This is a genomic window from Neptunomonas sp. (assembly GCF_016744175.1).
Classification (GTDB): Bacteria; Pseudomonadota; Gammaproteobacteria; order Pseudomonadales; family Balneatricaceae; genus Neptunomonas.
Window position 1 is genome coordinate 1 of record NZ_JADGEV010000010.1, and the last position, 57,671, is coordinate 57,671.

The 57,671-nt window shown below is 43.3% G+C and carries 58 protein-coding genes and 1 pseudogene (1 of these 59 running past the window's edge); 39 read left to right on the plus strand and 20 right to left on the minus strand.

Translation table 11 applies throughout. From position 1 onward, the window contains the following. The coding region (locus QZZ55_RS06210) for an aminotransferase class IV (protein ID WP_293266425.1) at window positions 1-681 on the plus strand (681 nt) is incomplete at its 5' end. Here QZZ55_RS06210 and QZZ55_RS06215 read toward each other — a convergent pair. Continuing rightward, entirely contained in the window at window positions 678-1,208 is a 531-nt protein-coding gene (locus QZZ55_RS06215; RefSeq protein ID WP_293266427.1) for a cyclic nucleotide-binding domain-containing protein, read from the minus strand. The genes QZZ55_RS06210 and QZZ55_RS06215 overlap by 4 nt on opposite strands. An 80-nt stretch (window positions 1,209-1,288) precedes the next feature. Continuing rightward, window positions 1,289-2,755 carry a PLP-dependent aminotransferase family protein gene (locus QZZ55_RS06220; RefSeq protein WP_293266429.1) on the minus strand — a complete coding sequence of 489 codons (1,467 nt, stop codon included), beginning with the start codon at window positions 2,753-2,755 and terminating at the stop codon, window positions 1,289-1,291. 378 nt (window positions 2,756-3,133) lie between these two features. On the opposite strand from QZZ55_RS06220, the gene QZZ55_RS06225 reads away from it, so the two are divergent. Further along, window positions 3,134-4,744: a choline dehydrogenase gene (locus QZZ55_RS06225; RefSeq protein WP_293266431.1), complete on the plus strand. Its 1,611-nt coding sequence runs from the start codon at window positions 3,134-3,136 to the stop codon at window positions 4,742-4,744. 37 nt (window positions 4,745-4,781) lie between these two features. Here QZZ55_RS06225 and QZZ55_RS06230 read toward each other — a convergent pair whose 3' ends face one another. Beyond that, the gene (locus tag QZZ55_RS06230) at window positions 4,782-5,594 is read right to left on the minus strand and encodes an IclR family transcriptional regulator (RefSeq protein WP_293266433.1); all 813 of its coding nucleotides are present in this window, start codon (window positions 5,592-5,594) and stop codon (window positions 4,782-4,784) included. Window positions 5,595-5,886: 292 nt separating this feature from the next. Here QZZ55_RS06230 and dctP point away from each other — a divergent pair, with 292 nt between their 5' ends. The 5 genes from dctP to metA all read left to right on the plus strand — a co-directional run bounded on the left by dctP (window position 5,887) and on the right by metA (window position 10,900). Continuing rightward, window positions 5,887-7,131, plus strand: a complete 1,245-nt coding sequence (gene dctP / locus QZZ55_RS06235) for a TRAP transporter substrate-binding protein DctP (protein ID WP_293266435.1) — start codon at window positions 5,887-5,889, stop codon at window positions 7,129-7,131. A 230-nt stretch (window positions 7,132-7,361) separates the two neighbouring features. Further along, window positions 7,362-7,886 carry a TRAP transporter small permease gene (locus QZZ55_RS06240; RefSeq protein ID WP_293266437.1) on the plus strand — a complete coding sequence of 175 codons (525 nt, stop codon included), beginning with the start codon at window positions 7,362-7,364 and terminating at the stop codon, window positions 7,884-7,886. Between the two features lie 11 nt (window positions 7,887-7,897). Then, a complete protein-coding gene (locus QZZ55_RS06245; protein WP_293266439.1) occupies window positions 7,898-9,172 on the plus strand; it encodes a TRAP transporter large permease in 1,275 nt (424 codons plus the stop codon). 102 nt (window positions 9,173-9,274) lie between these two features. After that, on the plus strand, window positions 9,275-9,757 hold the full coding sequence (locus QZZ55_RS06250) for a universal stress protein (protein ID WP_293266441.1): 483 nt from the start codon (window positions 9,275-9,277) through the stop codon (window positions 9,755-9,757). Between the two features lie 222 nt (window positions 9,758-9,979). Beyond that, complete coding sequence (gene metA, locus QZZ55_RS06255) at window positions 9,980-10,900, plus strand: homoserine O-succinyltransferase (protein WP_293266443.1); 921 nt, start codon at window positions 9,980-9,982, stop codon at window positions 10,898-10,900. Window positions 10,901-10,977: 77 nt separating this feature from the next. On the opposite strand, the gene QZZ55_RS06260 is transcribed toward metA, so the two are convergent. After that, window positions 10,978-11,373 (minus strand): DUF3461 family protein, encoded by a 396-nt coding sequence (locus tag QZZ55_RS06260; protein WP_293266445.1) that lies wholly within the window; start codon window positions 11,371-11,373, stop codon window positions 10,978-10,980. A gap of 510 nt (window positions 11,374-11,883) precedes the next feature. Between QZZ55_RS06260 and QZZ55_RS06265 the strand changes: the two genes are divergently transcribed. Together QZZ55_RS06265 and QZZ55_RS06270 are read left to right on the plus strand one after the other, a co-directional pair. Then, a complete protein-coding gene (locus QZZ55_RS06265) occupies window positions 11,884-12,375 on the plus strand; it encodes a DUF1456 family protein (RefSeq protein ID WP_293266447.1) in 492 nt (163 codons plus the stop codon). A 56-nt stretch (window positions 12,376-12,431) separates the two neighbouring features. After that, a complete protein-coding gene (locus QZZ55_RS06270) occupies window positions 12,432-12,761 on the plus strand; it encodes a multidrug efflux SMR transporter (RefSeq protein WP_293266449.1) in 330 nt (109 codons plus the stop codon). Window positions 12,762-12,852: 91 nt separating this feature from the next. Here QZZ55_RS06270 and QZZ55_RS06275 read toward each other — a convergent pair whose 3' ends face one another. From QZZ55_RS06275 to QZZ55_RS06285, 3 genes are all read right to left on the minus strand, one after another. Continuing rightward, window positions 12,853-13,095, minus strand: coding sequence for an RNA-binding protein (locus QZZ55_RS06275; protein ID WP_293266451.1), 243 nt, complete (start codon window positions 13,093-13,095; stop codon window positions 12,853-12,855). A gap of 123 nt (window positions 13,096-13,218) precedes the next feature. Then, window positions 13,219-13,932 carry a pseudouridine synthase gene (locus QZZ55_RS06280; RefSeq protein ID WP_293266453.1) on the minus strand — a complete coding sequence of 238 codons (714 nt, stop codon included), beginning with the start codon at window positions 13,930-13,932 and terminating at the stop codon, window positions 13,219-13,221. Further along, window positions 13,932-15,014 carry a site-2 protease family protein gene (locus QZZ55_RS06285; protein ID WP_293266455.1) on the minus strand — a complete coding sequence of 361 codons (1,083 nt, stop codon included), beginning with the start codon at window positions 15,012-15,014 and terminating at the stop codon, window positions 13,932-13,934. Before QZZ55_RS06285 ends, QZZ55_RS06280 begins: the two co-directional genes overlap by 1 nt. Before the next feature lie 141 nt (window positions 15,015-15,155). Between QZZ55_RS06285 and QZZ55_RS06290 the strand changes: the two genes are divergently transcribed. Then, window positions 15,156-15,401 (plus strand): hypothetical protein, encoded by a 246-nt coding sequence (locus QZZ55_RS06290; RefSeq protein ID WP_293266457.1) that lies wholly within the window; start codon window positions 15,156-15,158, stop codon window positions 15,399-15,401. Window positions 15,402-15,419: 18 nt separating this feature from the next. Here the strand turns inward: QZZ55_RS06290 and QZZ55_RS06295 are convergent, their stop codons facing one another. After that, window positions 15,420-15,758, minus strand: a complete 339-nt coding sequence (locus QZZ55_RS06295; protein ID WP_293266459.1) for a DUF2956 domain-containing protein — start codon at window positions 15,756-15,758, stop codon at window positions 15,420-15,422. Window positions 15,759-15,897: 139 nt separating this feature from the next. On the opposite strand from QZZ55_RS06295, the gene QZZ55_RS06300 reads away from it, so the two are divergent. From QZZ55_RS06300 to QZZ55_RS06310, 3 genes are all read left to right on the plus strand, one after another. Beyond that, window positions 15,898-16,068, plus strand: coding sequence for a hypothetical protein (locus QZZ55_RS06300; protein ID WP_293266461.1), 171 nt, complete (start codon window positions 15,898-15,900; stop codon window positions 16,066-16,068). A gap of 109 nt (window positions 16,069-16,177) precedes the next feature. After that, entirely contained in the window at window positions 16,178-16,660 is a 483-nt protein-coding gene (locus QZZ55_RS06305; RefSeq protein WP_293266463.1) for a GNAT family N-acetyltransferase, read from the plus strand. 120 nt (window positions 16,661-16,780) lie between these two features. Further along, window positions 16,781-17,200, plus strand: coding sequence for a GFA family protein (locus QZZ55_RS06310; protein ID WP_293266465.1), 420 nt, complete (start codon window positions 16,781-16,783; stop codon window positions 17,198-17,200). 51 nt (window positions 17,201-17,251) lie between these two features. Here QZZ55_RS06310 and QZZ55_RS06315 read toward each other — a convergent pair whose 3' ends face one another. From QZZ55_RS06315 to QZZ55_RS06330, 4 genes are all read right to left on the minus strand, one after another. Then, window positions 17,252-19,015: a cobalamin biosynthesis protein CobT gene (locus tag QZZ55_RS06315; RefSeq protein ID WP_293266467.1), complete on the minus strand. Its 1,764-nt coding sequence runs from the start codon at window positions 19,013-19,015 to the stop codon at window positions 17,252-17,254. Further along, complete coding sequence (locus tag QZZ55_RS06320) at window positions 19,002-20,000, minus strand: AAA family ATPase (RefSeq protein ID WP_293266469.1); 999 nt, start codon at window positions 19,998-20,000, stop codon at window positions 19,002-19,004. Before QZZ55_RS06320 ends, QZZ55_RS06315 begins: the two co-directional genes overlap by 14 nt. Window positions 20,001-20,117: 117 nt before the next feature. Continuing rightward, complete coding sequence (locus QZZ55_RS06325; protein ID WP_293266471.1) at window positions 20,118-20,864, minus strand: sulfite exporter TauE/SafE family protein; 747 nt, start codon at window positions 20,862-20,864, stop codon at window positions 20,118-20,120. Window positions 20,865-20,876: 12 nt separating this feature from the next. Then, window positions 20,877-22,634: a SulP family inorganic anion transporter gene (locus QZZ55_RS06330; RefSeq protein WP_293266473.1), complete on the minus strand. Its 1,758-nt coding sequence runs from the start codon at window positions 22,632-22,634 to the stop codon at window positions 20,877-20,879. 378 nt (window positions 22,635-23,012) lie between these two features. Between QZZ55_RS06330 and QZZ55_RS06335 the strand changes: the two genes are divergently transcribed. The 4 genes from QZZ55_RS06335 to QZZ55_RS06350 all read left to right on the plus strand — a co-directional run bounded on the left by QZZ55_RS06335 (window position 23,013) and on the right by QZZ55_RS06350 (window position 29,162). Further along, window positions 23,013-25,937: a molybdopterin oxidoreductase family protein gene (locus QZZ55_RS06335; RefSeq protein ID WP_293266475.1), complete on the plus strand. Its 2,925-nt coding sequence runs from the start codon at window positions 23,013-23,015 to the stop codon at window positions 25,935-25,937. A 21-nt stretch (window positions 25,938-25,958) separates the two neighbouring features. Beyond that, entirely contained in the window at window positions 25,959-26,648 is a 690-nt protein-coding gene (locus QZZ55_RS06340) for a 4Fe-4S dicluster domain-containing protein (protein ID WP_293266477.1), read from the plus strand. 164 nt (window positions 26,649-26,812) lie between these two features. Next, window positions 26,813-27,739, plus strand: coding sequence for a DmsC/YnfH family molybdoenzyme membrane anchor subunit (locus QZZ55_RS06345; RefSeq protein ID WP_293266479.1), 927 nt, complete (start codon window positions 26,813-26,815; stop codon window positions 27,737-27,739). A 58-nt stretch (window positions 27,740-27,797) separates the two neighbouring features. Continuing rightward, on the plus strand, window positions 27,798-29,162 hold the full coding sequence (locus tag QZZ55_RS06350; RefSeq protein ID WP_293266481.1) for an NAD-dependent succinate-semialdehyde dehydrogenase: 1,365 nt from the start codon (window positions 27,798-27,800) through the stop codon (window positions 29,160-29,162). Window positions 29,163-29,269: 107 nt separating this feature from the next. Here QZZ55_RS06350 and QZZ55_RS06355 read toward each other — a convergent pair whose 3' ends face one another. Further along, on the minus strand, window positions 29,270-29,653 hold the full coding sequence (locus QZZ55_RS06355) for a DUF3461 family protein (RefSeq protein ID WP_293266483.1): 384 nt from the start codon (window positions 29,651-29,653) through the stop codon (window positions 29,270-29,272). A gap of 246 nt (window positions 29,654-29,899) precedes the next feature. Between QZZ55_RS06355 and QZZ55_RS06360 the strand changes: the two genes are divergently transcribed. Both QZZ55_RS06360 and QZZ55_RS06365 read left to right on the plus strand, forming a co-directional pair. Next, entirely contained in the window at window positions 29,900-30,175 is a 276-nt protein-coding gene (locus tag QZZ55_RS06360) for a hypothetical protein (RefSeq protein WP_028470956.1), read from the plus strand. Between the two features lie 191 nt (window positions 30,176-30,366). Further along, window positions 30,367-31,296: a 5'-nucleotidase gene (locus tag QZZ55_RS06365; protein ID WP_293266486.1), complete on the plus strand. Its 930-nt coding sequence runs from the start codon at window positions 30,367-30,369 to the stop codon at window positions 31,294-31,296. On the opposite strand, the gene QZZ55_RS06370 is transcribed toward QZZ55_RS06365, so the two are convergent. Both QZZ55_RS06370 and QZZ55_RS06375 read right to left on the minus strand, forming a co-directional pair. Further along, on the minus strand, window positions 31,289-32,335 hold the full coding sequence (locus QZZ55_RS06370; RefSeq protein ID WP_293266488.1) for a M48 family metallopeptidase: 1,047 nt from the start codon (window positions 32,333-32,335) through the stop codon (window positions 31,289-31,291). The genes QZZ55_RS06365 and QZZ55_RS06370 overlap by 8 nt on opposite strands. A 27-nt stretch (window positions 32,336-32,362) precedes the next feature. Next, window positions 32,363-33,733, minus strand: a complete 1,371-nt coding sequence (locus QZZ55_RS06375; protein WP_293266490.1) for a YjgN family protein — start codon at window positions 33,731-33,733, stop codon at window positions 32,363-32,365. A 249-nt stretch (window positions 33,734-33,982) separates the two neighbouring features. Here QZZ55_RS06375 and QZZ55_RS06380 point away from each other — a divergent pair, with 249 nt between their 5' ends. The 8 genes from QZZ55_RS06380 (at window position 33,983) to QZZ55_RS06415 (ending at window position 42,293) form a co-directional block, all read left to right on the plus strand. Beyond that, on the plus strand, window positions 33,983-34,237 hold the full coding sequence (locus tag QZZ55_RS06380) for a DUF2164 domain-containing protein (RefSeq protein WP_293266492.1): 255 nt from the start codon (window positions 33,983-33,985) through the stop codon (window positions 34,235-34,237). A gap of 87 nt (window positions 34,238-34,324) precedes the next feature. Beyond that, entirely contained in the window at window positions 34,325-34,810 is a 486-nt protein-coding gene (locus QZZ55_RS06385) for a low molecular weight protein-tyrosine-phosphatase (RefSeq protein ID WP_293266494.1), read from the plus strand. Continuing rightward, entirely contained in the window at window positions 34,810-35,865 is a 1,056-nt protein-coding gene (murB, locus tag QZZ55_RS06390) for a UDP-N-acetylmuramate dehydrogenase (protein WP_293266496.1), read from the plus strand. Before QZZ55_RS06385 ends, murB begins: the two co-directional genes overlap by 1 nt. A 112-nt stretch (window positions 35,866-35,977) precedes the next feature. Then, window positions 35,978-36,850: a cache domain-containing protein gene (locus QZZ55_RS06395; protein ID WP_293266498.1), complete on the plus strand. Its 873-nt coding sequence runs from the start codon at window positions 35,978-35,980 to the stop codon at window positions 36,848-36,850. Between the two features lie 391 nt (window positions 36,851-37,241). Continuing rightward, entirely contained in the window at window positions 37,242-38,114 is an 873-nt protein-coding gene (locus tag QZZ55_RS06400) for a cache domain-containing protein (RefSeq protein ID WP_293266500.1), read from the plus strand. Window positions 38,115-38,283: 169 nt separating this feature from the next. Beyond that, window positions 38,284-39,675: a GGDEF domain-containing protein gene (locus QZZ55_RS06405; protein ID WP_293266502.1), complete on the plus strand. Its 1,392-nt coding sequence runs from the start codon at window positions 38,284-38,286 to the stop codon at window positions 39,673-39,675. 18 nt (window positions 39,676-39,693) lie between these two features. Continuing rightward, window positions 39,694-41,625: a DNA topoisomerase III gene (locus QZZ55_RS06410; protein ID WP_293266504.1), complete on the plus strand. Its 1,932-nt coding sequence runs from the start codon at window positions 39,694-39,696 to the stop codon at window positions 41,623-41,625. Further along, complete coding sequence (locus QZZ55_RS06415) at window positions 41,622-42,293, plus strand: pseudouridine synthase (RefSeq protein WP_293266506.1); 672 nt, start codon at window positions 41,622-41,624, stop codon at window positions 42,291-42,293. The genes QZZ55_RS06410 and QZZ55_RS06415 overlap by 4 nt, the downstream gene beginning before the upstream one ends. Window positions 42,294-42,314: 21 nt before the next feature. On the opposite strand, the gene QZZ55_RS06420 is transcribed toward QZZ55_RS06415, so the two are convergent. After that, on the minus strand, window positions 42,315-43,022 hold the full coding sequence (locus tag QZZ55_RS06420) for a DNA topoisomerase I (protein ID WP_293266508.1): 708 nt from the start codon (window positions 43,020-43,022) through the stop codon (window positions 42,315-42,317). A 201-nt stretch (window positions 43,023-43,223) separates the two neighbouring features. Here QZZ55_RS06420 and topA point away from each other — a divergent pair, with 201 nt between their 5' ends. The 3 genes from topA to QZZ55_RS06435 are packed head-to-tail and all read left to right on the plus strand — an operon-like array spanning window position 43,224 to window position 46,675. After that, a complete protein-coding gene (topA, locus tag QZZ55_RS06425; protein ID WP_293266510.1) occupies window positions 43,224-45,866 on the plus strand; it encodes a type I DNA topoisomerase in 2,643 nt (880 codons plus the stop codon). A 30-nt stretch (window positions 45,867-45,896) separates the two neighbouring features. Continuing rightward, complete coding sequence (locus QZZ55_RS06430; RefSeq protein WP_293266512.1) at window positions 45,897-46,424, plus strand: DUF6586 family protein; 528 nt, start codon at window positions 45,897-45,899, stop codon at window positions 46,422-46,424. Further along, entirely contained in the window at window positions 46,424-46,675 is a 252-nt protein-coding gene (locus tag QZZ55_RS06435; RefSeq protein WP_293266514.1) for an ABC transporter ATP-binding protein, read from the plus strand. The genes QZZ55_RS06430 and QZZ55_RS06435 overlap by 1 nt, the downstream gene beginning before the upstream one ends. 19 nt (window positions 46,676-46,694) lie before the next feature. Here the strand turns inward: QZZ55_RS06435 and QZZ55_RS06440 are convergent, their stop codons facing one another. Both QZZ55_RS06440 and lexA read right to left on the minus strand, forming a co-directional pair. Further along, window positions 46,695-47,156: a SulA-like leucine-rich domain-containing protein gene (locus QZZ55_RS06440; protein ID WP_293266516.1), complete on the minus strand. Its 462-nt coding sequence runs from the start codon at window positions 47,154-47,156 to the stop codon at window positions 46,695-46,697. Beyond that, window positions 47,153-47,767 carry a transcriptional repressor LexA gene (gene lexA / locus QZZ55_RS06445; RefSeq protein WP_366512298.1) on the minus strand — a complete coding sequence of 205 codons (615 nt, stop codon included), beginning with the start codon at window positions 47,765-47,767 and terminating at the stop codon, window positions 47,153-47,155. Before lexA ends, QZZ55_RS06440 begins: the two co-directional genes overlap by 4 nt. 125 nt (window positions 47,768-47,892) lie before the next feature. Here lexA and dinG point away from each other — a divergent pair, with 125 nt between their 5' ends. From dinG to QZZ55_RS06485, 8 genes and pseudogenes are all read left to right on the plus strand, one after another. Then, the gene (dinG, locus tag QZZ55_RS06450; protein WP_293266520.1) at window positions 47,893-50,022 is read left to right on the plus strand and encodes an ATP-dependent DNA helicase DinG; all 2,130 of its coding nucleotides are present in this window, start codon (window positions 47,893-47,895) and stop codon (window positions 50,020-50,022) included. Between the two features lie 164 nt (window positions 50,023-50,186). Further along, window positions 50,187-51,335: pseudogene (gene rhlB, locus QZZ55_RS06455) on the plus strand (ATP-dependent RNA helicase RhlB); the annotation flags it as partial. 364 nt (window positions 51,336-51,699) lie between these two features. Then, a complete protein-coding gene (locus QZZ55_RS06460; protein WP_293266522.1) occupies window positions 51,700-51,921 on the plus strand; it encodes a hypothetical protein in 222 nt (73 codons plus the stop codon). A gap of 24 nt (window positions 51,922-51,945) precedes the next feature. Next, entirely contained in the window at window positions 51,946-52,977 is a 1,032-nt protein-coding gene (locus QZZ55_RS06465; protein ID WP_293266524.1) for an NAD(P)H-dependent glycerol-3-phosphate dehydrogenase, read from the plus strand. Beyond that, entirely contained in the window at window positions 52,977-53,423 is a 447-nt protein-coding gene (locus tag QZZ55_RS06470; protein ID WP_293266526.1) for a histidine phosphatase family protein, read from the plus strand. The genes QZZ55_RS06465 and QZZ55_RS06470 overlap by 1 nt, the downstream gene beginning before the upstream one ends. 40 nt (window positions 53,424-53,463) lie before the next feature. Then, a complete protein-coding gene (locus tag QZZ55_RS06475) occupies window positions 53,464-54,303 on the plus strand; it encodes an alpha/beta hydrolase (RefSeq protein ID WP_293266528.1) in 840 nt (279 codons plus the stop codon). A 55-nt stretch (window positions 54,304-54,358) separates the two neighbouring features. After that, window positions 54,359-55,210, plus strand: coding sequence for a DUF4892 domain-containing protein (locus QZZ55_RS06480; protein ID WP_293266530.1), 852 nt, complete (start codon window positions 54,359-54,361; stop codon window positions 55,208-55,210). Further along, complete coding sequence (locus tag QZZ55_RS06485; protein ID WP_293266532.1) at window positions 55,207-56,118, plus strand: patatin-like phospholipase family protein; 912 nt, start codon at window positions 55,207-55,209, stop codon at window positions 56,116-56,118. Before QZZ55_RS06480 ends, QZZ55_RS06485 begins: the two co-directional genes overlap by 4 nt. A gap of 44 nt (window positions 56,119-56,162) precedes the next feature. Here the strand turns inward: QZZ55_RS06485 and folE are convergent, their stop codons facing one another. Both folE and QZZ55_RS06495 read right to left on the minus strand, forming a co-directional pair. Continuing rightward, entirely contained in the window at window positions 56,163-56,702 is a 540-nt protein-coding gene (gene folE / locus QZZ55_RS06490) for a GTP cyclohydrolase I FolE (RefSeq protein WP_293266534.1), read from the minus strand. 86 nt (window positions 56,703-56,788) lie between these two features. After that, the gene (locus QZZ55_RS06495; protein WP_293266536.1) at window positions 56,789-57,355 is read right to left on the minus strand and encodes a Smr/MutS family protein; all 567 of its coding nucleotides are present in this window, start codon (window positions 57,353-57,355) and stop codon (window positions 56,789-56,791) included. A gap of 72 nt (window positions 57,356-57,427) precedes the next feature. On the opposite strand from QZZ55_RS06495, the gene prmB reads away from it, so the two are divergent. Continuing rightward, window positions 57,428-57,671: the 5' portion of a 50S ribosomal protein L3 N(5)-glutamine methyltransferase gene (gene prmB / locus QZZ55_RS06500; RefSeq protein WP_293266537.1), read on the plus strand. Its footprint extends 674 nt past the window's final position; only the first 244 of its 918 coding nucleotides appear in the window; it begins with the start codon at window positions 57,428-57,430; its stop codon lies beyond the right edge, outside the window.

Here is a 57,671-nt window from a genome sequence, read left to right on the forward strand (position 1 = left end):
GTGCTAGAGATAGTGATGAACGCCGTAGCGCTGTCTGGATTAAAAAATGCCTATGTCGAACTGATCTGCACTCGCGGTTGCTCCCCTACGTTTAGCCGTGACCCTAGAGAAGCTATTAATCGATTTATGGTCTTTGTTGTACCTTTTAGTTCTGTGGCAAATCCTGAGCAGTTGCAAAGAGGTTTGCATGTTGCAGTAGCTGAGCGTACTCGCATACCACCGTCTTCAGTTGATCCCTCTATTAAAAACTACCATTGGCTCGACTTAGTCGCAGGGCTTTATGACGCTTATGAGAAGCGCGCAGAAACTGCTTTATTGTTAGATGATAAGGGCGGCATTGCTGAGGGGCCGGGGTTTAACGTGTTTATCGTAAAAGATGGGCAGTTAGCTACCCCCGACTATTCGGTGTTGCCGGGGATAACCCGCAGAACCGTTATGGACCTTTGCCAGGAACTAGCACTGCCGTGTTCGGCTAGGGCGCTGAGCCCGCAAGAGCTAACAAACGCTGATGAGGTTTTTATTACCTCAACAGCGGGTGGTGTTATGCCTGTGACTAAGGTTAATCAAAACAATATTGGTGATGGCTTAGTGGGGCCTATCTGTAAGCGCATCCAACAAGCTTACTGGGACAAGCATACCGATAATGAGTGGAGTACGTTGGTGCTTTATCCCGATGATTAATCAGCCTTTTGGTCAGCGAATTTATCATCTGATTCGCGTAGGCGTCTTGCCATCTCTCTGGATAAATTAAGTAGCAGTATCCCAAAGTCGGTAGGGAGCGCCTCGTGAAGGCCATGGAATACGTTACATGAAACCTTCAAAATTATGCTATCTTCACCGGCAAAGCTATTACCTACGCGATCGTGAAGCCCTATCATAGCGACCGAACCTACTTCTTGGCCGAAAAGATAATCACGGATGTGTTTGGGCTTGTTATTGCGTATTTTGAAAAACTGGATTTTTCCTTTTAAAACTACAAAAAAACTATTGCCTGGTTCATCGTATGAAAACAGCGCTTCGCCTTTAATGAGTTCGAACACATCGCCATTATTTAATAGATAGTTGATGGCATCAGGGGTGAGTGCTCCTAGTGTGGATGCTCCTCTGAAATAATCAATCCCATACAGCTCTAGTAATTCGCTACCGATTACACTTTTCACTTTGTCATCCAAATCAGCTTCAACACTGAACATTGCGTGTGGTAACACACTTGCCAGAAGTCCTTTTCATAGGCGTTATTTTATAGGTTACTCTATAAGTACTTTGTCATAGCTTTTGTATCTTAAGTTCAAGACATTTCCTGTATGAGCTCCGAGAGTATCTTTATGCCAGACTCTATGGCTTCTGGCGAAATAGCAGAGAAACCAAGTTTAATGTAATTATGCGGTAAATCATCCCCGTAGTGATAGCTATCTCCCGAGATAATGAGCAAACCTTTTTCCGCTGCTATGCCTTTTAGCTCGGCAGTGTCTATATGCTCAGGCACGCAGCACCAAAAAGAGGACCCACCCGAGGGTAGCGTGTAACTGCCGGGCATATACTGATCCAAAGCCGCTGCCATAATTTCGCTACGTTGCTGAAAGCTGCGAGCCAATTTTCGTAGTAAGGCATCGTGATAGCCTTGTGCCAGAAACAATGCAACGGCACGTTGGTTGTTTAGAGGCGGGTGGCGCACCATTAACTGACGAAGGTTTCTGGCTTCTTGTATGAGTGCTTTGGGGCCAACCATAAATCCCATTCTTAGGCCGGGCGCTAGGGTTTTGGATAGGCTACCTATATAAAGAACACGGTCATGTTTATCGAGACTTTTGAGTGCAGGTATAGGGTTGGAGTCGTAATTCATCTCCATTTCGTAATCATCTTCAAAGATGATGAAGTCGTCATTGCGTGCGTTGTCCAGTAAAGCCTGACGTCTTTCTAGTGGCATCGTTACCGTTGTTGGGCATTGATAACTGGGGGTGATATAAATCGCATCACATTCTTTTAAGCGCTCATCAAGTACGAGTCCATCTTGGTCGACAGGTAAGCTAATCACATTAGCACCGAATACATCAGCGATATGTGCCGCACTCACATATCCAGGGTCTTCAATTCCAAAGTTAGATGTTTTATCCAGTAGAAGTTGCGCTAGTAAGTAAAGGGCCTGTTGTGAACCTACGGTGATAAGTATTTGATCGGCATTGGCTTGAATGCCTCGGCTAGGCAAAATCCGTTTTTGTATCTGCTCTATCAATAGTGGGTCGTCGCTATCATAACGGTCTGATGTCCAATCGCGAATCGCTTGCACACTTACTGCATCGCGCCAGCATTTGCGCCAGTTATCAATAGGAAAGAGCTTTGTATCGAGTTGTCCGTACACAAACGGGTAGGGATAAGATTGCCAAGAATGTGCCAAGCTTGGATTAGATTGGCATCCGGCTGTTACTTTTAATTTTTGCGTCCAGTCAACCGTGTCTTTATTTTCTTCAGGTGTCTTTGCCAGATTCTTTTTAAGGTGGTCTGGTAAAAAGCGATGATCGACGAAATACCCACTGCGTTCTACTGAGGTGAGATATCCATCGGCAGCAAGCTCGTCATAGACAAGGACAATAGTGTTGCGCGCTACATTAAGCGTTTTGGCTAAGCTTCGGCTAGAGGGTAACGGCTTATCTATCGGGAGGTAGCCCCCAAGAATAGCATTGACTAGCTGTTGACGAATCTGACTTTGCAATGTTGCTGCGTTATCGTCTCTTTTTAAGTGGAACAGCGTAGACATAGTGTTGGTCGCCTTTTTATTGTTATTGTTTTTAGAGCGCTTACTTTAGTTAGTGGCTGTTTAATCTTATAGAACAACCTTTCTTTTTAGCTCTTTATTTTAAGTAATACCTTTATTATCCGTCAATGTCATCTGATAAAACACATCTTTATTCCATTTTTGTATATTTGTGAGACTTTAAATATCAAAATAATTATTTTCTGTTGATTTATTATTTTATAAAAACGATACTTTTAGAATCGAATGCTGCGGTAAGTGTTGCTTTGTTCGTTTTTTACTGTGTTTGGCAAGGGTTTTCTAGCTATCAAAACGCCAGTATCGGGTTTGAAATGCCATTGCTAAACGAGCAAATAAAAATAAAAAGAGATGGTGTCAGTTATGTCTTTAGAGAATGCCTACGACTATATCGTGATTGGTGCGGGTTCTGCTGGGTGTGTTATGGCAAACCGCTTGTCTGAAAACCCAAACCACCGAGTGCTAATTTTGGAAGCGGGCAACAAGGATCGTAATCCTTGGATACATGTCCCCATCGGCTATTTTAAAATCATGCATAACCCAAAGACAGATTGGTGTTACATGACAGAGCCTGATCCTGGTATTAATAACCGTCAGTTACAATGGCCAAGAGGTAAGGTGTTAGGTGGGTCAAGCTCATTAAACGGCTTATTATATGTACGCGGCCAAAAGGAAGATTATGACGATTGGGCTGCGTTAGGTAATAGCGGTTGGTCTTATGATGAAATACTGCCATATTTTAAAAAATCTGAAAACCAAGAGCGCGGAGCGAGTAAGTATCATGGAGTGGGAGGTCCACTAGCGGTTTCCAATATCCGTATACACCGTGAGATTTGTGACAAATTTATTGATGCTGCCGAGCAAGTGGGTATCCCTCGCAACGATGACAGCAACGGTGAAACACAAGAAGGGGTGGGTTACTTTCAGCTAACTATTAATCAAAATGGTACGCGTTGTAGTACAGCCGTTGGCTTTTTGCGTCCTGCTTTAAAGCGACCAAATCTTGATGCTATCACTAATGCTTTAGTGCACCGTATAGAGTTTGAAGGTAATCGTGCTGTTGGTGTTACTGTTACTGTTAAAGGTGAAAAGCAAACCATTCGCTGTAATAAAGAAGTGGTGTTGTCGGCGGGTGCCATTAACTCACCTCAAATTTTGATGCTTTCAGGAATCGGTGAGAAAGAAGAGCTAGCCAAACATAATATCCCTGTGGTTCAGCACCTTCCTGGCGTTGGGAAAAATCTACAGGATCACCTTCAGATCAGAACCATCTACAAGGTAAATAAGCCAATTACCTTAAACGATGAAGTTAACAACCCTATTCGTAAAATGTTGATGGGGATGGAGTACGCATTGTTTCGTACTGGCCCCTTGACCATGGCGGCCAGCCAAGTCTGTATCTTCACTAAAACAGATGAGAAGATGAAGCGACCCGATATTCAGTACCATTTGCAGCCGCTCAGTGCTGATAAGCCCGCTGATGGTACACATCGATTCTCTGCATTTACAGCATCGGTGTGCCAGTTACGCCCAACGAGTACCGGGACGATCGAGCTTAAGAGCGCTAACCCTGAGCAGTATCCTGCAATTCATCCGAACTACCTGGCAACTGAAGAAGATCAAAAAACAGCCATTGAGGCTATTAAGGCTACGCGTAGGATTATATATGCGCCCGCTTTAGCTCCTTTGATTAAAGAAGAGCATGAGCCAGGGCAGCAGTATCAAACTGATGAAGAGCTGCTTGAGTATGCCCGTAATCGTGCAACAACCATTTATCACCCAACAGGTACCTGCAAGATGGGTAGTGATGAAATGGCCGTTGTTAATGATCGTTTACAGGTTTATGGCGTTGACGGTTTACGCGTGGTGGATGCTTCTATTATGCCCATTATCGTATCAGGTAATACCAACGCACCAACAATCATGATTGCAGAAAAAGCATCTGACATGATTAAAGAAGATGAGCAGAAATAGAGAGTAACAGGGAAGGGAGTAGCCATAAGTATTATGGCTACTCGCTTTCAGTTGGCTCTGCTTGGAAGTCTGCCATATCGTCTTCCATCAATGCTGACAGCTCAGCAGCAGCTTTATGCATATCAGGAACGCTCTCAAGGGCTTGTTCTATTGACAATCTTGCTGTCGGAGCATGCATGGCAAGAGCAGCATACATACGGCCTTCTTTATCACGAATGGGGACGGACACAGCAATCATGCCTTGAAAGAACTCTTCGTTATCAAGGCCGACACCTTGTTTACTTATTTTGCTTAGTTCCGGTTTTAGGGCTGCAGGGCTGGTCAGGGTGTTGGGAGTGTGGCTATCCAATGGGATTTTTGCAAGAAGCCGAGAGCGTTGAATGCTGCTGAGCTCGCTCAAGAATAGTTTGCCACTGGCAGTGCAGTGCAGAGGTACGCGATCATTAATTTGTAGCTGCACACGTAAAGGCCAATGGGTTTCAACGCGGTCGAAGTACACCATTTCTCCTCCATTTGGGATGGAAATGTTGCATGTCTCACCGAGAGTATCAGATAAACGCTGAAGGATGATGTGGCGTTGTGTGCGTAAAAAATCATTGTTGCTGAGGATAGCAATAGCAAGTTTATTAAGTTTGAGGCCCGGTAATAGCCCGCGACCGTCTAACCGAGGCTGTAGAAATCCTTCTTCTTCCAGTTGGCTGCATAGCCTGTGAATGCTGGGTTTAGGAAGTTTGAGGGTTCGATTGATTTCAGTCGGTGTCATGGGCTGAGTTGCATTGGCAACGATTTCGAGAATTTGTAGGGCACGCAGTATTGATGAACCTTTTTCCTTAGAAGGGGAGTCTGGCATCGATGTTGTCCTGTTTGAATACGAGTGGTGTAGAATGATAGTACGATTATAAAAGTCTCATTAATAGTTATTTATGTTGTAAATATATTTAATTCATCACTTTTATATTTGTTTCGTAGAAGAAGAATTAAGTAATTTGTTACTTAAATTAGCCAAAACGAGACTTAATTTATCAAAAAAGTTTGTAATAAGTATTTTTATGTGTTTTATTGAACAGACGATCAGTTATTGACTTGTGTCAAACAGATCAGCAAATCCCTAACTGTATAAAAATAAATAAGGGTGTTTAAAAATGGCCAAAATAATTACCTCCTCAAAACCGGAACAAGGAAGCGTTTCACGTCGCGACTTTTTTCGTGTTGCCGCCACCTATGGCATGAGTTCAACTATGCTTGCCGCGACTGCACTGGGGAGTTTTACTCTTCCGCAGTTGGCTCAAGCTGCTGAAGGCAATGCAAAACGCCGTTACAAAAAAGAAGCTAAGCATGTACTTAAGTTTGGTGCGTCAGGTTTCAACGAAAACAACCTGCTGATTGAACGAGCAGGTTGTATCGACTTCCTTAATGACATCGAAGAACGTACTGATGGCGAGATTCGTGTCGAATTTATTGGTGATAATCAGATCTGTGGACAGCTAAACTGTGTTAAGAAAACCCAGCAGGGTATTGTTGATATGTTTACTGCGTCTACACAGAACTCAGCGGGTGGCGCACCGTACTTAAACGTACTTGATTATGCGTATATGTTCCCTACGCGCGCTTCTCAGTATCACTTCTTGTATCACCCTGACAGTCAAAAGCTATTACGCGATCCACTACGTGAAAAGCATGGTTTGCAGTTCTTGTTCTCACATTGTGAGTTGCGTGGTTTGCAGATGGGGTTAGGCTGGAAAGATAAGCCTCTGATCACGTCTATTGAGCAGCTGCGCGGTACGAAAAACCGTGTGACAGGTACTCAGTTAGGACGTATTGCAATGCAGCTTCTGGAATTAAACCCAGTGCCTATTGCATGGTCTGAAACGCTTGATGGCTTGAAACAAGGCTTGATTGACGGTGCTGAAACATGGGCTGGCGCGGTAGGTTACGCCAATATGTCTCCTGTTGTATCTCAGTCTGTTGATCTGCGTTTCTTCTGTGGTACCGAAGCGACAATGATGAGTGCGAGTATGTTTGATAGCTTCAGTGGCGATCTTCAAGATGCCGTTATGGAGTCTTCATACTTAACGCAGGTTAAAATCCAAGCCGCTCAAGAAGCTGCATTGGTTAACACTGTTGGGGCTACATCTCCTTCTCTACCAGGTACATTGTTCCACAAGCATGGTGTTCGTATGGCAAACTTGTCTGACGAAGAGCGTGCTAAAGCAGAGCGCATTTGTGCTCCAGAGTTCAACCCTGAACCTTGGACTCAATGGCGTGAGCGTCTGGATAAATGGTCAGGTGGTCAGGACACTTATGGTTCTATCCATAAGATTGCTCGTGAAATTCCTCGCGATACCTTGGCAGAAAATGTTGCACCTCGCCGCTGGTGGAAAGGTTAAGTTAGCGCTTAATAAGCCCGTTCAGACTGTCTGTTGAACGGGCTTTTCCACTCCAAACACTCGTTAGCTTCTATTAAACAGGCTAATAAGAAAACCCGACACATTAAATAATAAGAATGGAGCGTTGCTGTGAACGCTGGTGTACATACTTCAAATAAAATTTTGGTTGATAATGTTCAGCCAAGAATAGACTGGGCAGCGTTCGTCCGCTCGGTTAGAGGGCTAACAAGATGACTATTGGATCTGTGTTTGGTGCGATTGAACGCAATATAGAGAAGAGCGTTATTCTAGTTTCTTATGCCTCGATGGCGGGCATTATTTTTGTCGAAGTGATTCGTCGTTTTTTCTTCAATGAGCAAGCTCCTTGGAGTACGACTATCCCCATTTACATGTTTCTATGGCTTGCTTGGATGGGTGCTTCTTACAACACTATGCGCCGCTCTCATTTGCGCTTTACAGAGGTGAGAGAGCGCTTGCCATATAAAGGGCAATTCTACTGTTTGCTACTGGATGCCCTTTGTTGGTTCGTAATGGGTGTAGTCGTTATTTATTACTCTGTTGAACAGGTTTATATCGCCTATGACAACTTTGCCATCGTGCAAGGGACCGACAATGTAATGCAGTGGTGGTTTTATATGGCTACGCCGCTGGCATGGATCTTGTTGTTATTTCGTGTGATACAAAATCTGAGACAAGACATTCGTTCCTTCACTGCTGGGCGTCCTTTGACCACCCAAGCCAAAATGTTTGACTGAGGAGAAATGAGATGGATGGAATATTAATTACCCTGATCAGCCTCGGTGTGACGGCGCTTTTTGTACTGGGGATACCTATTTTTCTAGTGATTTCATTATGGGTTATCGGCGTGAGTCTTGTGATTGATTTCACACTGGCTAATGTGGGCGTGACTCTTTATGAAGGACTTAATTTCTACGGCTTATTGGCGTTACCGCTGTTTATCCTGACCGGTGACCTGATTAATGCTGCCGGTATTGCTAAACGGCTATCTGATTTTGCTTACTCTTGCTTAAGCTGGCTTCATGGTGGTTTAGGGATGGCTTCTTTGGGTGCGTGTGGCTTGTTTGCTGCAATCTCTGGGTCTAACTCAGCCACAACGGCAACCATTGGCGGGATCATGCATCCTGAAATGACGAAGGGTAACTATGACTCTAAGTTTGCCGCTGCAACAGTTGCTGCTGGTGGTACGGTAGGGATTATTATCCCACCCAGTATCATATTCATTGTATACGGCTTCATGATGAACTTGCCTATCGGCGATTTATTTATGGCGGGTCTAATTCCCGGTATATTAATGGTTGTAGCCATGCAGCTTGTTTGCTATTTCATTGCGCGTAAAAATGGTTACGGTGTACTACAGCCATTTCGTTTTAAGCATGCACTTAAAATGGGTATGCGTGCTTGGTTAGGTTTTCTTGCCATTGGTATCGTTCTGTGGGGCATATATTCAGGGGCATTCTCACCTACTGAAGCGGCGGGGATGACAACGGGTTTCTGCTTGTTAGCAGGTGTGTTGGTGACGCGAGAACTCAAGTTCTCTCAGATACCGACTATCTTGATGCGTTCCGGGCAAATTACAGGAATGTTAGCTCCCCTTATTGCGGTGTCGGTTGTTATGCAACAGGTATTGTCATTATTAGGCGCTAAAGAGTTCTTAACCGAGTTGCTTGGATTGTTGGGAGGGTACTACCCCATTCTATTTGCTTGTCTGCTTATTGTGTTACTTGCCGGTACAGTATTAGAAAGCTTGCCGAATACGATCATACTGGCACCCATTTTAGCGCCAATAGCAATGAGTATCGGAGTGGATCCAATTCACTTCGCAGTACTGTTCCTTATTGGTGATGCCATTGGGTTTATTACACCGCCATACGGCTTGAACCTGTATGTCGCCAGTAGTATGACCGGAATACCTTATTTGCAGATAGTGAAAGCGGTGCTTCCTTACCTATATGCCTTAATGGCAACATGGGCGCTGGTTGCATTCATACCGCAGTTAAGTCTATTCATGCTTTCTTTCTAAAGCGTTGTGGTGTCGAAGATATTCGGCACCCATTTCTTAGGCGTATTGCTTAGCAGTGAGTGCTTGAGTTAGTTATTTTACTGATTAGAGATAGGTGAGATTATGCTGCCAGAAATTAACAATATTTTGTATGCATCTGATATGGGTAAGGCTTCACGGCCAGCATTTTTCAGAGCGGTAAGTGAAGCGCTTCAACATGATGCACAAATAACGTATTTGCATGTGATGGAGCCCATGAATAAGTCTACAGAAACAATGATAGAAAGTTATCTTTCTGAGGATGTTCTTGAGTCACTACGTGATAAGGGCGTTGATGCGCTTAAATCAAAAATGACAAAACGCATCGAGGATGTGATTCGTGAAGAACTTGTGGGTATCACTCTCCCGCAAGGAGAAGTACTACATAAAATTGAGCCAGGAAAACCTTCTAAAGTCATTCTGAAAGTTGCAAAAGAAATTAATGCAGACCTTATTGTGATGGGTACAAGAACTCATTCCTCCATCGGGAAGTTACTCATGGGTTCTACCGCACAAAAAGTGCTACAAGACTCTACTATTCCTGTACTCGTCGTTCCTTTGAAATAACATATATTATAAGATTATAAAAGGCCGGCTATTATATAGTCGGTTTTTTTGTATGCAGGGTTGTGCGAGTAATAAGAGTATTAATTCCATAAAGTGCGCGGCCTAATTAGTTCATATATATCAACTTCATTAGATAATTGTTACCCTTTGCTTAATAAAGTAATTGTTGTACTGACGGTTGAAATGCTTCTCGTGGCAGGCTCGTTGGTGAGGTAATATGTAATGCCAATTAAAATCCCCGATCTGTTACCGGCAGTCGATGTTTTGGGGGCTGAAAACATCTTTGTGATGACCGAGACTCGGGCATCACATCAGCATGTAAGACCTCTAAAAGTAATGATTCTTAACTTGATGCCTAAAAAGATTGAGACAGAGAACCAGCTCATCCGCTTATTGTCTAATACACCATTGCAAGTTGATGTTGAGTTGCTGCGAATCGACAATCATGAAAGCAAGAATACACCGCGTCAGCACTTGGATAGTTTCTATCGGGATTTTGAAGATGTACAAGATAAAAACTACGATGGGTTAATTATAACCGGTGCTCCTCTAGGTTTGGTTAACTTTGAAGACATACATTATTGGGATCAAATTCAAGAAGTTATAAAGTGGTCGCAACAGCATGTAACCTCTACATTATTTCTGTGTTGGGCTGCTCAAGCTGCACTTAAAGTGCTTTATGATTTACCAAAGCAAACACGTTCAGAAAAACTATCAGGTGTTTATCAGCACAAAATTCTTTCAGCACATGAACCACTAACGCGTGGCTTTGATGATCAATTTGTAGCGCCGCATTCACGTAATGCTGATTTTCCTGTTAACTTTATTGCTAATCATACAGACCTACATCTACTTGCTTCTTCAGATGAGGCTGGTGCTTATATGATGGCGAGTTCGTGCCGCCGTCAGGTATATGTTACAGGTCACCCTGAGTATGAGGCTGAAACGCTAGCGCAGGAGTATTGGCGAGATATAGATGCGGGAATAAACACGATAATTCCTGTTAATTATTTTCCGACTGATAACCCTGAAAACAAACCCGCTAATACATGGCGCAGTCATGGTAATCTTTTGTTCTCAAATTGGCTGAATTATTATGTTTACCAGTTGACGCCTTACGACTTGAGTGTTGAGCAGAAGTGAATTTAATATAATCAATTACCGGCCCACAATAGGCCGGTATTTTATGGCGAACAGAATAAGCGTGCGCTATCTGTTGTTCAGTCTAGCTCATTAATCTGACGACGGATTTCATCCATCTTGGTCGTCATTACTTTTTCCATATGATCTAAGTCAGAAAGGAATTTTTGCTTAGGATCAATAGGATCTACTTCTTTGCGACGAGCATCTAAGCTTTTTAGCTCTTCTAAAGCGATCAGCAGTTCGGGGCTTATTTTTGCCATCTCATCAAACGCGTGAGAATTACGCGCCTCAAGAGGGATGCCGCGACGTCCACGCATAAAAGTGAACTTCTTACTACGTGATAAGAAAGAGCCTTTAGGGCGTTTGTAATAGATCTTTAGTACATCAGTGTCGCCTTGATGGCGCAAGGTGTATTTATCTACATTATCGACAGATTTGATGCCCATTTTTTCTAATGTAGGGTAGTCAGACATGGTATTCAGGTTCTCATTCAATAGTACTTGTATTTCAAATACTAGGCTCAAAAAATAGGTTGTGTATGCTTTACCGCTCTAACGAGAGTATTAACAGTCGCTAAAGCAAAATCGCGTGATCGAAGCGGTGGAATCGATCTTGAGAAGCGTTAACAGGCAATCACCTATTATACGTCTTCCAATTATTTTTATTTTGAGCTGAAACAATATGCACTGTCTCAGAAATTGATAAAGCCCTGAAAACAGCATTAGAAAGTGCTTAAAATGGTGAATAAGCTTCTATGGCAGCTTTCAAAAGAATAATAGGGCTTATACCTTAGGACTAGTTAGAGCCAGAGAATGAACTATTCTGGTGCCAAGTTACTGTTCTGTCATCCTAGCATGCCATTTTCTGAGATCTTTAATAAAAAGCCGAGAAGATTGAACTAAGAAAACAAGATATCTGTTAAAGTAGATCGCTTTGCTGTGTGTTTGCAATGATGCCATTTATTACTAATTAAGAGTTTGCCTGTGACCAATAACGATATTTTACGTCGCCTTCGCTATACCTTCGATTTCAATGATTCAAAAATGATTTCCATTTTTCGTTTGGCTGACCATGAGGTCACACGTGCTCAAGTTGCTGATTGGTTGAAGAAAGAGGAAGATCCTGCTTACTTACGTTGTAGTGATCGTGAGTTTGCCATTTTTCTGAACGGGCTTATTAACGAAATGCGTGGGAAGAAAGAGGGAGCGGCCCCTGAACCCGAGCGCCGGCTAAATAACAATATTATTTTTCGGAAATTGAAAATAGCATTAAATATGACATCGGAAGATGTTCTAGATGTTATGGCTATAGAACAGTTTCGGTTAAGTAAGCATGAGCTGAGTGCCTTTTTCCGCAAACCAGACCACCAGAACTACAGAGAATGCCAGGATCAAGTTATACGTAATTTTCTGTCTGGGCTACAGCATAAATATCGAGATAACAAAACGGAAACACCAGAATCCCCAGACGCGTAATTTTTTGTGATGGTGTGTATTTTACTGGGCGCAGGCCATTTATAAATGGTGGATTTGTGACATATTTGTATCTAGTTATTGCAATAATATGTGAAGTCATTGGAACCAGCGCTATAAAAGCATCTGAAGGCTTCACAAAACCAATCCCGAGTTTAATTGTTATCATCGGTTATTGTGTTTCGTTTTACTTGTTATCTTTGGTGTTGAGGCAAATGCCCGTTGGTGTTGCTTATGCTATATGGGCAGGGGGCGGTGTTGTTCTAGTGGCGCTGTCGAGTGCGGTGATTTACAAACAAATTCCAGATACACCGGCAATGCTAGGAATGGGGTTAATCATAACCGGTGTTGTCGTTATAAATGTATTTTCTAAAACGGTCAGCCATTAAATGCAAAGCAGCCCTCTTAACGGCTAGTTGAGCCGTTTAAGTAGGACTGTTGATTTACCGTTAGCCGTTTATTAGAGGCTGTCCTGTCGTATTACTTAACTTCAGCCTTTTTCACACGAATGATATTCCCATCAACGGTGGTGCCATTTAGTGTTTTAATGGCTGCTTTAGCATCTCCCTGTTTTGGCATTTCGACAAAACCGAAACCTTTTGATTTTCCATTGTGCTCATCAATTACCAGCGAACAAGACTGTACAGTCCCATGAACCTGAAACAGTGCGAGAACGTCTGCTTCAGTGGTAGTGCGTGCAAGGTTACGTATTAATACTTTCATAGGAGGTGCCGTGTTTTATTGATAAATTTAAGGGGGTAAAGTAACGGGGCTAATACTAGCAGTAATTAACGACAATCCCAACGAAGTTGAATAGATGATACATAGTTTAGCTGGGTTGGCAGGTCATTGAGGGCTGGCTATGTTTGCTTTAAGGATCTGGATTTCTTCAGACGTGAGCTCTCGAAGTTGATTAAGGGCTAAGCCCTGTAATGATAGATTCATAATGGCTATGCGCTGCAAGTTAATGACTTTGTATCCTAATGAGCGAGACATGCGTCTAATCTGTCGGTTTAGCCCTTGTGTTAACGTTATTTCAAAATGATTCTTACTCAATAACTTGAGTTTGCAAGGCCGTGTTACAACAGTATCAAGCTCGATACCCATGCTCATTTTTTGTTGAAACTCAGTGCCAATATCGGGGAGTTGATAATGTGGCTCGACCGTAACGAGATAGGTTTTAGGGTGTGAGTAATCAGGTGACAATAATTGCTGACATAAAACCCCGTCGTTGGTTAGTAGCATTAAACCGTGGGAGTCTTTATCTATTCTTCCAACGGGGAATAACCGAGTGGGTAGTGTGACATGGTTAACAATACTATCAGGGTTGTTAGCAACACAATTACAGTCGATACCCACGGGTTTGTTGTAGATCATATAGGTGCACTGTTTGGGCAGCACGGCTCTCTTTCCGTCAGCAATTATTTCCTCATTACCTGTGACGGTTACCGGGTGCGATGCTACATTGCCATCGATGCTTACGAGACCCTCCGCAATCATTTTGATAGCAGCACGTCGTGAGCAAATGCCCGAGTGTACTAAGTGCTGAGCTAAGCGCATCAGCTACCCAGAATTTTCAGTGGTAATGCCAGCGCTTGGTTTTCTCCTTGCCCAATAATCCAGATAATTGCACTCAATCCGCCAAGCGTTAAAAAATACCAAGCGGCAGAAACAAGTTGTCCGTAGCGATCTAGTGGTAGAAGTTCACTGTAGTGGCGTCGTTTCCATTCAAAAATAATTTCCACACTGCCTATCGCGAGTAAGAAGCCTAGCAATGCCATTCCAAAATAGTAGCTGGCTAAAATGCCACCTACAGCTCCAAGCACGCATGCGACGAGACCTACAATAGAGTTCATGGAGAAAGCGATGCTTTTTAAAATATGCCCGCCGTCTAATGGTAGGACCGGTAGAAGGTTAAATAAATTAAGTAATGCATTGAATACGGCTAGGCCTGCGAACAGTTCTATCCCGGTAATCCAATAGACAAACAGGCATACACAAGACAGAATGAAACCAAAAAAAGGGCCCATAATTGAGATGTAAACATCTTGCCAGCGTGTATTAATTTTATCATCAGAGAGTGCTAAACCTCCTACGAATGGAATGAGGTAAATCCCTTTAGTCTTTAATCCAAAGTGCTTCATCGCGCGAATGTGACCATATTCATGAAAGACCAAACAAAGAATTAAAGCGATAGCAAATTGAATCGAAAATAGCCATGCATAGGCGGCTAAGCTACCTGCCGCAAAGAGCACTTTGATCACTTTTGCGCTTTTGAATAGTTTTAGTGCTAGCGAGCCTAAGCCAATGAGGCTTATTTTGTTAGGCGCTTTAGGGCGTTGTAGTATTTCTTGGCGCTCAATGTCTTTTTCATTGAGTGCTGATTGGCTTACTAGGTCATCATTCACGTGTAGTTGATATTCTAGAGAGAACGGCTGCCATTCAAGGGAGACACTTAGCTTGCAGTTGATTTCTGCTTGGTCTGCCTGTAAGGAAAAATGGTGGGTAGGCGTCGATGTAGGGTCTGCGCTTGCGTTGTGCTGAGAAACAAGCTGATTGTCCCAGTAGAGTGCTTGCCAACCCGCCATGGAGCCTTCAAGCCGTAATTCGCGACCTAAACAATCTATTCGTAATAATTGCAATGTAGTGTTCCATTATCCTAACAAAGAGCGCAAATTATCCCTGATTCATTTAATCTGGCAAGTGATACTCGATATTTAGTTTTGCTGCTAAATATTTTGACTGTGGACTACCTACTAATAACCTTAATGGAAATATAGAGAATGGCTACTAAAGCATTTATCTTGCAGCGAATTTATATATTTGCTGGAAGAGAGTTTGACCCTAATTCAGATGAACAAGTGGTAGAGGTTCTGCGTGATAAATTCAATCTTTCATTACCGCAGCGTCGTTCAATGGATGAGTCCTTGCTGGCTGTTGCAAGTGACAATGACGTTATTGGGTTAATTCTCGAGTATCGCGCATTTGGGAGAGTGAAAAAAAATTCTCCTTATATACACGATGTTTAGTCAGCAAGAGGCTGTAAATTAGAACCACAAATAAGCAGAAAATCCTGCCCAAGAAAGTATTAGCAGAAGCCAGGGCCATTTGTTCGTGTGTATTACGGGTTGTTCTGGTGTGTCATTTTTTGGCGAAAGGTCAGTAGAGGAAGACAGATCCACGGCTTTTGTTTTTTTCTTTTGACGGTCCAGTTCTCGTGCTTTTGCTTTTTGTTGTTTTTTATATTGGTCAATGCCTTTTTGAATACCTTGTGCAATCAGTTTACTTTGTTCTTTTGTTTGGCCGGGTTTTTGAGTGGCTCGCGTTATTTTTAGCGCTTCAGTTATCGTTTCATCTGATACTGCGCCTTTGGATTGTCGGCTCATGCTTACTACCTTAATGTGAGATGCGACAAGTATAACCTGTGTAGTGGTGAAAACATGACAGCGGATATATAAAGAGCGCTTGTTTCGTGCTTTTCTTGCCCGTATATTTTCACTTCAGTATTTTTTGTAGAGAACAATTATGTCTAAAGTTACAGTGACTTTTGAATATGAAAAAGAAACGAAAAATAGCGTGCGTTATCAAGAAGTGCCAGAAGAGGGTAAGGCTCCTATTATGGGGACTTTATACGTACAAAAATGGTATGCAGGCAGCACTAAGTCACTTGAGATTACTATCGAAAAGAAAGATTAAGTAGATAAGCAATTCATGTGTGTTTGAGGCCGCATGAAGAAACCTACCTATTACTCGTCGGGAAAATCGGTCAGTTTTATTGAGTGATCAGTAATAAAAAAGGAATGACATGTCAGTTTTAACAATTAGAAATGCAACCCCAGATGATGCAGGAGTGATTCTTCAGTTTGTTAGAGAATTAGCCGTTTATGAAAAAGCAGAGCATGAAGTACTGGCCACGGAGTCATCTATCCGTGAGTCGATTTTTTCAGAAGAGTCTGCAACTAAAGCCATTATCTGTGAAAGCGATGGCCAACCTATAGGGCTGGCAGTATATTTTTTAAATTATTCTACGTGGCTGGCTAAACACGGTTTGTATTTGGAGGATTTGTACGTGACGCCTATTGCTCGTGGTACAGGTGCTGGGAAAGCTTTGTTAAAACATCTGGCCCAAATAGCGGTACAAAAAAAATGTGGTCGGTTTGAGTGGAGTGTTCTCGACTGGAATATGCCTGCTATTCAATTCTACGAGTCTTTAGGTGCTGAGCCACAAATCGAATGGGTTGGCTATCGCTTAACGGGGCAGGCGCTACTCAATTTGGCTGACTCATAAAATGAAGCGGCAAAGATGTGTTATCCAAATAATGTAAAGAGTATTATTCGACGTATATTAGATAGAGTGAATCGAGTGGTTGATCCACTTAACTAGCTTTAAAAAAACTAGGAGGTTGCTATGTCAGAATTTAATGGAGTAAAAGGCAGCTGCTTATGTGGTGGTGTGCATGTGCAGGTAGAAAAAGTAGCTGGCAAGGTTGGTGCTTGCCACTGTGGTATGTGCCGAAAGTGGGGTGGTGGTCCTTTGCTAGCGGTTGATTGTGGCACTGAGGTGAGCTTTACAGGGAAAGAGAACATTTCTACTTTTAGTTCTTCCGAGTGGGCTACAAGAGGATTTTGTAAGCAGTGTGGTACTCATCTGTTTTACCGCCTTAATACGAGCAACCAATATATAATGCCGGTAGGGCTGCTAGAGAATATTGATGAGTTGCTGTTTGACCATCAAATCTTTATTGATAAGAAGCCATCTTATTATAGTTTTTCTAATAAAACGGCTGATATGACAGAAGCAGAAGTCTTTGCTATGTATGGTGCTTAAACAAGGGAGTAGGTTAACTTATTCTAGCTTAGCGATATTCGCCACTGCTGATTAGCGGTGGCGACGTTCCAGCATCTTGATGATGTCCTTAAACACCGAGTTCTCTAAGACTTCTGGTAGGTCTAGCTCTAGACTATTACGATAATAGGTACTGAGGTCTAGCCCAAAGCCTAGCGCATACAGCTCCATATCACCACGTGCTTCAAGCATGGTAGCCACTTGGCGTAAGTGGTTATCCATAAAGTCCGGCACGTTATTTTGTGCGGTTGCTGACTCCATTGGAGAGCCATCCGATAGCACAATGAGAATACGACGCTCTTCTGGGCGTGCAGCCATTCTTTCGGCGGCCCATAGTAGGGCTTCACCATCAATACCTTCTTTAAAGATATCCGGCTTCATCATGGCCGCTATATTTTGTCGCGCTCGTTTAAACGGCGTATCGGCATCTTTATAGATAATGTGTTCGGTTTCAGCCAAGCGGCCAGGGTTTGCTTCTTTGTTGGCTGATGAGCGCCAGCGCTTAAAGGTTTTTCCGCCTTGAATACTACGGGTGGTAAAACCGAGGATTTCAGTACTGGCCCCGGCTAGTTCAAGCGCTTTAGCCATAATCTCTATCAGCATAGCAATGGAGCCGATGTGCTGCTTCATGGAGCCTGAGTTATCCAGCAAGAAAGTAACCAAACAATTACTATGCGGCTGATAACGTTCTTTACGGAATAGCTGACGGTATTCAGGAGAAGTGACCAGGCGCGTTAAGCGTCGAGCATCTAAATAACCCTCTTCTTCACCGAAGTTCCAGCCATCTAATTCAGGTGCAGATAAGATCATCTGTAATTGACGTGCTAAGCGTGGGACGTTAACCCCTTGGCCGCGAATGCGCTCATCAAGCTGGGCACGCATTTTTGTTCTGATAAAGGATGCGACGAGTTTTTCAGCATGGATAACCCGGTCATTATCGCGAGACCATACTTTGTACTGATTTAGTTGAGCAAGTAGTTCGCGGTACTGCGAATGTGTCGTGCGGCCATTACTGGTAGGCATTTCGCCTTCAGATTCGCTTTCTGACTCAAGCAATAAGCCGAAATTGTTGTTGATTGCTTCCTCTTCATCTTCGCTGTCTTTTTTGTTCTCATCTAAAAAACCGACTAACTCATCAACCACCTGAGCTACCCCTAAGGCATTTTCAGCGAATACTTTTTGGTCATGGACATTGCGGCGCATCCCCACCAAAAAAGTGCCGACATGGGGCGCAAGCATCATGCGATGTGGTTCGATAAGATCTTCTGTTACTTCGATAACAGGTTTGCCGGAGAGGCGTGTCCAGACCATCTGGGCAACCGTGTAGATCATTAAGCCGACATTGTTTTCAGTCATATTGGCCGCGTGTAACTGCAGGCACCATGATTCAAAACGATGTTCTATATTACGCTTGGCGCCAGGATGAGCTGAATCAACCAGTGCTTCTACACGCAGCTGCTCGAGTAGTTCAAAGATCATTTGGCCTACGTCACTTTCGGGCATTAGGCTGCGATGAAGATCAATATCACAATGCTTTAAGCGTAGAGCGATACCGTCTGCGGCACCGCGAAAAGATCGAAAGTCGTCTTTTTCTAAACTCGTACGCAGATGTGACGCACGAATGCCTGAAGGGCGACCGTTTAGTTCTGGACGATGGCCTCTAAATTTAAAACCACTTACGCCAGAGTAACCACGTACGCTGACACCACACAGCTCTTCAACCATCTGTTGAAGTTTTTCATGGCGTGGTTGTTGCGCAGTCTGTTTTGCTTCGTAACCGCTATTAGTGTTGCTCACTGGTCATTACTCCAGACGCCTTATGAGCCCAAGATTCAGTTAACTCTTGGTCGAAACAGCGTTGGAAAAATTCGGCGATCATCGGCCGTTCAGCTTCATCGCACTTATTTAAGAATGATAGACGGAAGGCGATTGCTGGATCACGGAAGATCTCGATATTTTCTGCCCACGAAATAACCGTGCGTGGAGACATTAGCGTAGAAATATCACCGGCAGCGAAGCTATTACGTGTCATATCTGCAACAGCAATCATCGATTTTACGAGGGTAAGGCCTGCTTCATTATTAAAGTTAGGTACACGAGCTTGGATGATTTTAACTTCGTCATCAGTCGGCAAATAGTTCAGCGTAGTAACGATGTTCCAGCGGTCCATCTGTGCTTGGTTAATCATCTGAGTACCGTGATACAAGCCCGTGCTATTACCTAAACCAATCGTGTTAGAGGTAGCAAATAAACGAAACTGCTTATGCGGGTGAATCACTTCGTTCTGGTCAAGTAGCGTGAACTTGCCGTCGCGTTCTAGTATGCGCTGAATAACAAACATAACGTCAGGGCGACCAGCGTCGAACTCATCAAAAATCAGTGCTGTAGGGCGGCGTAAAGCCCACGGAACTATGCCTTCTTGGAATTCGGTTACTTGCTTACCATCACGTAAAATGATGGTGTCTTTACCCACTAAATCAAGACGGCTGATGTGTCCATCAAGGTTGATGCGCACGCATGGCCAGTTAAGACGTGCAGCGACTTGCTCGATATGCGTTGATTTACCTGTACCGTGTAAGCCCTGAACCATGACTCGGCGGTCGCGGCTAAATCCTGCCAAAATAGCTAAAGTAACCTCAGGGTTGAATTGATACGCGGTATCTACTTCTGGTACATGATCATCCCGCTCGCTAAAAGCAGGAACTCTAAGGTCGGTATCTATGCCAAAAACCTCACGAACAGAGACCGTCGTATCTGGCTGGTCAATTTTAATATCAGACATAGTTATACCCATAATTTATAGATTGTATTAAGAAATGTTCTGCATACGTGTTTGCCCCAGTCTAGGTGAATGGGGCGGGTAGAGAGTGGGCCAGATGCTATCTTTCAGTATGGCCAGTTAAAGTGCGGTTATCATTAACGTTAAACCAATAATAATCAAAAGAAAAAATGCAAAGCGGCGCATATTGGTGGTGCTTAGTGGTGGTGGGTAGCGTTTCCCAATCCACGTAAAAAACATCACGATAGGAATGCAAAATAGTGAAAAGGTTAACATGTCGATGGTTAAACCACCCTGGAAGCCAACCATAATAGTACGTGCTGATGAGCAAATAAGAAATATGCACACGAGGCAGAGTCGAATAGTTTTTAGTTCAAAAGGTTGGCGGTAAAACAGATAGACGAGGGGAGGTCCGGCCATGCTAAACATGCCTGCTAAAAAGCCAGCAGCTGCTCCTGAAGCTACAAAAACAGGATTAGGAGAAGGCTGTTTAACAGGTTCCGGGCGAAGCATGATTAACATACCGCCTGTAAAAATGGTAATGCCCAATAATAACTGTAATAAGTTGCTGAAAGATTCACTGAGGTAATCTAGGAGGATTAAGCCTGCGAGCAGAGCGGGAAAAATGCCAGCGCAGGTGAGTATGACTCGCTTGAGATCCAGCGCATGGAAATTGCCTTTAATGGCAACGAGGCCGTTAATCAAAGTAACAGCACTAATGACAACAGAAGTGAAAGCAATAGGGACTAGATTAAATGCTGTCACAACGCCCATCACTATCATCCCTAAAGCAAATCCTGTAATAGTTTGTACATAGGTTGCAAAAGCAATGATCGCAATGAAGGGGATAAGTGTTTCTAGGCCCATGATGTGTAGATGCTACTCTTCTAGTGTGGCTGTTTTACATTCTTTAAAAATACGACTGCTGCAATTATGGCAGATGTCACGATCAAGCTGGTCGTATATTTTTTTAATGGCTTCACCTTTAGATTTAAAAAATACTTGCTCTCCCAAGCTTTCAAGATATTCATCGCGTCTTAGGTACTCATCAACCTGTGTCTTAAGGTTGCTCAGGTATAACGCTTGACCAATGCTACGCCTTCGCTTGGCTTCTTGCATCAGCATTTCCGCTCCAGCGATATCGATATGGTTCATGCCGTTGCCGATAATGAGCACGTTAGGTGAGCTTATATTTTCCAAGTAGTCTTTTACGTAGTTAACGGAGCCGAAAAATAAAGAGCCTTCAATACGAATGACTTTGAGTTGCGGGCATCGAGGCTGGCTAGTGGCAAGGGCAGTGATGAAAAATGGTGTGGCGCTGTGTTGGTCGGGCAGCACCTCTACAATGTTTGGCTGAGACGTTCGCTTTAGATAAAACACTAATGACAAAATAACACCCAGGTAAATGGCAAATTCGAGCGCCATCACAAGTGTTGCAGCAAAGGTGACAATTAATACAGCGAATTCAGATTTACCGGCTCTGAAAATTAGTTTGATGTGATGAAAATCAATAAGGTTGTAAGCAACAACGAGTAATAAACCCGCCATACTTGGGATAGGAATAAAGCGCGTCATTTCTGAAAACAGTAGAACAATAGCGGCCAGTGAAATAGCTGCAATAATGGCAGCTAATGGGGTTTTTGCGCCGGAAGTGAAGTTGACTCCGGTGCGGGTAAACGAGCCTGAGGATGCGTAAGACGAAAATACAGACCCAACAATATTAGAAAGTGCTTGTCCGTAGAATTCTTGATTACCGTTAATAGACTGGTGTGAACGCGTTGCGACAGAGCGGGCGATTGAAACAGCTTCTACTAAGCCTAATAGGCCGATAGCAATAGCCCCAGGTGCTAGATCGTAAAAGACGTTGGAATCAAGACTTGGCAGCATAAAGGGAGGGAGACTGCCGGGGATTTCACCCACCAGTGCAATGCTATGTTCATCGGCTCCAAGCCACCAAGCAAAGGCGCTACTGGCGATCATGGCGATGAGCATGTTGGGCCAGCGAGGAAGTAAACGTTTAAAAAATAAGCATGTAGCAACAGTAACTGCAGCAACCGAAAGAGCATAAAAATTAGTATCACTAGCGGCAGAGAATACGCCTTGCCATGTGGAGAGGAAAGACCCATTGCTCTCTATAGATATGCCTAGAATATTCTTAACCTGACTGGAGGCGATAACGATAGCCGCTCCGGTTGTGAAGCCGACAACAACAGAGTGCGAAACAAAGTTAACCAAGGTGCCGAAGCGGAAAAAAGCAAGCAATAGCTGAAACAGCCCCGCCATGAGCGTGAGTGCTAAAACAAGGTTAATGAATTCGGGTGAACCAGGCGTAGCTAGGGGGCTTACTGTGGTGAACACAACAATTGATAGTGCGGCCGTTGGGCCAGAAATAAGATGCCATGAAGAGCCAAAGAGGGCAGCAATTATTGCAGGGATAATCGCAGCGTATAAGCCATATTCAGGTGGCATGCCTGCAATAAGAGCATAGGCAACGCCTTGGGGGAGTACGATGACTGCATTAGTGATACCAGCAAATAGGTCATCACGTGCTTTGTCCATCGTAATAAAACGAGACCATACCAAAAAAGGAAACAAGCGAGTCCAGTTAAATTTGGGCTTGTTTGGTTGGTTCTGCATAAGGCTGATCCTAGTGATTGATTTTTTTAACTTTTTTATTATCAATATCAAGTTATATGCTCTTAGTGTCAGAGCATAGATCCAGATTTTATGACTTTTTAAGACCACGCGATAGGTGTTAGGGGGCGGTTGTGTCGTGTTTAGAACAGCAGTCGCAGTGGTCCAACGAGGTGTTTCATACATTTTTTGCTTAGGCTGGCCCCATCGCTGCCTTCTTACTGGTCATTGTCGAATGGTTATCTAGTTTCTAGCATAACTGGCAGAGTCGGGTTCGTTTATCTATCTTCCTAGAAAGTGAGGGCGGGCCCAGTAACTTTATGACAGATCCGAATTTGTGGGCATCGCGTTACACGCCAAACGCTACGGTGGATAATAAATATGACAAGCCAAGCCAATTTAATACCGGTTAATTCCGGTCTTCCAGAATTTGAAAATAGAGACAAGCAGGAAACCAAATATACCACCTGCTACATGTGTGCCTGTCGTTGCGGTATTAAGGTAACGGTAGAAGATAACAAAGTCCGCTTTATACAGGGTAACCCAAACCATCCTGTCAACAAGGGTGTGCTGTGTGCTAAGGGTAACTCCGGCATTATGAAGCAGTATTCGCCTGCAAAACTGAGTTCTCCTTTGTTGCGTAAGCCAGGCACTGAACGTGGTGCTGGTGAGTTCGAAGAGATTTCTTGGGAACAGGCGTTAGACATGCTGGAGAAACGTCTATCGCACATCCGCGCTACTGACCCTAAAAAGCTGGCTTATTTTACAGGCCGTGATCAAATGCAGGCGCTCACAGGTATGTGGGCTAGTCAGTTTGGTACCATTAACTGGGCTGCTCATGGCGGGTTCTGTTCCGTTAATATGGCGGCCGGTGGTCTTTATACGATGGGGCATGCTTTCTGGGAGTTTGGCGATCCTGATTGGGAAAATACTAAGTACTTCCTTATGTGGGGAGTGGCGGAAGACCATGCATCTAATCCGATTAAGCTTGGCCTGAAAAGACTTAAAGAGCGCGGTGCTAAATTTGTATCTGTAAACCCGGTTCGTACGGGTTACCAAGCAATTGCTGATGAATGGGTCGCTATTCGTCCAGGTACTGATGGCATTCTTGCTTTGTCGATGGTTCATGTACTGCTAAAAAATCAGCTGGTGGATGAAGAGTTCTTAATTCGTTATACCAACTCTGCTCAGCTAGTTGTTAATACACCGGGTCAGAAAGGTGACGGCCTATTTTACCGTGCAGGTGGTGAGACTCCACAAGTGTGGGATCAGGTAACAGAAGCATATGCCGATGCGAACCGTCCTGATGTATCGCCTGCTTTATTTGGTGAGTACACAGCGCCTGACGGAACACCATTGCGTACAGCAATGAGCATCATGCTAGAAAAGTATATGGATGATGAGTACTCTCCTGAAGTAGCTGCAAAAGAGTGTGGTGTCGCTGCTGAAGATATTGAACGAATTGCACTTGAGATGGCGCATGTCGCTTTCAAGGAGACAATTACTGTTGATGTAGAATGGACTGACTGGGCTGGTCGTAAACAAGATAAGTTTATCGGGCGTCCTGTATCTATGCATGCGATGCGTGGTATATCGGCTCATTCAAACGGCTTCCAAACATGCCGTGCCATTCATATGTTGCAAGTATTGCTGGGAACTATTGACTGCCCGGGTGGCCATCTGGCTAAACCTCCATTCCCGAAACACATCCCGCCTGGCATTAAACCAGCAAAAGAAATGGCGCCCAATACGCCGTTAAAATCACCACCACTTGGCTTCCCAACATGCCCAGAAGACTTAGCCATTGATGCGGACGGTAAACCGTTACGTATCGATAAGGCATATAGCTGGGATGCACCTATATCGTGTCATGGTTTGATGCATATGGTGATTAGCAACGCGGTAAAAGGTGATCCGTACAAGATTGATACATTGATGCTGTTCATGGCCAATATGGCGTGGAACTCCAGTATGAATACTGAGCAAACCTTGGAAATGTTATGCGCCAAAGAAGATGATGGCGAATATAAGATTCCATTTATTGTCTGCTCGGATGCATTTAACTCTGAAATGGTGGCGTATTCTGATCTCGTATTGCCCGATACCACTTACTTAGAGCGTTACGACACAATTTCTATGCTCGACCGTCCAATCTCTGAACCGCATGCTGCATGTGATTCTGTTCGTATTCCAGTCATTAAGCCTGACCGTAATGTGGTTTCTTGGCAGGAAGTGATGGTTGAGATGGCTGGTCGTTTAGGCTTCCCTGCTTTCACAACAGGAGAAGGCGAGCGTAAGTACGATGACTATAAAGATTTCATCGTTAATTTCGAGAAAGAGCCAGGTATTGGTTTCTTGGCAGGTTACCGTGGTGAGAATGGCGATAAGTCGCTTCGCGGAGAGCCGAATCCTCGCCAGTGGGAAGCATACGAAGAAAACGAAGGTTTCTTTGAGTTTGAGTTAGGTATGAACCAGCGCTATATGCGCCATGCTAACCGCGACTATCTTGAATTAGCAAAAGAAGCGGGTTGGATCGGTAATACGGACCAGATCGTTATTGAGCTTTACTCAGAAAAACTACAAACGTTCCGTTTAGCTGGGCAAGGTTTGTATGACGGCCCTATGCCAACCGAAGAGCACCACAAAGAACGTTTAGTGAAGTACTTTGATCCACTTCCTATCTATTACATGCCGTTGGAAGAACAGCGTATTGATCGTGATGAATATCCGTATCATGCGGTGAATCAGCGTCCTATGTTCATGTACCACAGCTGGGACAGCCAGAATGCTTGGTTGCGCCAAATCATGAACCAGAACTATCTGTACATGAACCGTATTGCGGCAGAGCGTGATGGCATTAAAGATATGTCATGGGTATGGGTTGAGTCACATAACGGCAAAATCCGTGCGCAAGTTAAGTTGATGGAAGGTACTAACGAGCAAACGGTCTGGACCTGGAACGCTATCGGTAAACGTGGCGGTGCATGGGGCTTATCGGAAGATGCAAATGAATCGACAGATGGTTTCTTGATGAACCACCTGATTTCAGAGCTACTTCCGCAAAAAGGCGACGAAACAGATCGTGTGACTAACTCTGATCCTATTACAGGGCAGGCTGCCTGGTACGACTTGAGAGTAAAAATCACACCCGCCGCGGAAGGCGAGACCGGTAGCTGGCCGCAGTTTGGGCCGTTGAAACCACAGCCTAATGCGAAGCCATCTCCGGATATGCTGAGCTATACCAGCCATAAAAATGTCAATATATTGCGCTCGCTGTCAGATATTCTGACACGGGGTGAGAAGTAACTGCAGACGGAGAATAATAAGATGAGATTAGGTCTGGTAGTTGATCTGGATACCTGTGTTGGTTGTCATGGCTGTGCAACAGCCTGTAAGCAATGGAATACGTCGGGCACCATTGGCCCCTTGTCGGATAAAGACCCTTACGGTCGCAATCCTAATGGTGCTTGGTTAAATCGTATCCGTACTTATGAGGTGGATGATTCGCCGAACAGTAAAACCGTGCATATGCCGATGTCATGTATGCATTGTGACGATGCAGCTTGTGTAACGGTGTGTCCAACGGGAGCTTCTTATAAGCGCTCTGAAGATGGCATTGTTCTGGTTGATCAAGATAAGTGCATGGGTTGTAACTTATGCTCATGGGCATGCCCGTATGGTGCACGTGAACTGGACCCACAAGAAGGAACAATGAAAAAATGTACCTTGTGTGTGGATCGTATTTACGATGAAAAATTGCCGGAAGACGAGCGTAAGCCTGCGTGCGTAATGACCTGTCCGACGAAGTCGCGTGTGTTTGGTGACTTTGATGACCCTAATTCAGAAGTAAGCAAGTTGGTGCGTGAGCGTGCCGGTAAGCAGCTATTACCTGAATTAGGTTATAACCCTGTAAATACTTATTTACCGCCGCGAAATAAGCCGGTTGTTGAGCAGTATCAGCCGGTATCGTTGAAAGATACGGTTAAAGGTTGGGTTAATAAGGTTATCTCGCGCTAAGTTTTCAAGCGGTTACATTGAAAAATGCAGCATTCGTTAGCGGCGAATTTTTTGTAGTCGTAATGCTTGTGTAGTGAGATAGGTAGAGTCTGCTCCTTGGTTAGGGGCAGGCGAATAATAATAAAACGGCCAGTATTTTGGTCGAGAAAAACGGAGATTGTAATATGCATCCGGCTTTTTCAGTTCTAGTATTTACCGTGATGTCAGGTGCTGGTTACGGCCTGATAACATTAATGGTGTTGGGCCACATGAGTGGTTTTGCGCCTCAAGAGAGTGGCGTACTTATCGGTGGCGGTGTATTAGCGCTAGTGATGATTACTGTGGGTCTTCTTTCGTCAACATTGCATTTGGCAAACCCAAAAAACGCATGGCGCTCGTTCAGTCGTTTTAAAACATCGTGGTTGTCACGCGAAGCCGTGTTTGCTGTACTGTTTTACCCATTTACGTTGATTTACTTGCTGGGTGTTTGGCTTCAAGGTGCCGATGTGGGTACGTTTGTAGCATTGTGTGGTGTTGTGTCTTCAGTCTTGGCAATGGTTACATTGTTTTGTACGAGCATGATCTACGCTAGCTTGAAAACGATACGCCAATGGAACTCATCGCTTACTCCCGTTAACTATATTGCGTTGGGTTTGATGTCAGGGTCGTTATTACTAGCCGCAGTACAAGCGATAGTCGCGGGTGAGCTAGCGGGTGTTCAATTGCAAATGGCAATGGGCTTGTTGGTATTGGGTGCTGTAGTAAAAGTGGTTTATCTATTTTGGATTGGCAAACCTGCTGGTAGCACGATTAATACGGCAACTGGCTTTACACAAGCAAGTGTCCGTTTGCTGGATCAGGGCCATACCTCAAACGGTTTTTTGAATAATGAGTTTGGTTATACCGTTGAGGCTAATAAATTAGTGCGCTTACGTCTGTTGATGTTAGCGCTTGCTTTCGTTGTACCATTTCTGTTGTTGTTAGCTGCCAGCAGTGCGCTAACAGTGATTGCTGCTTTGTTAGTCATCGCAGGGTTGTTAGTTGAGCGTTGGTTGTTTTTCGCTGAAGCGCGTCATGTTGTGCGTCTTTTTCATGGTGACCAGCGTACCTAAGCTGCAATGATTTCGCTAAATAAACGCGTAAAGAGACAACGAAGTTGAGAGAACTGTCATGAATTTTGAAACACGTAATCCGGCAAGTGGTGAATTGTTAGAAGCATTTGATATGCTGACCAATGAGCAATTGGAGCAAAAGCTTAGCGTTGCAGAGCAAGCAGCCGATGCTTGGAGCTGTTCTGTTTATACTGAGCGTTCAGCATTGTTGCATGCTATTGCTCAGCAGCTAACTGATAATCGCCAGATGTTAGCTGAAACCATTTCTCTTGAGATGGGTAAGCTGTTGTCGGAAGCGTTAGGGGAAGTGGACAAGTGTGCAGGAGCATGCAGCTTTTACGCGGATAATGCAGAGCAGATGTTACAAGATGATCTGATTGAAACCCCCGCGCGTAGAAGTCTAGTGACTTATCAGCCGCTGGGCATTATCTTTGCAATCATGCCGTGGAACTTTCCTTTATGGCAGGTCTTTCGTTGTCTTGTACCTGCATTAATGGCAGGTAATGGATTGTTGCTCAAGCACGCACCTAATGTGCCGCGTTGCGCAAAAGCAATTGAGAAATTGATACGTGATGCTGGTGCGCCTGAAGGTTTGGTCACTGATCTGACTATCTCAGTCGAACAGGCTGGTCTGGTCATCGCTGATCATCGGGTGCATGGTGTGGCCTTTACAGGTAGCGAGATGGCAGGGCGAAAAATTGCAGCATTAGCGGGTCAAAACCTTAAGAAAGTTGTTCTAGAATTAGGCGGTTCAGATTCGTTAATCGTACTGGATGATGCCGACCTTAACAAAGCAATGGATGTGGCAATGCGTGCTAGGTTCGGTAATGCAGGGCAGATTTGCATCGCTTCTAAGCGCTTTCTTGTTGTGCCTAGCAGGATACAAGAGTTTACCGAGATTATGGTATCGCGGGTTAATGAGTTGAAGCACGGTGACCCGCTCAATCCAGATACGACACTGGCTCCAATGTCTCGCTTGGATATTCGGGATAAGGTGCATCAGCAGGTGGTGGCATCTATTTCTGAAGGTGCGAGAGCATTGGTAGGTTGTAAACCGGTTGAAGGCGCAGGCTACTTTTATGAGCCGTCTGTACTGGAGAATGTAAAGTTGGGTATGACTGCTTTCAATGAAGAGATTTTTGGGCCTGTGGCTGCCATTGTTGCCGTTCGTGATGAAGCAGATGCGATTGCGCAGGCCAATGCTACTCGTTTTGGTTTGGGTGCAAGTGTTTGGACTCAAGATCTAGAAAAGGGCGAAGCAATTCTGCGCCAGATAGATGTGGGTTGTGGTTTTGTTAATGCTCAGGTAGCCAGTGATGTGCGTATGCCATTTGGAGGCGTAAAAGCTTCAGGCATTGGCCGTGAACTAGGAATTAGCGGTATTCGAGAGTTTTGCAACGCTAAGTCTTTGTGGGTTGCTTAAGCTGTAAGTTTGATTTGGTTGAGTAGATATAAAAAACGGATGATTTATTCATCCGTTTTTTTATGCGGGTAAAGCAGCTAACTTTTTGTCACTAAACAGGAAAATGTTTACGCCATTCTGCTTAGGTCGTTGCGTAGCTCTTGGATTTTAGCGGCCATTACTTGTTCCATTTTATCCAGCTCTTCCATCAAAACGGTACGGCGATCGCTGTTACTTTGCTTTTTTGATAATGTATTTAGCTCTGCAATAGCTGCCATCAAAACAGGATCGCTTCCTCCATTATGTTTGCTTTTTTCTTTTGCTTGAGCGTCGGCGGCAATAACTTTATTGCACTCAAAGTAGAATGAGCTGCTTTCAGGCAGAGCTGAAGTTTCAGAGTTCTTAAAGTAGATTTTCAGAACTTCCTGATCATTTTTTTGGCTGAGTTTGTAGTGGCTGATAGCGTGGGGATCATTGAGTCCCATTGTTTTAAGCGTGCTGTATTCAGACATAGCTTTACCTGTTTATTCTTATATAAGTTCTTGTCGTTCGTAAGCGCCTGTAGGCTATCTTCAAGCATAAAGATCATGAAGTGAAGCAGTAGGGCCAATTTAAGAGGTCTGATATGTCCAGATATAGCTATTTAAGTGCTTTAAAATAGTCTGGTCCTAAAAAACAAAAAATTCTGGCACTAATTAAGCGCGTTACAGGCACCTATAGTTAAAGCATAATGATAAAAATCGAGCAGGAGATAGAGAATGGCGACTAAAACCCAGGTCCAGATTGAACTACAACCAGAAACACTTGATCTGTTTGATCGTTATCACAAGTACACTGGCACATCGCCTGAGTTTTATATTACTGAGCTCGTTGAGAAAACCTTGCCTACTGTAAAGGCTATGGTTGATGCAATGGATGAAGCCAGCGAAAACCCAGATGCAGGCATAGATGTAATGGAGCTGTTTGCGCGTAACATGGCATCTGCTGCTCTAGAGCAGAAAAATGCAGCTAAAGAAGCACCTCTTACTGTTTAGAGTATGATCTTTGGGCTTAAGTATGAATACATACAAAGCGCGTCAGCTTTTTAAAGTAGGCGCGCTACATATTCTATTTATACTGGAGTTTTCATAACCGTATCAACCGCGCTGTTTTCTTTCTTTAAGTATTTTATCTTCCACACCTTTGCTATTACTATGAACTCTCGTTGAGTAGTTAAAGGGATTTCATGTCTTACCCCATTGATAAAAAATTAGTAATCGCCGTATCATCCAGTGCATTATTTGATCTTTGTGAATCTAATTCTGTTTTTGAAGAGCATGGTCCTAAGGCTTATAAGCAGTTTCAGGAAGATAATCTTGATCAGCCCTTAGGTAAGGGAGTCGTCTTTCCTTTTATCAAACGCTTCCTAAACATCAATAGCCACTTTCCCGAACAAGAGCCCGTTGAGGTTGTATTACTTTCACGTAACTCAGCAGCAACAGGTAAACGTGTTTTTCGCTCGATCCAGGCCCATGGGCTAGATATTACGCGAGCCGCATTTGTTGAAGGGAAGTCTCCTTTCGAATATGTACCGGCCTTTAATGCATCGCTGTTTCTTTCTGCTAATGAAAAAGATGTACACAATGCCATCAGTGCGGGTTTTCCAGCAGGAGTTGTTTTGCCGGGAAGGTCTGTCAATGATGACGGTGGTGAGGAGCTAAGAATCGCATTCGACTTTGATGGTGTCATCGCCGATGATGAAGCTGAAGTGGTTTTTAAAGAAGGCGGGCTTTCGGTCTTTCAAGCTTATGAAGTTGTTAACTCTCATATCCCGCATAAGCCGGGTTTATTGGCAGATTTATTTAAAAAGCTCTCTTTTTTACAGCATTTAGAAGATGAAGAGATAGAGAAAAATCGTCATTACAAACGCTTGATAAGAACGGCTATTGTTACAGCACGTAATGCGCCATCACATGAACGTGTTATTACAACGCTTGAGTCTTGGGGTGTGAGTGCTAATGAGACGTTTTTTCTAGGTGGTATGTCGAAAGATAGAATATTGTCGCGCTTTAAACCGCACATGTTTTTTGATGATCAACGTACCCATCTTGAATCAGGCGCGGGAGATATCCCTATGGTACATATTCCGTTTGGGGTAGCAAACACTGTCATTTGAAGGCTTTGATTCGATCTGCTGTCATGGGGTGAGTCGATAGGTATTGGCGCCAATGTGAAGCATCATCCGTTCGGGCTTCGGTTTTAGCGCTTTTATAATGACTACCTTCCAGTCGGATCATTAAATCTGCAAAGCGGTGAGTGGGAATATTACGAGTGCGTAGGAACCCCAGTGCATAGTTATCTGCCTCGGCTTCATAACTTCGTGAATAGGCAAGTTCGGCAAATAGCACCGGTAGACCTAATACCACTTCAGAAGTACCTGATACGTCTCCAGTAATCATCGCTAGCAGGAAAATAAATAGCGAGTTTTGTACTAGTCGACGCATACTATGGCGATATTTAACATGGGCTATTTCGTGCCCCAAAATGGCCAGCAGTTCATCATCATGGACTGCCAAGGCCACGATACTGTCAGTAAAAATAATGCGCCCATTAGGTAAGGCGAAAGCGTTGGCACCTATTTCTTCACTACTTCGAAAATCTACCTGAATGCGTAAATCCTCATGGCTCGTAATGGCTTCGGAAAAGTGCTTACGTAATTGCTGTTGTCGTTCAGCACTGAGCTGACTCGGCTTTAGCCAGTATTGCTCTAAAAAAACTAAGGTATCATCCGAGGCGCGATCCAATAGCTCTGCAGGTAATGCTTTCGTAATTGCCTGAGATGCAGCAGGTATTCCGTATTGAGCAGTACCCCATACTACGGTGAGAACTAGTAGTAATGTTAGAGCGACAAATTTAAAATTCGATTCTAGCCGGTACACTAGGCTAACAAAAAAGCTTGGCCGGCACTGTTTGATCCACTGATCTATACAATCGTTATTTAAGGTTTCTACTGATTGCCCATCAGGAAAGTTAAGGTAACGAGGACTATTGGCTAGACGTGACGAAATACTAATGAGTTGCTGGTCACTGCAGTGAATTAAAGCGCCGTTTTGCTGGTTAAAAATGCTTAACCGGCCATCTTGGGAAAGCTCCAAACGGACTTCTGTCTTATTAGAGCCAGCGCCATCGTACCATTGGCCGGCAAACTGCAGCATTGGTGTTGTACTCCTTGCTGTCATTGGTTAAATACCAAACTCCATATCAAATACATCACCCATCTCTTCACCGAGTGCAGATACATTTCTGGCCTCCCCAGCAACAAAGTTATCTAGATCTGTTTGTGCTATTAGCTCTAAGTGCTCCGCATTGTAATCCGCAGTGCGGACCATCGCCCAAGGGTGGTAAAAACCCAGTGTTAACATGGTGAGTAGGCTGTTAATACATATCAGTTTAAAATAGGAACCATCTGTCCAGGAGCTGCTAAAGTAGAAATCACCATTGCGCAGAGTTCCGTTATCAAAAATTAGGTTAGTAGAACGTACAGAGATAAATACAAATAAGTATAGGTAGGAAACAAGCCAGATTACCCCAGCAACAGCGGGCATTCTTAGGCTAAGTAGCCAGCCGATGACACCTGCAAGTATTATCATGCCAGCTGCGCGAACAAAGATCATATAGAACTCTTTTGTACAGGGGTTTAGCTTGAACCGTGCAGTACCATAGCAACTATTATTAATGATATATTCGCTTTGCTTATAGATAGCCAGAGGCATCAATAAGCCAACAGTTAAGATGCCAGCGATTGGCCATAGAATAAAGACTTGTACTGCGGGCCACGCTTTACCGTCGAAATCAAAGCGGATATTACGCCATGCTGTCATTCGTCTACTAAATCGTAACGATCGGATAGCAATCCATGGAAGACAGATTAATAGCAGTAATGACATTGCTAGCCCTGCAGCAGGATATAGATTTGTTACAAGAGAATAGAGTACAAAGACTGCTACTGCGATGAGCCGCCCTTTTAAGATAGTCATCGGTTTAGCAAGATAAGCGAAGCGACTGTCGCCGATCTCTGTGTTGCCATAAAAGTATTGAGTGTTACGTACTTTTGCCCAAGCACTGTAAATACCCAGCGTCAAAATAGTCAGCAGTATATTTACTATCCAAATACGAAAGTATTCTGAGCCATCACCGTGGAAAAAAAACTGCTCGGTGGAAGGTAATGATAACCTTCTGGGTTGAGTGTTATTTGTTGCTTTAAGACCACTTGACTCTTTGGAGGTCTCTTTTCTTAGATTAATAGGCGTCGGCGCAGCTGTGTCGGTTGCATCTGGCGAAGTTGGTTCTAGTTTGAGCGTAGTCACTTCTGATTCATTATTTATAGGAATCAATTGTGTGGCCACACCTATACGCTCAAGAGCAGTCTTAAACTTGTGGGCAGAAGCTTGGGCAATATTTTTTTTAATCACAACATTGCCTTTGTTAAACATTTTCTGTGTTTTGACTTCTGATAGAGAAAATAATTTAGCAAATTCTTCTTTTACTTGGCTAGGTTCAAAACCTTCTAGTGCTGCTCCACTGATAACAATGTTATAACGACTTTCCGACATACGAAATCTTCCCTGAATTTGGTTTTTCTAACACAGTAATTATTTCAAATGAGATTAGTATAAAAACCTGTAAAAGCAACCCTTTAGGTTTAATGAGAATCAAGGTCTACACCGTTACTTGCTGATGTGTTTGAAAGAATAAATTAAGACATGTCAGAGGTTAAGGATTGTGAATGGAAACCTATGTGAGTTACAGGTTAATATTCCCTTTTATATAGAGCAAAGTAATACATTAGGAAGCCGTCATTCATGTCTAAAATTAAGTTCTCAAGTGAACAAAAAAATGTAATTGTTCAAAAGATACAGCATTATTTTCATGATGAGTTGGATCAGGAAATGGGTCAATTTGATGCCGAGTTTTTATTGGATTTTTTTTCTAAAGAGGTGGGTGCGTATTATTACAATCAGGGCTTACACGATGCACAAGCAATGATTGAAAAACAGCTAGAGAGCATAACAGATGCTATCTATGAGATTGAAAAACCTGTTGCTCATACTCGCTAACGGGATTCGTTAAAGGTTTTCTGAGATAATGCTGAAAGCATATTGTTTCAAACCCAAGTACTAACATGATGTTTCAGGTGCAAATATTTGAAAAACAACAGTAAATCACGAGTTCTTTTTGTTTGTCTAGGCAATATTTGTCGTTCTCCAACAGCCCACGGTGTATTCGAAACATTAGTTGCTCAGCACGGCTTGGTTGGTTTGATCGATGTGGATTCTGCGGGAACGGCAGCTTATCACGTAGGTAACCCGCCTGATTCAAGATCTATCATTGCGGCAGCTGAGCGAGGTTATCAGCTAGACCATCTTCGAGCTCGTCAGGCTATAGCCCAAGATTTTAACGAGTTTACGCATATCCTTGCTATGGATGAAGATAACCTGAGTAACCTTAAAGATATAGCGCCTGCGGATTACACCGGGCATTTGGGTTTGTTTCTAGATTTTGCACAGTGCGTTGAGCATGAAGTGCCTGACCCTTATTATGGTGGAGAAACAGGCTTCGATCATGTGTTGGATCTTGTTGAGAATGCCTCGATGGGGTTGTTGTTAAAGCTGCAGCTAGTAACGCCTTGATGAATATTGAGAAAAAAATACTAAAAAATCACTCGCTGAAAACGAGCAATACGTTGGGCTTTCCTGCCAGTGCAGAATACTTCTTAGCAGTGAAGAGTGAAAGTGAGCTAGAAGCTGCCGTCGATTTCGCTAAACAAAATAAGTTGTCGGTTAGAGTTCTTGGCGGTGGAAGTAATGTATTAATGGCTCCACAGGTTGATGGGCTTGTCATTCGTATTGATATTATGGGTAAGCGGATTATCCAAACAAATGCTGAGGCCGATATTCTATCAAAGGAGGCCGTAAGCATTGTTGTGGGTGGCGGTGAAAACTGGCATGCAACAGTTGAGTGGTGTGTCGCTCAGGGTTTGTCAGGAATGGAGTCGATGGCTCTTATTCCTGGCCGGATGGGTGCGGCACCTGTTCAGAATATCGGAGCCTACGGGCAGGAGATGAAAGATATTGTTGTAAAGGTGCGTGCATATCATTTAGAGACGTGTGCCTTTGTCGTACTATCTAAGGGTGAATGTCGTTTTGCTTATCGTGACAGTACTTTTAAGCAAGCTCCAGGGCAGTACATTATTACTGAAGTTGAGCTAAGGCTTTCTCGCCATCAAGATGACAATGTTCGATATGCAGCGCTACAAAGCTACTTTGCACATAAGGGCATTAATCAACCAAATATTAAGCAAGTTTTTGATGCGGTTTGTGCTGTACGCCGTAGTAAGTTACCTGATCCAGAAGTTCTGGGTAATGCAGGCAGCTTTTTTAAGAACCCTGTAGTAACACTGGCACAATTCCAAAAACTGAAACAACAATGGCCTGATCTTATTGCTTATTCTGAAAGCGAAGGCTATATGAAGTTGGCAGCAGGTTGGTTGATTGATCAATGTGACTGGAAAGGAAAGCGTGCTGGGTGCGTTGGCGTATATGAAAAGCAAGCGCTTGTATTGGTTCATTTTGGTGGAGGGCAGCGAGAAGATTTATTACAACTCGCTAAAGATATCCAAGACTCCATATTTACCACTTTTAGAGTGCAGTTAGAAATGGAGCCACAACTTTTTCCTACCGCTTAGCTTGTCAATTCAATGAGTTATCTACTATAGTTTTGCTGCTTTATCAGAAAACAGTATTGATGAAAAGCATGACGAATGTGGTTATGTGTAACCACATATTCTGGAGTTATAAGTGAAAAATCTTAAAATTAAACATAAAACGTTATTATTAACATCTATACCGTTAATCCTGACTGTTGTCGCTCTTATGATGGTATCAACATTTCAAATGCGTACATTGGCTATGCAAGAAGTTGAGCAAATTCGTAATACGATGGTGGCTTCTAAGCAAGAATCGCTTAAGAATTATATGGAAGTGACTCAGACGGTTATTAATCCCATCCTTAAAGTAGAAAAAAATATTGATGTAGCTAAGGAGAAGGTGAAAAGAGTTTTGCGTGCGATATCTTATGGCCGCGGTGATGGTTATATTTTTGCTTACGATTACAGCGGTGTGAATATTGTACTTCCTCCCAAGCCTGAGCTGGAGGGGAAAAATCTTATTAATTTAGCTGATATCAATGGTGTTCGTTTAATTGAAGATTTGATTACTGCAGCAAGAAATGGCGGTGGTTATGTCAGTTATTTATGGGATAAACCTTCAAAAAGGCGAGAAGTACCTAAGTTGAGCTATGCTATTGATCTTAAAGAGTTTGGTTGGATGATAGGGACCGGTTTTTATATTGATGATATAGATGACGTAATTCTTAAGAAACAACAAGAAGTTGATGAAAAAATACGAGCTACCATGGTTCTTTCCCTTTCAGTGGGTGCTGTTTTATTAGTACTCGTGATTATTATTAACATATGGTTTTCAAATCGAGCTTTAGTTAAACCTATTAGAGAGCTGGCCGAGAGTGCGCGTCAAATGAGCTTGGGTAAGATGGATACCGTTATTACTGTTAATTCTAAAGATGAGATAGGGGAGCTTGCTGATGCTATTGGGCGGATGCAAAAAAGTTTGAAAGTTATTTTCAAAAAGCTGAAAAACACGCCTCGTGATTAGTGTTTCTTTGACTGGTTAATTAGTACTGAAAAGTTAGTCTGAATATTCTACTTTTGGTTAATGTGGGGTTCATTTAAAACCATGATTTTGCGGTAACCAGTTAGATCATTAACAATGAACTTCCTACTGATATTTTTGGCTTACGTTAAACAATAGCTACTAGACAAGGGGTGTCTGGTAGTTATTGAACGGCTAGTAAGTAAGAAAATAGAGTCGGATTCTAGGTTTTTTTATTAATTTTATTTTTAAAGGCTTTAAAGATGAGAGCTGAGCTTAACCTTTTAATTCAGCAAGTTGTCTACTATAGTTCCGAAGCTGTTATCTGAAAGCCGTAATGCCTAAAATAATAAAAGTGTGGTGTGTGTGCAGCCGCCGGCCATGGAGTAGCTAAGTGAAAAACCTGAAAATAAAACAAAAGATACTGATGTTGACGGCAATACCGTTAATTTTGACGGTTGTCGCTATTATGGCGGTTTCTACTTATCAAATGCGTGCGCTCGGCACCCAGGAAATTGAACAAATTCGTAATACTATGATGGCTTCTAAGCAAGAGTCATTGCGTAATTATATGGAAATCACAGCCTCTGCTATTCGGCCTATTCTAGAAACGGAAACTGATGCTTATCAAGCCACTGAAAGAGTAAAAACGGCGCTGCGTTCTATCTCGTACGGTGATGCAGATGGTTATGTTTTTGCTTTTGATTACGATGGGTTGACTCAAGTGCATTCAGCAAAGCCTGAGTTAGAGGGTAAAAACCTCATTAACTTAGTGGACGTAAATGGTATTCGAATCATTGAAGACTTGATCAAGGCGGCGAGAAACGGTGGCGGTTATGTTAGCTATTTGTGGGATAAGCCATCAAAAGGCCGTGAAGTTCCTAAGCTTAGCTATGCCGTTGATCTCAAAGAATTCAATTGGATGTTGGGTACGGGTTTTTATATCGATGATATTGACGATGCGATCGCCCTTAAGCAGAAAGAAGTCGATGAGAAAATTCAAACAACAATGGTTCTGTCGTTATCAGTGGGTGTTGTTCTCTTAGTGCTTGTGATCATTATTAACTTATGGTTTTCAAATCGTGCTTTAGTGCAGCCTATCAGAGAACTATCAGAGAACGCTCGTCAGATGAGCTTAGGTAAGCTGGATATGGATATCACCGTTAATTCTAAGGATGAAATAGGAGAGCTTGCTGACGCGATTGGTCGTATGCAGAAAAGCTTGAAAGTTATCTTCAAGAAACTCAAGCAAGCCCCTCGTAATTAAAAATTCAAAGAAGTTGTTTGTTCAATAAAAAAGGCAGGGTCACCTGCCTTTTTTGCATGTAAAATATCTGAAAATTCATGAAATGTATCAGTTATGATCTATGCTGAAGTCATTGTTTTGGCTTTCTGTTTGTTATTGATACGATTGCTCGGCTCTTTTGGATAAATACATGAAAAGAAGTGTTTCTGATTCCCTTATTGTCTTTATTGTCTTTATTGTCTTCTATTTTTTTGCTGCTTTGTCAGGATTAAATGAGCATTGGGTTTCATGGGCTTCAACTTATTCGTCAATCGGTTTAGATGAGCTACCTGTCGCTTTAGCGATCCTTTGTTTGGCTCTCGCTTGGTACGCATGGAGACGATTGAGAGATGCTAACGCCAGTCACCAGCAGCTTTCTGAGACGGTTGAGCAACTAAGGCTAGAAGCAGAAGAAAGAAAGCTTGCGGTTGAGCAGGCTCAAATACTTTCCGATACAAAACATGAAATGTTGGAGTACGAGTATCTTCGGAGTAAAAAATTACAACACGTTCGTTTAATGAGTGATGCACTCGCGGCTGCTACGTCACTAGATGATCTGCAGGCCATCTCTGTTAAATACTTAAAAAACTTAATGCCTGATCATACTGTTGCCGTGCTGTTTGCCAATAAAACTTTTGAAAACTGGGCGTTAGCGGGTGCATGGGGTGAACATAAAGATAAAGTATACCCTAATGTTACGTTAGAGCAGTGCCAAGTATTACAGCAAGGTAAGGCTTATATTGACTCGTCAAACACGCAGCAGATGCTATGTGGTAATGCTAATTTAACAACGATAAAAAGTGTGGCTTGCTATCCCATTGCATGCCAAGCGCAATACTTTGGTGTAGTACATATACGATCAGAAAGATTGACTGGCTCATTGTTGTCTAAAGAAGACGAGCAGAGAATAATCGCGGTTTGCAACACGATTGGTTTGCATTTTAATAACCTACAGTTGCGGACAGAATTAAGTATGGCCTCGAATCGTGATGAGCTAACGGGTTTGCTCAACCGAAGAGGTTTAGGTAATACTTTGAAGCGAGAAATTACAACTTCCGAGCAGCAGGGCTATGAAGTGACTGTGGCTATGATCGATATTGATCATTTTAAAAATTATAATGACTCATTTGGGCATCAAGAAGGCGATAAAGCACTGAAGTTTGTAGCAGAAACGCTTGCTAAAAACATGAGAGCCCGAGATGTTGTTGCCAGGTATGGTGGCGAAGAATTCATTTTGGTGCTGCCAAACACGAGTAAAATAATCGCTTATAAAAAGCTTAAGATGTTGATTGCAACAGTGGCTAATGACTCAGAGCTCAGCCCTGATTGTAAGCGTGCAATTACCTTGTCTGCGGGGATAGCAACGTGTCCTCAGGATAAATCAAGTGAAGAAGCTTTGATCAAGTCTGCAGATTTGGCATTATATGCGGCTAAAAAGCGTGGCCGAAACTGCGTTATGGCGTATAAAGTTGCTAGCTCTAAAGTGTCGGCTACTAAGCCGTCTGCAGCGGCTAATATTATTCCTACCAAGCAGGTTAAATAACCTAGAGTAAGCCCTTCCATGATTTTATACATAGCTGAAAAGCCTAGTCTTGGGCGTGCTATTGCTGATGCGTTGCCAAAGCCACATAAGAAAGCTGATGGTTGTATCTATGTTGGCAATGGCGATGTGGTGAGCTGGTGTATTGGCCATTTATTAGAACAAGCTCAGCCAGAAGCTTATGACCCAATATATAAAAAATGGGCAGTGGAGCATCTTCCAATTGTGCCCAGTGAATGGAAATTAGAAGTTAAATCGAAAACACGCAAGCAATTTTCGATACTAAAAAAGCTTATCAAGCAGGCTGACCTGCTTGTTAATGCAGGAGACCCTGATCGTGAAGGGCAGATTTTAGTTGATGAAGTCATTAGTTTTAGCGGTGTTTCTAAAATAAAACGAGATTCAGTGAAGCGCTGCCTTATCAGTGATTTAAATATAAATTCGGTTAAAAAATCGCTAAATAATTTGCGAAGTAACGCTGAGTTTGTTCCTTTGGCCACGTCTGCATTAGCAAGAGCGCGTGCTGACTGGCTTTATGGCATCAATATGACACGCTTATGTACTCTGCGAGGCCAGAAATCCGGTTTTAACGGTGTGCTGTCTATAGGGCGTGTACAAACCCCCTTGCTTGGGTTGGTTGTACACAGAGACTTGGAGGTTAAGGATTTTGTATCTAAACCATTCTATGAAGTGTTCGTTACTTTAAAAACGACTAAAGATGAATTTTATAAAGCTAAATGGAAACCTAGTGAAGCGTGTGAACCCTATATGGATGAGGAGGGCCGCGTACTCTCTAGAAAATTAGCAGAAAACGTCGTTACTCGAGTATCTGGCAACAGTGGTGTTGTTATAAAAGTACAGCAGAACAAAAAAAAACAGGCTGCGCCACTGCCATATAATTTATCCTCTTTGCAAATTGATGCGGCCAAACGATATGGGTTGAGTGCTAAGCAAGTACTCGATATATGTCAGCAGCTGTATGAAAAACATAAACTGATCACTTATCCTAGATCTGATTGTCGTTACCTACCTTTAGAGCATTTTACTGATTCTGGATATGTTACTAGTGCTATAGCAGAAACATGTCCAAGCTTAGAAAAAGCAGTGACTAGCGCTGATCTGAAGTTAAAAAGTAAAGCGTGGAATGACGCCAAAATTAGCGCCCATCATGCAATTATTCCAACGGGAAAAGGCATGGAAGCGAATCGGTTAACCTCTGGAGAGGCTAATGTTTATCAGTTGATTGCTAGGCAATACTTAATTCAGTTTTATCCACCTTTTGAGTATTTAGACAAGCAGATTGATACCGAAGTGGCGGGAGGAATGTTTATTGCGAAGCAAAAAGATGTATTGGTACAAGGCTGGAAATTACTATTTTCTAACGCGAAGCAAGCGAATACGTTGGCTGCTGAAACTAAATTAGGGGATGGCTTTTCAAGTGTCAATCTTCCCAACGTACACCAAGGGGATGTAGTTTTGTGCTTTGAGGCATGTTTTGCTGAAAAGCAAACCAGTCCTCCTAAGTACTTTACAGATGCGACTTTATTATCTGCGATGACAGGAATAGCGCGCTATGTACAAGATTCTGCAATTAAAAAAGTGTTAAGAGAAACGGATGGTTTAGGGACGGAAGCAACCCGGGCAGGGATTATTGAATTATTATTTACACGGCATTTTTTAACACGCATAGGGAAAGATATTCGCGCAACGGAAGTGGGGATTCAACTGATCACTAACTTACCTGAGAACATGGCTCATCCCGATATGACTGCTCATTGGGAATCCCAGCTGGAGGCAATTAGTCAGCGTGAAATGAAATACGAAAATTTTATGGCACCGATGACGGAGAGTTTGCACCGGTTAATTGAGGACGTTAGCCACGTTCAATTTCAAGGGCTTAAAGGGCAGGGAAAAGCACCCATCAAAAAACGTAGGAGAAAAAAAGTGTCATGAGTGCTCCTGTGGATGATTTTATTGCACCTTTTTGCGAAGAACAGATAGAGATACTTTTTCGGGATGAAGATATTCTATTAATTAATAAGCCAAGTGGTTTGTTAAGCTTGTCAGGTAAAAACCCTTTGAATAAGGATTCAGTACATTTTCGATTAGTTCAAATTTTTCCGGGCATTACGATGGTACATCGTTTGGATTTTGGAACATCGGGAATTATGGTCTTAGCACTTAATAAGGCGGTAAACGCGACCCTTACAAAACAGTTTCAAAATAGAACAGTACAGAAAACGTATATAAGTGTTTTGAATGGCCATTTGGCTTGTAACAGCGGGAGTATAGACGCCCCTATTGCAAAAGATCCGCCCAACTTTCCTTATCAAAAAATTTGTTATGAGAAAGGCAAGAAAGCATTAACTCACTTTGAATTAATTTCCTTATCTAGTAACCCTAAAACGAGCCGCGTTTTGTTTACCCCGGAAACGGGGCGGACACACCAGTTACGGATTCATAGTCGAGAAATGGGGTTTCCTATTCTCGGTTGCGATCTCTATGGTACTGAGAAAACACACGCTATGGCGAAAAGGCTGCTTCTGCATGCCTTAACATTGGACTTCGATCACCCTATAACAGGTGATCGAATATTAGGGCGGTGTGAGTGTCCTTTTTAGCTCACGTAGGTTAACGTCGATCTACTTCAAAAAGTTATCAATAGAATCTTCTAGTGCTCCGCCGTGATTTGATTTTCGCGGCTGTATGGCATCTATTTGTGGCTGTATTATATCCAGCTTAGGTTGTTTTTTATTCTGCGGAACCATTGCTCGAACAATAACGGCTTTGGCATGTTTAAGGTGTGATAGGGCGGTAAGTTTTTCATCTTGTGCGATAAACTGCTTCGCTTGATTTATGTGAGCTTCTGCAACTATCGATATATTTAGCCAGTATAGCTCTTGTCCATAATTTTCAGCCAAAAGAGGGGATAGCTTTCCTTTTTTGAGCATTTGGCTGAGTAATTTTTCAGTGAAATTGATATAAATTTGAAAACGTTTAAGTTCTTTGTCGCTATTAAATGCACCCTGCCCTGCGGCTGTTCTATCAGCGGTTTCTTTCTGATTGTTCACCTGTGTCATTAAATCAGAATCGGGGGCTAGTAGACTAATTTCTTCTATTTGAACCATTGCATGGCTGTTAAGCTTTTCTAAAATTTCAGGTTTGCAACCCGCCGCTTTGAGTGTTGCAATAGCGTCTAGAGTATGGAAAGTTTGTTTGCGCAACCAATCTAGCCGATCGTGTTTGACGGATGAATTGTGTTCTCTTTGAGAAATGAAATAGTTGATGCCCAACGCAATTGCGCCAATTAAAGCTATTATGACGATGTAAACTAAATTATCTTGCATCATTATACGAAACTACCTCGCTAAGTATCTGAATTATATAGTTAGGATGTGTGGTTTTTAAAGCGAGTATTGAAGTTATTTACTATTTATTGATTATAGTACTTATGTTTTTTTTTGTGAGACTTGCTTGACCCGAGTTGTATAAGCACTTATATATGCTCGCTATTTTTATTGTCTCGTATCTGCCCGAGGATAGTTACCCCTATGGGAAAGTCGCTCGTTATTGTTGAGTCACCCGCTAAAGCCAAGACGATAAACAAATATCTTGGTAATGAATATGTCGTTAAATCGAGCGTAGGTCATATCCGTGATCTGCCTACGAGCGGTAGTGCTACAAAGTCAGACCCCAAAGCTCGCGCTAAGCAGGCTGCTTTGACGCGTAAAATGGCGCCTGAAGAAAAAGCTATTTATAAAGCGAAAAAAGCAAAAGATCAGTTGGTCGCTAGGATGGGTGTGAATCCTGAAAAAAATTGGGAAGCACATTATGAAATCCTTCCGGGGAAAGAAAAAGTTGTTGAAGAGCTGCGACGCTTAGCTAAAGATGCTGACACTATCTATCTCGCAACCGATTTGGATCGCGAGGGAGAAGCGATTGCGTGGCATCTAAGGGAAGCTATTGGTGGTGATGATGAGCGTTACCGCCGCGTTGTTTTTAACGAAATAACAAAAAAAGCAATATCCAGCGCTTTTGAGGCGCCGGGTAAGCTAGACATGAACCATGTAAACGCACAGCAAGCTCGTCGCTTTCTAGATCGGGTAGTGGGTTATATGTTATCTCCTTTATTGTGGGAGAAAGTTGCACGTGGGTTATCGGCAGGGCGCGTTCAATCTGTTGCTGTGCGCTTAGTTGTAGATAGAGAAAAAGAGATTAGAGCATTTATCCCTGAAGAGTTTTGGGAAATTCACGCAGACACGAACACCGCGGCGGCTGAGATGCTAAAGCTACAAGTAGCTCGAGTTAGCGGCAGTGCATTTCGTCCTTCTTCGGAAGCCGAAACAAATGCACATTTAGCGGCTCTTAAAGATGCTGAGTATACGGTTCTTAATCGTGAAGATCGCCCGACTAGCAGTAAACCGTCAGCTCCTTATATAACATCAACACTTCAGCAGGCTGCAAGCACTCGCTTAGGCTTTGGTGTGAAGAAAACAATGATGATGGCTCAGCGTTTATATGAAGCGGGTTACATCACGTATATGCGTACGGATTCAACCAATTTAAGTGCTGAAGCCGTTGAAAGTTGCCGTGAATACATAGGCGACCATTTTGGTAGCAAATACTTACCTGAAGAAGCGGTTCGCTATTCAAGTAAAGAAGGCGCACAAGAAGCGCATGAAGCTATTCGCCCAAGTGATGTCAATATTGAGGCAACTGCACTAAAAGCAATGGAACGCGATGCTGAGCGCTTATATGAGCTAATCAGGCGGCAGTTCTTGGCATGTCAAATGATGCCTGCTCTTTATACCAGTTCTCGCATCACAGTGAAGGCCGGTGATTTTGAGTTGACCACTAAAGGACGTATTTTACGCTTTGATGGTTACACACGTGTGATGCAGAAAGGCAAAGGTGATGAGGACCTCATTCTGCCCGATGTGAAAAAGGGCGAGGTGCTTACAATGACGGCACTCGAGCCAAAACAGCATTTCACAAAACCAACAGCTCGTTTTACAGAAGCTAGCTTAGTGAAAGAGCTCGAAAAACAAGGAATTGGTAGGCCGTCAACATACGCCTCTATTATTTCGACAATCCAGGACCGGGGCTACGTTGAAATTCAAAACAGGCGCTTTTACGCCTGTAAAATGGGCGATATTGTTGTTGAACGCCTGACCGAAAACTTTACAGATCTTATGGATTATAGCTTCACTGCGCGTATGGAAGATGCGTTGGATGAAATTGCACAGGGTGAAGCTGAGTGGAAAGTCCTGTTAGACCGTTTCTATGGTGGGTTAACCCGCAAGCTAGAAGAAGCGCACGATCCTGAAACAGGTATGCGTCCTAACTCGCCAACAGAGACAAACATTCCTTGTCCTGACTGTAATCGTCATATGATGATTCGTACGGGAAGCACGGGCGTCTTTTTGGGGTGCTCAGGGTATAGCTTGCCGCCTAAAGAGCGATGCAAAGCGACTATCAACCTGACACCAGGCGACGAAGTGGTTAGTGCTGATGGTGATGAAGAGGAAGAGTCACGTATATTGCGTAACAAGCATCGTTGTAATCTTTGTGATAACGCGATGGATAGCTACTTGGTCGACAAGGAGCGGAAGCTGCATGTCTGCGGAAATAACCCAGATTGCCCTGGCTATGAAGTAGAAGAGGGTAGCTATCGCATCAAAGGTTATGAAGGACCTTCATTGGAGTGCGACAAATGTGGCGCTGAGATGCAATTAAAAACAGGCCGTTTTGGTAAATTCTTTGGTTGTACCAATGAAGAGTGCAAAAACACCCGGAAATTGCTTAAAAGTGGTGAAGCCGCTCCGCCGAAAATGGATCCTGTTCCTATGCCTGAGTTGGTGTGCGAAAAAGTTGAAGATACCTACATTCTGCGCGACGGTGCATCAGGTTTGTTTTTAGCCGCAAGTCAGTTTCCTCGTAACCGAGAAACACGCGCACCAAAAATTATCGAGTTACTGCCTCATGAGTCAGAAATTGACCCCAAATACACATTCCTTTTTAGTGCGCCAAAACGTGATAATGAAGGGAATGAGACTATTGTACGGTACAGTCGCAAGACAAAGGAGCAGTATGTGATGACCGAGGTCAATGGCAAAGCAACGGGATGGCGTGCATTCTATCAGGGCAGCGCTTGGGTGGTAGAAGAACCGAAGGCTAAAGCGAAAAAGAAATAACCTTTAACGGTCATTTTATAGAGGTAGTGTATGAGTAATGTATATCTGGTTAGGACGAATCAGAAAATTAATTTTGCACGTATTCATTTAGATGCTTTGACGGTAGCGCAGAACTCCACAAAGTGGAGTAAGCATAATGAAATTGAATCTTATAATGAGTCCATTCTGTTTCATTTGGCATCGGCATACGGTTCGTTTTTACGAGAGATTGCTGAAAAATATAGCTTTGATGCAAGTAAGGTTGGTACTTTGTTTGACTTGGAAGCGATGTTTGAAGAATCTGGGCAAGAATCGCCTGAGAGAAATGAGTTGTGGAGCTTAGAGCAAAGTGAGGTCAGCTGGTTGCATAAAATGCTAGCTGCTTATGCTGCGTGCTGGAAAGCCATTGATAATCACAGTGCCAGAGCCAGTGATACTGTTAGCATTTCTGAAATACATGTGGTGCAGATTAATCCTAATCACGCAGAAGATAGCGATATTTTAGCTGAGTATAAGCAATGGCTAAATGAGTTTCGTTCGTTAGTTGAGCGTTTGCGTTCAGATATGCAAGAGTGGTAGTGAGTAAAAAAACAGTGGAACAAACAGTACTTGAGATTATTAAACTTCCATCAGGCGATTACGCTATGCGTAAAGCTGGGGAAGATGAGCCGCTCATAACCGTGAACTTGTCACAAAAAGTTATCGAGGGGCTTAACGGACAATCTGAAGAGTTGGCACGTATGATTTTAGTCGCTGGCGCAAAGATGATGTCTGAACTATCCCTGGAGTCAGTGGAAGCATCCGAGCCTCCTAAGCCAGTAATCCATTAGTTAGTCCTTTTTCTGCTGTTTAGTGGTGGCGTCTTCTTATGAGGATGCCATTACTACATCCTTGTTGAGCTGAGTGTTCCAAATTTCTTATTTCATGTTCTGAGATATTTTCAGCCCAGCTGATCACAGCGTGACAAGTGCCAATACTTAATGCTTTTTTTGCTAGCTGTAATACGGAATGATGTTCATCTGGGTAGAGTAAAATGACTTTGTTTAAGTCGATACCTGCATCTTGCAAAAAAGAACGCGGTAAATTACTTGGCGGTGCTATCCAAGCTAGCCATCTGTCTTCGTGGCTAAGTTGTGCTAATAGCGGCATTAGCAAAGGCATATCATTTAGCTCGCCACTACGAGTAACAATTTCAGTAATCTTACCAAATTCTTTTTTTGCTGTTATAGGTTTTTGAATAATTTGGTTTGATCCATGTTTACGCAGCAATGCCATGCTAGGTCTGTTGCGATGGTTATGTAACTGAATCATAGTTCGCCTCCTTGTCTTATAACGCCTACACCTAAGCCTTCGATGGATAGTTCTTGTTGTCGTAGGTCTATTTCTATAGGCGAAAATTCAGTGTTTTCTGCCAATAAATAGACCATGTGGCCTTCTTTTTTGAATCGTTTTACTGTGACTTCATCGTCGATGCGAGCAACAACTACTTGGCCGTTACGTGCTTCTGTGCATTGGTGGACTGCGAGCAAATCACCATCCATGATGCCAATATCTTTCATGCTTGTTCCGTGGACTCTAAGCAGATAATTTGCAGGAGGGTGGAAAAAATCGGCTGAAATAGTGCAGTGCTCTTCTATATGTTCTTGCGCTAGTATTGGCGAACCGGCTGCAACTCTGCCTATAAGAGGTATACCTTGTTCTGTGTTTTCAAGTTCAGGTAAGCGAATACCTCGAGAAGTACCGGGGATTATTTCAATGGCGCCTTTTCTTGCTAACGCTTTTAGGTGTTCTTCGGCAGCATTAGCGGACTTGAAACCAAGCGACCTAGCAATTTCAGCGCGTGTTGGTGGGTACCCGGTAGCTTCAATATGCTCACGGATGCATTCAAGTACTTCTTCTTGGCGTTTGGTCAGTTTCATAATGGTGCCTGTGTATTTATACAGTATCTGTGATTATATACAGCAAGAGGGTGATGTAAAGTAATTTTCTGTTTATATATCCAGTATCTTGGTATGATCCACGCCAAATGTTATTCAGGTGGTTTGTCTTGCTCAGCGATGCTCTTAAAAACTCTATTCAGGCTTCATATCGACGCTTCTTAGCTGATCATGAGATGACGCCCCGCTATGGCCAAAAAATGATGATTGCGCATATAGCAAGAACATTGGGTGGTATAGAAGTTGATAGCAAAGGAGAAAGGGTTAACCAAAACCATCTCTGCGTCATTGAGGCAGGAACTGGCACCGGTAAAACGATGGCTTATTTGCTTAGTGCTATTCCTATTGCCAAATCACAGTCCAAGTCGTTAGTAATCTCCACGGCAACTGTTGCACTACAAGAACAGTTGTTGAATAAAGACCTACCCGAAGTAGCACGCCTCTTAGGTGAATCAGTCAACTACGTGCTAGCCAAAGGGCGAGGCCGTTACTTCTGTATTTCTCAAGCAGAAAAGCTTTTAGACTCTCAACATCAAACGGGTCAAATTGCGTTATATGAAGACGAGATTGAACACAACCTAGATCCTTCATTGCTATCTTTTTATCAAGATCTGCTTAGTAAGTTTGCTGCTGGTGAGTGGGACGGCGACCGTGATAGTTTGGCTGAAGAGATTGAGGCGACAAGTTGGGCTCCTTTAACTAGTGACCACACTCGTTGTACAAATCGGCGCTGTAGTAATTTTTCTGTTTGTCCTTTTTATAAATCTCGGGACTCAATGGACAAAGCTGATATTGTGGTTGCTAATCATGATTTAGTCTTGGCTGATTTGTCGTTAGGGGGGGGCGCCATCCTCCCGGAGCCTGCGAATACTGTGTACATATTCGATGAGGCGCACCATCTTTCATCTAAGGCGACAGGGCATTTTGCTTATAGTATGCGCGTTAAAGGTACGCAACGTTGGTTAAAGTCATCAGTAAAGCAACTTGATGCGATGCTTGACGAGTGTGATAACAATGCTGTTTTGGCGCAATATGTAGAGCGTATGACGCCTGCGCGTCAGGATATCGATATTGCATTAGACCAACTCCATGGCAATTTGCGTTTAATGCTGATGGAGGGTGTACAGCGCCCTGCATCAGACCGCTTTCGATTTCCTAAAGGAGTACTTCCTGAGGCAATGATGCACAGCGCCAAAGAAATTGCAGCAGCGGCTGAGCGCTGGATGCTAAAGGCGGAGCAAATTGTTGATGTTCTTAAAGAAGCATTGGATGGTGGTGTTCCAGAGATCAATCGCGAAGTAGCAGAGCGTTGGTACCCTCGTATGGGCTTGCTGTGGATGCGTGCTCAATCACTGTATTGGTTAAATAAGAGCTATGCTATTGCTGACCCTGAAGGCGTTGCTCCTACCGCACGCTGGATTAATTTAGTTGATGCGAGTGATGGTGTCGACTTTGAATGTAGAAGTAGTCCAGTATCGGCGGCAGAGACACTTCAAGAGCATCTGTGGACTAGTTGTTTTGGTGCAGTATTAACGTCAGCGACGATGACCGCGTTAGGGCATTTCAATCGCCTAATTCATGAGCTGGGATTGCCTCAAGATGTATTGTGTGAACGACTACCTAGTCCATTTAATTATTCTGAAGCGGCTGTATTATCAGTCCCTAGCATGGAATCAGACCCTAGTAAGCCAGAAGATCATACGCAAGAAGTCATTAGCATTCTGAATAAGGGGCTAATAAGCGCTACTGCGACGCTGGTATTATTTAGTTCCTGGCGCCAAATGTTTACTGTGTTAGAAAAGTTAGATAGTGCTATTCGAAGTAGGGTGCTAGCACAGGGCGATTTAACTAAGAACGAAATTATAAGACAGCATAAGAAAACGGTGGATGCAGAGAGCCCAAGTATTATTTTTGGTCTGGCGTCTTTTGCTGAAGGAGTGGATCTGCCAGGCAAGTACCTGACAGAAGTTATTATCACTAAGTTGCCGTTTGGTGTACCAGACGATCCTGTTGATGCCACTATGGCTGAATGGATAGAGCAACGAGGTGGCAATGCATTTATGGAGTGGACTGTACCAGAAGCGTCAATGCGTTTGACGCAGGCTACAGGTCGACTCTTACGTACCGAGCAGGATACTGGTCGGGTAATTTTATTAGATAGACGTGTAGTGACGCGACGTTACGGCCGACAATTGCTGGATGCGCTGCCTCCTTTTCGTCGCGAAATCAGTCAAAAGTGAGTAACACATTGGAAGAACTTAACCAGAGTAACACGAGCGAATCAGTTGGCGAAAAAACTGAAGGGCTAGTAAAAAATGAACGTAAAGATAAACGTCGTTCATCAAGCCGTCCCAGTAAAACTGCAAAAAGCAGCACTTGGACACCGAGTGAGTCTGCTGTTTCAGTGGTTGAAGGTAAAAAGCGTTTCCATGACTTTTCACTTCCTGACCAGTTGATGCACGCCATTCACGATCTTGGTTTTGAATACTGCACGCCTATTCAGGCTGATACGATTAAGCCTGCTTTGGCAGGGAAAGATATTATTGGTAAAGCGCAAACGGGGACGGGTAAAACAGCGGCTTTTTTAGTCGGCATAATTACGGATCTGCTTGATTTTCAGCTTGAAGATAAGCAGCGTTCAGGAGAGCCACGAGCGCTTATCATTGCTCCCACGCGGGAGTTAGCATTGCAGATCGCTGCTGATGCGGTGTTGTTGTGTAAATATACAGATATAAATGTAGTTTCTATTGTTGGTGGTATGGACTACGAAAAGCAGAGACGAGAGTTAAAAGCAGGCCCTGTTGGTATATTGGTTGCTACTCCGGGACGTTTAATTGATTTTGTACGTTCGAAAGAAGTCGACCTTCATAATGTTGAAGTGTTGGTTTTGGATGAGGCCGACCGGATGTTAAGCATGGGCTTTATACCGGATGTAAGAACTATCATCCGTAATACGCCACGTAAAGGGGATGAGCGTCAGACACTTCTCTACAGTGCTACTTTTACTGATGATATTATGAGCCTTGCTCAGCAATGGACGGATGACCCTGTTCGAATTGAGATCGAAGCAGAGCGTCGTTCAACAGAGAATATTAGCCAGAAAGTCTTTCTTGTTTCGAGCCATGAAAAGTACAAGCTTTTGCGGAACTATATTCGTGTAAATAACATAGAGCGCGTTATTGTTTTTGGAAATCGCCGTCATGAAACCCGTGATCTTGCAGAGAAGCTTAAAAGAGATGGTGTTCGAGCTGCTTTGATGTCTGGAGAAATCCCTCAACACAAAAGAGTTAAAACGCTTGAGGACTTTAGGAGCGGTAAAATTGAAGTACTCGTAGCAACGGATGTTGCTGGGCGTGGAATTCATATTGATGGTGTTACTCACGTTGTTAACTATCAGTTGCCTGAAGATGCTGAAGATTATGTCCATCGTATCGGTCGTACCGGTCGGGCTGGTGCGACAGGGACTTCTATTTGTTTTGCCTGTGAAAACGATTCTTTTATGATTCCGGACATAGAAGAAGAAACCGGTGTTAAATTAGAATGCATTCACCCAAGCGAAGAGTTGCTTGCTGACCCCAATGCTTATAAAACGGCTGCTCCGGTAGCGGCTGTTGAAGTTGAGAAGTCAGCAGAAACTAAAATTATAGATAAAGCTGATGAAGCAGTAGACGCTGGTTCTGATGAAATGGCTGAAACGTCTCAAGTTGAAGCTACTGCTGCGTCAAGTGAAGCAACATCTGAAAAAGTATCCGATCAGAGCTTGGAGAAAGATGCAGGGCAAGAAGAAGTTGTTACGCTAGCGTCTATGAGTAAGCTTGAATCGACACCAAAACAGGTAGAGTTGTCATTAGCTTCGCCTGATGTTGATGTGACACTTGATATTGACGGAAACCAAGCTGAGGAGAAGAGTCGTTCAGATGTCTGATGATCGACATAAAACGCGCTTAATTGCACGCATTTTAGCAACAGTAGTTAGTGCATTCTTCGCTGTTTTTGCTGTGGCTGGCTACCAGAGAACGGGCGATATTGCACAGCTTTTGGTATTTTTGGTGGCGTCAGTTATTGCATATGGCGTTATCATTTTTATCTTTAAAGGTATCGATAGGCTATTAGATAGTCTTGATGATCAACAGCGATGAATAATCTGTAATAAGGGCGAACACATGAATGAAGTGCAGCAGAAGGTTGCTGTGTTAGGGGGTGGCAGTTTTGGTACTGTCATCGCCAATATAATGGCAGAAAAAGGAATTAACGTTTCTCAGTGGATGCGCGATGCCACTAGAGCTGAAGAAATAAATACACAGCATATTAATTCACGTTATTTGCCAGATTACTCTTTATCTGAGCACCTATGGGCTACTACGGATATTGAGTTAGCACTAAAGGATGCGTCACTTGTTTTCGTCTCGATTCCTAGTCAGAGTTTTCGTACTGTAGTGCAATTGGCTAAGCCTTTTTTGCAGTCAGGGCAAATGGTTGTTAGCACCACTAAAGGTATTGAGGGCGATACCTTTAGCTTAATGAGCGATATCCTTAAAGATGAGCTTCCTAGTGCTAGAGTCGGGGTGTTGAGTGGTCCAAACCTTGCCAAAGAGGTCGCTAAACATCAACTCACCGCTACCGTTATATCAAGCGGCGATGAAGCATTAAGATCTGATGTTCAAATAGCATTGCAGCAGTCTTACTTTCGGGTATATGCCAGTTCAGATATGTATGGAGTGGAGCTTGGGGGCACACTTAAGAATATCTATGCAATTGCAGCAGGCATCAGCGCTGCTTTGGGGATGGGGGAAAATACCAAAAGCATGCTATTAACACGTAGTTTGGCGGAAATGAGCCGCTTTGCCGTGAGCATGGGGGCAAACCCGATGACATTCCTTGGTCTGGCTGGCGTAGGTGATTTGATAGTTACCTGTATGTCTCCTTTGAGTAGAAATTATCGTGTTGGCTATGCATTAGGTAGTGGTGAAAACCTAGAAGAAGCCGTTGCTTCTTTAGGCGAGGTTGCTGAAGGCGTGAATACCATTCGCATTATTAAAGCCAAAGCTGATGAGCTAAAAATCTATATGCCATTAGTCTCAGGTTTATATGAAGTTGTGTTTAATGGTGCGCATGTTCAAGAGGTTGTGAAGGCCTTGATGATGAATGAGCAGAGCTCGGATGTAGAATTTGTTTTACCAAGAGAAACTATTTAGTGTTAATCCTGATGCGCCATGGAGAGGCAGGTTGGGATGCTTCAAACGATCGTCAGCGTATTCTGACGTCGGCAGGTGTTACTTATGTGGAGCGTCAAATAGCGCATTATCAGCAGTCTCTTTTATCTGTAGAAAAAATAATCAGCAGCTCGTACGTACGAGCCGTACAAACGGCTTCTCAAGTCTCGGGTCTCGTTCCTGGGGTAGAGAGGGTTGTTGATGATCGTTGGTCGCCTGATGCGTCGTTAAGTGATGCAGTTGCTGCATTAGAAGAACATTGGGTTGATAATTTATTGGTTGTTACGCATCAGCCGCTGATAGGTTATGCTGTTCCTTTTTTAACTGAGGGTGTAATTCATACCCCAGAGCCATTGCTTCCCGGGCAATTGGTAGTTCTTGATCTTCTCTGGCCGGCATCGGCTTCTGCGATACGTTTATCTTTATAATTCTAGAGCTTTCTATGTATAGCTCTGCTAATTTATCACTATGAATGAAAGACAATTTCAACTAGATGAATTATCGCTACATGCACTGGAATCTGGCCAAGGCCGGAAAAATGTAATTGTGGCGCTTCATGGGTGGCTAGATAATGCGGCTACTTTTAATGAAATCCGCAAACACTTCAGCGATTTCCACTTCATTGCGTTGGACCTAATGGGTCATGGAATGACGCAGCATCGCCCCGCGTCGATGCCTTACTATATTTGGGATAATGTAAGTGATCTTCTATTAGTACTAGATCAATTGGGGCTGGATAAAGTGACTCTGCTGGGCCATTCAATGGGCGCCAGCATAGCGACTTTGTTCGCAGGGGCTTTTCCTGATCGTATAGAGCGTCTGTGTTTGATTGAAGGACTGGCACCATTGGTATATGAGTCATCTGATCTACCGAGCTTAATGGGTGATGCTATTCTTAAGCGACGCAGAATGAAATCAAAAAAACTCAGGCCTTATTCTGATAAAGAAGCGGCTATTAGTGTACGTATGCAAGGGCGGTGGCCAGTAAATCGCCAAGCGGCAGAGTGGCTGGTTGAGCGGGGTTTGAAGCATATGTCGCAAGGCTATATTTGGCGTAGTGACCCTAGCTTAATGCTACCGTCGTTATTGCGTATGAGCGAAGTTCAAGTGAGTGCTTTCTTGCAAGCAGTGAAAGCACCAGTAAGACTCTATCTCGGTAATGATGGAATTCATGATGAGTCATGGCAGCCGAGAATTGCACAAATTTCATCGGTCGATGTCATTAATTTTGAGGGTAATCATCATCTGCACCTTGAGCCTGAAGCGGCTAAGCTAATTGCAGAGGATATCAAAAGTAGTATCGAATGAATGTTTCAGTGAAATAGTGTTCTAACTTTTAAATAGTCATAAGGGTTTTCTGCTGATGTGGTTGACAAGGATTTGCTTTCTTATATTGGTGTTTGGTGCATCGGCTATACATGCTGCTGATGATCTTGTGGATTCTGCTGACGATAGTGTTCTTGAGCGCTTTAGAGGGTCGTGGATAGTTAATTATAAAACATTGCCGTTAGCTGATTATGCATTACCGTTGGGTAGTGTGGAGCAGGTAAATGGTGTTGAACGCTTAGAGCGTGAAGAGGGCATGACAGGGCGTCTTACCCGTATTAGTTATCGTATACCTGAAGGCAATACAACACGTAAGGTTTTTAGTTTTTTCAAAACTCAGCTTGAAAAACAAAAAGCAGAGATGTTGTTTAGTTGTCAGGGGCGAGAGTGTGGAAGCAGTAATTATTGGGCTAATGATGTTTTTAACTTCTCTAAGTTATATGGTGTTGAGCGTTCTCAATACTACCTTGCTGCTCGTTTGCCGGGAGTGACTGTCTCAATGTATGTGATTGAGCGTGGTAGCCGTAAGCTGTACTTCCATATTGATGTGATCGAAACCGATGTGGCTGCACGAATGACCGCCACTATTAAAAGAGAAGGATATGTTGGTATCTCGATTAATCAGCTACCTGACATGAACCTTCTCGAGAAATTGATCGGTCAGTTAGAGTCTTATAGTCAGGACCTTACCTTAGTGGTTCACCATAAAGGGGAAACATTAGAGAAAGGAAAGGCGCTTAGTGCTACTAAAGCCTCGCAGCTACGTCAGGCGCTGATTGACCGTAAGATGTCGAATCTGTCTGTGCAGTCAGTGGGGGCATTAGCGCCTTCTGTTTTGAGGCAAAATAACCTAGTAGTTGTTCTTGTAGCCGGTTCTTCGTCTCTATGACAAGTGTTTCGTTAGTGCTGGGTAGCGGAGGAGCTCGCGGGTACGCACATATTGGTGTCATTCAAGTACTAGAGGCTAGAGGGTATCGCATTAACTGCATCGCAGGTAGCTCTATGGGGGCCTTGGTTGGTGGCTTGTATGCAGCAGGGGCGTTGGATGAATACACCGAATGGGTTATGGGGCTATCTCGCCTGCAGATCTTACGTTTGTTGGACCTAACATTTGGGATTGGTGCAATTCGCGGTGATAAGTTATTTCGAAAAATTAAGGATATTGCGGGTGATCCTGACATTGAGTCGTTGCCAATTCCTTTTACTGCGGTAGCGACTGATATCGTCCATCAAAAAGAGGTATGGTTTCAGCGAGGGTCGCTGCAAGCTGCAATTAGAGCATCGGCTGCTGTGCCGGGAGTATTCACGCCTGTTGTTGATGCCCATCGTGTACTGGTTGATGGAGGAGTGTTAAATCCGTTACCGATTATCCCAACCGTTGCGGCGCATTCTGATCTGATTATTGCTGTTGATCTGAATGGTAGTCCTGTTATGCCGGATGTGGATTTTCCACAGACTAATGCGCCTTCCGAAGAGGATTTGTTTGCTGAGTGGCCTCTTGAGAAAGGTTTTCAGAATAATCAAGATGATGACGATCGAGTGGTACAGTTGCTCCATGGCGCTGGAGATAATAAATTGAAATTAGACAGTAACTTGGATGTTATCATGAGTTCGCTTGAAGTGATGCAAGGGGCTTTGACTCAATATAAAGTGGCGGGTTATCGCCCGGATCTGCTGATAAATATACCCACTGAAATCTGCCGTTTCCACGACTTTCATAGAGCAAGTGAGGTTATTGAAGAGGGGCGGCGTGTGACTATAGAGTGTCTGAATAAAATGGAGAGAAGGTTTGTATAGTTGAGCCCTTCTCAGGGCTCCTGTACCTGCCTTGAAAGCTAGGGTTATGATAATAGAGCAAGAAATTCTGAACGGGTTTCAGGTTTCGATCTAAAAGTCCCAAGCATCATGGATGTCTTCATAGACCCGTTTTGCTTTTCGACACCGCGCATCATCATACACATATGCTTCGCTTCTATCACAACACCAACGCCTTTAGCGCCAGTCATTGACATAATGGCTTCGGCTATTTCTTTTGTCATGTTTTCTTGAATTTGCAAGCGTCGAGCATACATATCAACAATGCGTGCAATTTTTGAAAGACCAATTACCTTGCCGTCAGGGATGTAAGCAACGTGTGCCTTGCCAATAAAAGGAAGTAGGTGGTGTTCACACAGTGAGTATAGCTCGATGTCCTTGACCAAAACCATTTCACTATTATCTGACGGGAAAAGGGCGTTGTTTACCACTTCTTCAAGGTTTTGCTGATATCCGCGTGTCAGGTAGGCCATTGCTTTTGCCGCGCGAGCAGGCGTGTCGACTAAGCCTTCACGGCTAAGGTCTTCGCCTACTTGTTCGATAATGGTAGCGTATGCTTTTTCCATCACTGATGAATATCCTCTGTAATATGCGTCAAAAAAAGTTGTAAGTTACGCGAACATAACTGTTTCGTAAAGTAGCCGGCATTAATTTATTGCCTGTTTTGTTTCAACAGTATGTAAAGTGCGCCAGAGCCGCCATCTTTAGGCTGTGCAGAACAAAATGCCAGCACTTGAGATAGTTGGCGTAACCAGTCATTCACATAGGATTTTAATACAGGTTGTTGTCCTGACTGGCTGAATGCTTTGCCATGAACAACCATGACAGAACGCATACTTTGGCGTTGTGAGTCTCGAATAAAAGCGCTTAGCTCGTCTCTCGCGGTGTCTACTGTCATTCCGTGCAGGTCAATACCTGCCTCCCAAGGAATATGGCCTTTGCGTAGGCGTTTCATGACGCTGATTTGTATGCCGGGAGCCGCGAAAATTAACTCCTCGTCAGATTCAACAATATCAACAATCTCACTCGACAGCCCATCTATGACTTGTTCTATTTCTGCTTGGGCCATCGTTCGATGATATTCGCGCTGTTTATCTTTGCGGATAGGGCCGTTCGTACGCAAGACGGTTTTTTCGTGTTTTATTGGTGAGACATCACTCATTACCTCGCTAAAGGATATTTCTGAGTCGGTCTTACTTGAGTTTATTTTGTCAGACATAGCACCGGGCACATGAATTCATTAAACTGTCTGGCTTAAACCAAATCAGATTTAGGTATTATCCCGATAGTTATGATGATTGATCAAGAGCAGGTTGCAACTGAATTACAAACAGTGCGCGATTTTATACGTTGGACGTGTAGTTTATTGAATGAACATAAGGTCTATTTAGGGCATGGCAATATTAACGCTTGGGATGAGGCTGTGCAGCTGGTCATGGCGGGCGTTTACCTTTCCTGGAATAGTGATAAAACGGTGTTAGATGCGCGTTTGATGACATCTGAAAAGGCTCGGGTTATTAGCTTTGTCCGCCAGC

Coding starts and splice junctions, on each gene's coding strand:
- QZZ55_RS06275 (WP_293266451.1), bottom strand. CDS start 13,095: ATGAAAGTATTAATACGTAACCTTGCACGCACTACCACTGAAGCAGAC.
- QZZ55_RS06260 (WP_293266445.1), bottom strand. CDS start 11,373: ATGTCTGACTACCCTACATTAGAAAAAATGGGCATCAAATCTGTCGAT.
- QZZ55_RS06325 (WP_293266471.1), bottom strand. CDS start 20,864: ATGGGCCTAGAAACACTTATCCCCTTCATTGCGATCATTGCTTTTGCA.
- QZZ55_RS06220 (WP_293266429.1), bottom strand. CDS start 2,755: ATGTCTACGCTGTTCCACTTAAAAAGAGACGATAACGCAGCAACATTG.
- QZZ55_RS06405 (WP_293266502.1), top strand. CDS start 38,284: ATGAAAAGAAGTGTTTCTGATTCCCTTATTGTCTTTATTGTCTTTATT.
- QZZ55_RS06290 (WP_293266457.1), top strand. CDS start 15,156: ATGGCTACTAAAGCATTTATCTTGCAGCGAATTTATATATTTGCTGGA.
- QZZ55_RS06330 (WP_293266473.1), bottom strand. CDS start 22,634: ATGCAGAACCAACCAAACAAGCCCAAATTTAACTGGACTCGCTTGTTT.
- QZZ55_RS06480 (WP_293266530.1), top strand. CDS start 54,359: ATGTGGTTGACAAGGATTTGCTTTCTTATATTGGTGTTTGGTGCATCG.
- dctP (WP_293266435.1), top strand. CDS start 5,887: ATGGCCAAAATAATTACCTCCTCAAAACCGGAACAAGGAAGCGTTTCA.
- QZZ55_RS06320 (WP_293266469.1), bottom strand. CDS start 20,000: ATGTCTGATATTAAAATTGACCAGCCAGATACGACGGTCTCTGTTCGT.
- QZZ55_RS06300 (WP_293266461.1), top strand. CDS start 15,898: ATGTCTAAAGTTACAGTGACTTTTGAATATGAAAAAGAAACGAAAAAT.
- QZZ55_RS06430 (WP_293266512.1), top strand. CDS start 45,897: ATGAGTAATGTATATCTGGTTAGGACGAATCAGAAAATTAATTTTGCA.
- QZZ55_RS06230 (WP_293266433.1), bottom strand. CDS start 5,594: ATGCCAGACTCCCCTTCTAAGGAAAAAGGTTCATCAATACTGCGTGCC.
- murB (WP_293266496.1), top strand. CDS start 34,810: ATGAATATTGAGAAAAAAATACTAAAAAATCACTCGCTGAAAACGAGC.
- QZZ55_RS06280 (WP_293266453.1), bottom strand. CDS start 13,932: ATGCGCTTAGCTCAGCACTTAGTACACTCGGGCATTTGCTCACGACGT.
- QZZ55_RS06295 (WP_293266459.1), bottom strand. CDS start 15,758: ATGAGCCGACAATCCAAAGGCGCAGTATCAGATGAAACGATAACTGAA.
- QZZ55_RS06225 (WP_293266431.1), top strand. CDS start 3,134: ATGTCTTTAGAGAATGCCTACGACTATATCGTGATTGGTGCGGGTTCT.
- QZZ55_RS06340 (WP_293266477.1), top strand. CDS start 25,959: ATGAGATTAGGTCTGGTAGTTGATCTGGATACCTGTGTTGGTTGTCAT.
- QZZ55_RS06380 (WP_293266492.1), top strand. CDS start 33,983: ATGTCTAAAATTAAGTTCTCAAGTGAACAAAAAAATGTAATTGTTCAA.
- QZZ55_RS06365 (WP_293266486.1), top strand. CDS start 30,367: ATGTCTTACCCCATTGATAAAAAATTAGTAATCGCCGTATCATCCAGT.
- topA (WP_293266510.1), top strand. CDS start 43,224: ATGGGAAAGTCGCTCGTTATTGTTGAGTCACCCGCTAAAGCCAAGACG.
- QZZ55_RS06410 (WP_293266504.1), top strand. CDS start 39,694: ATGATTTTATACATAGCTGAAAAGCCTAGTCTTGGGCGTGCTATTGCT.
- QZZ55_RS06250 (WP_293266441.1), top strand. CDS start 9,275: ATGCTGCCAGAAATTAACAATATTTTGTATGCATCTGATATGGGTAAG.
- QZZ55_RS06345 (WP_293266479.1), top strand. CDS start 26,813: ATGCATCCGGCTTTTTCAGTTCTAGTATTTACCGTGATGTCAGGTGCT.
- QZZ55_RS06350 (WP_293266481.1), top strand. CDS start 27,798: ATGAATTTTGAAACACGTAATCCGGCAAGTGGTGAATTGTTAGAAGCA.
- QZZ55_RS06310 (WP_293266465.1), top strand. CDS start 16,781: ATGTCAGAATTTAATGGAGTAAAAGGCAGCTGCTTATGTGGTGGTGTG.
- metA (WP_293266443.1), top strand. CDS start 9,980: ATGCCAATTAAAATCCCCGATCTGTTACCGGCAGTCGATGTTTTGGGG.
- QZZ55_RS06440 (WP_293266516.1), bottom strand. CDS start 47,156: ATGATTCAGTTACATAACCATCGCAACAGACCTAGCATGGCATTGCTG.
- QZZ55_RS06465 (WP_293266524.1), top strand. CDS start 51,946: ATGAATGAAGTGCAGCAGAAGGTTGCTGTGTTAGGGGGTGGCAGTTTT.
- QZZ55_RS06375 (WP_293266490.1), bottom strand. CDS start 33,733: ATGTCGGAAAGTCGTTATAACATTGTTATCAGTGGAGCAGCACTAGAA.
- QZZ55_RS06245 (WP_293266439.1), top strand. CDS start 7,898: ATGGATGGAATATTAATTACCCTGATCAGCCTCGGTGTGACGGCGCTT.
- QZZ55_RS06360 (WP_028470956.1), top strand. CDS start 29,900: ATGGCGACTAAAACCCAGGTCCAGATTGAACTACAACCAGAAACACTT.
- QZZ55_RS06305 (WP_293266463.1), top strand. CDS start 16,178: ATGTCAGTTTTAACAATTAGAAATGCAACCCCAGATGATGCAGGAGTG.
- QZZ55_RS06370 (WP_293266488.1), bottom strand. CDS start 32,335: ATGCTGCAGTTTGCCGGCCAATGGTACGATGGCGCTGGCTCTAATAAG.
- QZZ55_RS06460 (WP_293266522.1), top strand. CDS start 51,700: ATGTCTGATGATCGACATAAAACGCGCTTAATTGCACGCATTTTAGCA.
- QZZ55_RS06355 (WP_293266483.1), bottom strand. CDS start 29,653: ATGTCTGAATACAGCACGCTTAAAACAATGGGACTCAATGATCCCCAC.
- QZZ55_RS06335 (WP_293266475.1), top strand. CDS start 23,013: ATGACAAGCCAAGCCAATTTAATACCGGTTAATTCCGGTCTTCCAGAA.
- QZZ55_RS06475 (WP_293266528.1), top strand. CDS start 53,464: ATGAATGAAAGACAATTTCAACTAGATGAATTATCGCTACATGCACTG.
- QZZ55_RS06485 (WP_293266532.1), top strand. CDS start 55,207: ATGACAAGTGTTTCGTTAGTGCTGGGTAGCGGAGGAGCTCGCGGGTAC.
- QZZ55_RS06240 (WP_293266437.1), top strand. CDS start 7,362: ATGACTATTGGATCTGTGTTTGGTGCGATTGAACGCAATATAGAGAAG.
- QZZ55_RS06415 (WP_293266506.1), top strand. CDS start 41,622: ATGAGTGCTCCTGTGGATGATTTTATTGCACCTTTTTGCGAAGAACAG.
- QZZ55_RS06495 (WP_293266536.1), bottom strand. CDS start 57,355: ATGTCTGACAAAATAAACTCAAGTAAGACCGACTCAGAAATATCCTTT.
- folE (WP_293266534.1), bottom strand. CDS start 56,702: ATGGAAAAAGCATACGCTACCATTATCGAACAAGTAGGCGAAGACCTT.
- QZZ55_RS06420 (WP_293266508.1), bottom strand. CDS start 43,022: ATGATGCAAGATAATTTAGTTTACATCGTCATAATAGCTTTAATTGGC.